Origin of the sequence: Enterococcus sulfureus ATCC 49903 (assembly GCF_000407605.1) — a bacterium.
Taxonomy (GTDB): domain Bacteria; phylum Bacillota; class Bacilli; order Lactobacillales; family Enterococcaceae; genus Enterococcus_G; species Enterococcus_G sulfureus.
In genome coordinates this window covers 115,344-173,014 of sequence record NZ_ASWO01000007.1, presented here as the reverse complement: position 1 = coordinate 173,014, position 57,671 = coordinate 115,344, and the positions used below count along the sequence as shown (strand labels likewise).

48 protein-coding genes and 2 riboswitches (1 of these 50 only partly in view) are annotated in these 57,671 nt (G+C 37.0%); of the genes, 35 read left to right on the top strand and 13 right to left on the bottom strand.

The annotated features are described in order from the left end of the window. Positions 1-12 precede the first annotated feature (12 nt). The 7 genes from I573_RS10805 to I573_RS10775 all read left to right on the top strand — a co-directional run bounded on the left by I573_RS10805 (position 13) and on the right by I573_RS10775 (position 7,012). Positions 13-903 carry a 3-hydroxyacyl-CoA dehydrogenase gene (locus tag I573_RS10805; RefSeq protein WP_016186346.1) on the top strand — a complete coding sequence of 297 codons (891 nt, stop codon included), beginning with the start codon at positions 13-15 and terminating at the stop codon, positions 901-903. An 88-nt stretch (positions 904-991) separates the two neighbouring features. Continuing rightward, on the top strand, positions 992-1,594 hold the full coding sequence (locus tag I573_RS10800) for a hypothetical protein (RefSeq protein ID WP_016186347.1): 603 nt from the start codon (positions 992-994) through the stop codon (positions 1,592-1,594). Beyond that, complete coding sequence (locus I573_RS10795) at positions 1,594-2,253, top strand: DUF998 domain-containing protein (protein ID WP_016186348.1); 660 nt, start codon at positions 1,594-1,596, stop codon at positions 2,251-2,253. Before I573_RS10800 ends, I573_RS10795 begins: the two co-directional genes overlap by 1 nt. 26 nt (positions 2,254-2,279) lie before the next feature. Then, positions 2,280-3,191: an aldo/keto reductase gene (locus I573_RS10790; RefSeq protein WP_016186349.1), complete on the top strand. Its 912-nt coding sequence runs from the start codon at positions 2,280-2,282 to the stop codon at positions 3,189-3,191. A 199-nt stretch (positions 3,192-3,390) separates the two neighbouring features. Further along, positions 3,391-5,565: a 5'-nucleotidase C-terminal domain-containing protein gene (locus tag I573_RS10785; RefSeq protein ID WP_016186350.1), complete on the top strand. Its 2,175-nt coding sequence runs from the start codon at positions 3,391-3,393 to the stop codon at positions 5,563-5,565. A gap of 106 nt (positions 5,566-5,671) precedes the next feature. Then, the gene (gene msrA / locus I573_RS10780; RefSeq protein WP_016186351.1) at positions 5,672-6,208 is read left to right on the top strand and encodes a peptide-methionine (S)-S-oxide reductase MsrA; all 537 of its coding nucleotides are present in this window, start codon (positions 5,672-5,674) and stop codon (positions 6,206-6,208) included. Positions 6,209-6,226: 18 nt separating this feature from the next. Continuing rightward, positions 6,227-7,012, top strand: a complete 786-nt coding sequence (locus I573_RS10775; RefSeq protein ID WP_016186352.1) for a glucose-1-dehydrogenase — start codon at positions 6,227-6,229, stop codon at positions 7,010-7,012. Between the two features lie 28 nt (positions 7,013-7,040). Here the strand turns inward: I573_RS10775 and I573_RS10770 are convergent, their stop codons facing one another. After that, positions 7,041-7,922 (bottom strand): DegV family protein, encoded by an 882-nt coding sequence (locus I573_RS10770; protein ID WP_016186353.1) that lies wholly within the window; start codon positions 7,920-7,922, stop codon positions 7,041-7,043. Between the two features lie 69 nt (positions 7,923-7,991). Continuing rightward, positions 7,992-10,352: a phosphoketolase family protein gene (locus I573_RS10765; RefSeq protein WP_016186354.1), complete on the bottom strand. Its 2,361-nt coding sequence runs from the start codon at positions 10,350-10,352 to the stop codon at positions 7,992-7,994. 195 nt (positions 10,353-10,547) lie between these two features. Between I573_RS10765 and I573_RS10760 the strand changes: the two genes are divergently transcribed. Then, entirely contained in the window at positions 10,548-13,337 is a 2,790-nt protein-coding gene (locus I573_RS10760) for a hypothetical protein (RefSeq protein ID WP_016186355.1), read from the top strand. A gap of 28 nt (positions 13,338-13,365) precedes the next feature. Here I573_RS10760 and I573_RS10755 read toward each other — a convergent pair whose 3' ends face one another. The 3 genes from I573_RS10755 to I573_RS10745 all read right to left on the bottom strand — a co-directional run bounded on the left by I573_RS10755 (position 13,366) and on the right by I573_RS10745 (position 17,074). After that, positions 13,366-15,285, bottom strand: coding sequence for a heavy metal translocating P-type ATPase (locus tag I573_RS10755; RefSeq protein ID WP_016186356.1), 1,920 nt, complete (start codon positions 15,283-15,285; stop codon positions 13,366-13,368). Positions 15,286-15,468: 183 nt separating this feature from the next. Continuing rightward, complete coding sequence (locus I573_RS10750; protein ID WP_016186357.1) at positions 15,469-16,374, bottom strand: coiled-coil domain-containing protein; 906 nt, start codon at positions 16,372-16,374, stop codon at positions 15,469-15,471. 283 nt (positions 16,375-16,657) lie between these two features. Next, complete coding sequence (locus I573_RS10745; RefSeq protein ID WP_016186358.1) at positions 16,658-17,074, bottom strand: hypothetical protein; 417 nt, start codon at positions 17,072-17,074, stop codon at positions 16,658-16,660. A 181-nt stretch (positions 17,075-17,255) separates the two neighbouring features. Between I573_RS10745 and I573_RS10740 the strand changes: the two genes are divergently transcribed. The 4 genes from I573_RS10740 to I573_RS10725 all read left to right on the top strand — a co-directional run bounded on the left by I573_RS10740 (position 17,256) and on the right by I573_RS10725 (position 20,326). Then, positions 17,256-18,269 (top strand): AI-2E family transporter, encoded by a 1,014-nt coding sequence (locus I573_RS10740; RefSeq protein WP_016186359.1) that lies wholly within the window; start codon positions 17,256-17,258, stop codon positions 18,267-18,269. An 86-nt stretch (positions 18,270-18,355) separates the two neighbouring features. Beyond that, positions 18,356-18,991 (top strand): NAD(P)H-binding protein, encoded by a 636-nt coding sequence (locus I573_RS10735; RefSeq protein ID WP_016186360.1) that lies wholly within the window; start codon positions 18,356-18,358, stop codon positions 18,989-18,991. Between the two features lie 141 nt (positions 18,992-19,132). Further along, complete coding sequence (locus tag I573_RS10730) at positions 19,133-19,462, top strand: zinc ribbon domain-containing protein YjdM (RefSeq protein ID WP_016186361.1); 330 nt, start codon at positions 19,133-19,135, stop codon at positions 19,460-19,462. A gap of 15 nt (positions 19,463-19,477) precedes the next feature. Next, complete coding sequence (locus tag I573_RS10725; RefSeq protein ID WP_016186362.1) at positions 19,478-20,326, top strand: HAD family hydrolase; 849 nt, start codon at positions 19,478-19,480, stop codon at positions 20,324-20,326. 32 nt (positions 20,327-20,358) lie between these two features. Here I573_RS10725 and pgmB read toward each other — a convergent pair whose 3' ends face one another. Then, on the bottom strand, positions 20,359-21,018 hold the full coding sequence (gene pgmB, locus I573_RS10720) for a beta-phosphoglucomutase (protein WP_016186363.1): 660 nt from the start codon (positions 21,016-21,018) through the stop codon (positions 20,359-20,361). A 184-nt stretch (positions 21,019-21,202) separates the two neighbouring features. Here pgmB and I573_RS10715 point away from each other — a divergent pair, with 184 nt between their 5' ends. Further along, positions 21,203-23,365 carry a PTS transporter subunit IIBC gene (locus I573_RS10715; protein ID WP_016186364.1) on the top strand — a complete coding sequence of 721 codons (2,163 nt, stop codon included), beginning with the start codon at positions 21,203-21,205 and terminating at the stop codon, positions 23,363-23,365. A 59-nt stretch (positions 23,366-23,424) separates the two neighbouring features. Next, positions 23,425-24,240 (top strand): endonuclease/exonuclease/phosphatase family protein, encoded by an 816-nt coding sequence (locus I573_RS10710; RefSeq protein WP_016186365.1) that lies wholly within the window; start codon positions 23,425-23,427, stop codon positions 24,238-24,240. Between the two features lie 87 nt (positions 24,241-24,327). Here I573_RS10710 and I573_RS10705 read toward each other — a convergent pair whose 3' ends face one another. Further along, positions 24,328-24,837, bottom strand: a complete 510-nt coding sequence (locus tag I573_RS10705) for an HdeD family acid-resistance protein (protein WP_016186366.1) — start codon at positions 24,835-24,837, stop codon at positions 24,328-24,330. Between the two features lie 213 nt (positions 24,838-25,050). After that, a riboswitch (M-box (ykoK) riboswitch) is annotated at positions 25,051-25,226 on the top strand. A 232-nt stretch (positions 25,227-25,458) separates the two neighbouring features. Between I573_RS10705 and mgtA the strand changes: the two genes are divergently transcribed. Next, positions 25,459-28,101, top strand: a complete 2,643-nt coding sequence (gene mgtA / locus I573_RS10700; RefSeq protein WP_016186368.1) for a magnesium-translocating P-type ATPase — start codon at positions 25,459-25,461, stop codon at positions 28,099-28,101. A 100-nt stretch (positions 28,102-28,201) separates the two neighbouring features. Then, positions 28,202-29,602, top strand: coding sequence for a PTS galactitol transporter subunit IIC (locus I573_RS10695; protein WP_016186369.1), 1,401 nt, complete (start codon positions 28,202-28,204; stop codon positions 29,600-29,602). A gap of 11 nt (positions 29,603-29,613) precedes the next feature. Here the strand turns inward: I573_RS10695 and I573_RS10690 are convergent, their stop codons facing one another. After that, on the bottom strand, positions 29,614-29,976 hold the full coding sequence (locus I573_RS10690) for a hypothetical protein (protein WP_016186370.1): 363 nt from the start codon (positions 29,974-29,976) through the stop codon (positions 29,614-29,616). A gap of 135 nt (positions 29,977-30,111) precedes the next feature. On the opposite strand from I573_RS10690, the gene I573_RS10685 reads away from it, so the two are divergent. The 10 genes from I573_RS10685 to I573_RS10640 all read left to right on the top strand — a co-directional run bounded on the left by I573_RS10685 (position 30,112) and on the right by I573_RS10640 (position 40,214). Continuing rightward, on the top strand, positions 30,112-30,747 hold the full coding sequence (locus I573_RS10685; RefSeq protein ID WP_016186371.1) for an ABC transporter ATP-binding protein: 636 nt from the start codon (positions 30,112-30,114) through the stop codon (positions 30,745-30,747). Continuing rightward, positions 30,744-31,505, top strand: coding sequence for an ABC transporter permease (locus I573_RS10680; RefSeq protein WP_016186372.1), 762 nt, complete (start codon positions 30,744-30,746; stop codon positions 31,503-31,505). The genes I573_RS10685 and I573_RS10680 overlap by 4 nt, the downstream gene beginning before the upstream one ends. Before the next feature lie 89 nt (positions 31,506-31,594). Next, positions 31,595-32,146 carry an ECF-type riboflavin transporter substrate-binding protein gene (locus tag I573_RS10675; RefSeq protein ID WP_016186373.1) on the top strand — a complete coding sequence of 184 codons (552 nt, stop codon included), beginning with the start codon at positions 31,595-31,597 and terminating at the stop codon, positions 32,144-32,146. A 66-nt stretch (positions 32,147-32,212) separates the two neighbouring features. Then, positions 32,213-33,916, top strand: coding sequence for an ABC transporter ATP-binding protein (locus I573_RS10670; RefSeq protein ID WP_016186374.1), 1,704 nt, complete (start codon positions 32,213-32,215; stop codon positions 33,914-33,916). After that, positions 33,913-34,743 (top strand): energy-coupling factor transporter transmembrane component T family protein, encoded by an 831-nt coding sequence (locus I573_RS10665; protein ID WP_016186375.1) that lies wholly within the window; start codon positions 33,913-33,915, stop codon positions 34,741-34,743. Before I573_RS10670 ends, I573_RS10665 begins: the two co-directional genes overlap by 4 nt. Before the next feature lie 58 nt (positions 34,744-34,801). After that, a complete protein-coding gene (locus I573_RS10660) occupies positions 34,802-35,527 on the top strand; it encodes a hypothetical protein (RefSeq protein WP_016186376.1) in 726 nt (241 codons plus the stop codon). Positions 35,528-35,657: 130 nt separating this feature from the next. Further along, positions 35,658-35,823, top strand: a riboswitch (M-box (ykoK) riboswitch). 75 nt (positions 35,824-35,898) lie between these two features. Then, positions 35,899-37,044, top strand: coding sequence for an FtsW/RodA/SpoVE family cell cycle protein (locus I573_RS10655; RefSeq protein ID WP_016186377.1), 1,146 nt, complete (start codon positions 35,899-35,901; stop codon positions 37,042-37,044). Continuing rightward, complete coding sequence (locus I573_RS10650; RefSeq protein ID WP_016186378.1) at positions 37,037-38,191, top strand: FtsW/RodA/SpoVE family cell cycle protein; 1,155 nt, start codon at positions 37,037-37,039, stop codon at positions 38,189-38,191. The genes I573_RS10655 and I573_RS10650 overlap by 8 nt, the downstream gene beginning before the upstream one ends. Positions 38,192-38,219: 28 nt before the next feature. Then, a complete protein-coding gene (locus tag I573_RS10645; RefSeq protein WP_016186379.1) occupies positions 38,220-39,122 on the top strand; it encodes an LCP family protein in 903 nt (300 codons plus the stop codon). Between the two features lie 90 nt (positions 39,123-39,212). After that, the gene (locus tag I573_RS10640; RefSeq protein WP_016186380.1) at positions 39,213-40,214 is read left to right on the top strand and encodes a linear amide C-N hydrolase; all 1,002 of its coding nucleotides are present in this window, start codon (positions 39,213-39,215) and stop codon (positions 40,212-40,214) included. A 62-nt stretch (positions 40,215-40,276) separates the two neighbouring features. Here the strand turns inward: I573_RS10640 and I573_RS10635 are convergent, their stop codons facing one another. The 3 genes from I573_RS10635 to I573_RS10625 are packed head-to-tail and all read right to left on the bottom strand — an operon-like array spanning position 40,277 to position 42,885. Then, complete coding sequence (locus I573_RS10635; RefSeq protein ID WP_016186381.1) at positions 40,277-41,560, bottom strand: ferric reductase-like transmembrane domain-containing protein; 1,284 nt, start codon at positions 41,558-41,560, stop codon at positions 40,277-40,279. After that, positions 41,529-42,326, bottom strand: a complete 798-nt coding sequence (locus tag I573_RS10630; RefSeq protein WP_016186382.1) for an FAD:protein FMN transferase — start codon at positions 42,324-42,326, stop codon at positions 41,529-41,531. The genes I573_RS10635 and I573_RS10630 overlap by 32 nt, the downstream gene beginning before the upstream one ends. 13 nt (positions 42,327-42,339) lie before the next feature. Continuing rightward, positions 42,340-42,885, bottom strand: a complete 546-nt coding sequence (locus I573_RS10625; protein WP_016186383.1) for an FMN-binding protein — start codon at positions 42,883-42,885, stop codon at positions 42,340-42,342. Between the two features lie 115 nt (positions 42,886-43,000). Here I573_RS10625 and I573_RS10620 point away from each other — a divergent pair, with 115 nt between their 5' ends. The 5 genes from I573_RS10620 to I573_RS10600 all read left to right on the top strand — a co-directional run bounded on the left by I573_RS10620 (position 43,001) and on the right by I573_RS10600 (position 50,333). Beyond that, on the top strand, positions 43,001-44,464 hold the full coding sequence (locus I573_RS10620; protein WP_016186384.1) for an ATP-binding protein: 1,464 nt from the start codon (positions 43,001-43,003) through the stop codon (positions 44,462-44,464). Then, positions 44,442-45,137, top strand: a complete 696-nt coding sequence (locus I573_RS10615) for a response regulator transcription factor (RefSeq protein WP_016186385.1) — start codon at positions 44,442-44,444, stop codon at positions 45,135-45,137. The genes I573_RS10620 and I573_RS10615 overlap by 23 nt, the downstream gene beginning before the upstream one ends. Before the next feature lie 85 nt (positions 45,138-45,222). Then, a complete protein-coding gene (locus I573_RS10610) occupies positions 45,223-45,672 on the top strand; it encodes a DUF2798 domain-containing protein (RefSeq protein WP_016186386.1) in 450 nt (149 codons plus the stop codon). A 469-nt stretch (positions 45,673-46,141) separates the two neighbouring features. Then, positions 46,142-48,778, top strand: a complete 2,637-nt coding sequence (locus tag I573_RS10605) for a Cna B-type domain-containing protein (RefSeq protein WP_016186387.1) — start codon at positions 46,142-46,144, stop codon at positions 48,776-48,778. Between the two features lie 103 nt (positions 48,779-48,881). Then, a complete protein-coding gene (locus I573_RS10600) occupies positions 48,882-50,333 on the top strand; it encodes a CotH kinase family protein (protein WP_016186388.1) in 1,452 nt (483 codons plus the stop codon). A 63-nt stretch (positions 50,334-50,396) separates the two neighbouring features. Here I573_RS10600 and I573_RS10595 read toward each other — a convergent pair whose 3' ends face one another. Next, positions 50,397-51,251 (bottom strand): DegV family protein, encoded by an 855-nt coding sequence (locus tag I573_RS10595; protein ID WP_016186389.1) that lies wholly within the window; start codon positions 51,249-51,251, stop codon positions 50,397-50,399. Next, complete coding sequence (locus I573_RS10590) at positions 51,248-51,802, bottom strand: DUF1836 domain-containing protein (protein ID WP_016186390.1); 555 nt, start codon at positions 51,800-51,802, stop codon at positions 51,248-51,250. Before I573_RS10590 ends, I573_RS10595 begins: the two co-directional genes overlap by 4 nt. Before the next feature lie 667 nt (positions 51,803-52,469). On the opposite strand from I573_RS10590, the gene I573_RS10585 reads away from it, so the two are divergent. From I573_RS10585 to I573_RS10570, 4 genes are all read left to right on the top strand, one after another. After that, complete coding sequence (locus tag I573_RS10585; protein ID WP_245555084.1) at positions 52,470-53,195, top strand: pilin N-terminal domain-containing protein; 726 nt, start codon at positions 52,470-52,472, stop codon at positions 53,193-53,195. Continuing rightward, positions 53,192-54,985 (top strand): SpaH/EbpB family LPXTG-anchored major pilin, encoded by a 1,794-nt coding sequence (locus I573_RS10580; protein WP_016186393.1) that lies wholly within the window; start codon positions 53,192-53,194, stop codon positions 54,983-54,985. The genes I573_RS10585 and I573_RS10580 overlap by 4 nt, the downstream gene beginning before the upstream one ends. Before the next feature lie 34 nt (positions 54,986-55,019). Then, positions 55,020-56,228 (top strand): class C sortase, encoded by a 1,209-nt coding sequence (locus I573_RS10575; RefSeq protein WP_016186394.1) that lies wholly within the window; start codon positions 55,020-55,022, stop codon positions 56,226-56,228. 414 nt (positions 56,229-56,642) lie between these two features. After that, positions 56,643-57,671, top strand: partial view of a cryptochrome/photolyase family protein gene (locus I573_RS10570; protein WP_211213412.1) — the 5' portion only. It continues 384 nt past the right edge of the window; only the first 1,029 of its 1,413 coding nucleotides appear in the window; the start codon lies at positions 56,643-56,645; its stop codon lies beyond the right edge, outside the window.

Below are 57,671 nucleotides of genomic sequence, written 5' to 3'. Positions count from 1 at the left end.
GAGGAAAACAATATGACAATCAAAACTGTAGTAGTCGCAGGCGCTGGTGTATTAGGTTCACAAATCGCCTTTCAAAATGCTTATCATGGGAAACAAGTGTGGGTATACGATATCAAAGATGAATTTTTAGATCGTGCAAAAGGAAATATGGAGCATTATCAAACGATTTATAGCAATTATTTTCAAACACCAGAACAAGCAAAAGATGCATTGACGAGATTGCATTACACAACAGATTTAAAACAAGCAGTTGCGGATGCGGATCTTGTTATTGAAGCTGTTCCAGAAGTGTTGACCATTAAACAAAACTTGTTTAAACAATTAGGGGAACTCGCACCTGAAAACACGATCTTAGCCACAAATACTTCGACTATGTTGCCAAGTCAATTTGCAGAAATCAGTGGGCGTCCTGAAAAAGTCTTGGCGCTACATTTTGCAAATGAAATTTGGTTATACAATACAGCAGAAATTATGGGGCAAGCGAAAACCAGTCCGGAATTAATCGATGAAGTGGTTGCATTTGCAAGAGAGATTGGGTTGATTCCGATTCGTTTAAATAAAGAACAACCAGGATATGTGCTTAATACGATGATCATGCCGTTATTAGATAGTGCAATGTACCTTTGGGTAAATGGTATCAGTGATCCACAAACCATCGATAAAGACTGGATGATTTCAACAAAAATGGGCATGGGACCATTTGGTATGCTCGATATGATCGGAATGCGCACTCAATACGATGTGTTACTACACCGGATCGAAATGGGAGAAACACAATTGCAGCCCCTCGCAGATCGTGTGAAAAAAGAATTTATCGATCAAAATAAATTAGGAATCAGCACTGGCGAAGGTTTCTATCATTATCCATCACCTGCATTTATGAATCCGAATTTTTTACGCTAACTACTAAAGGAGTCTTGGTGCTCCTTTTTTTCTTTGCAATCTTTTTGATAAATCGGTATCTTTAAAGAAAAGATAAAGGAGTAGAAGTATGGCTGTCATTATTTTGATATTATTGATCTATTTTATTCATGAACAGTTTGAATTTAGTGTAGTCAAGAAATTTACTTATTTTTTCTTACCAGGGTTTTCATTGATTCAAGTATTTTTAGTGTTTGAATCTTCTTCAAAAAACTGGCTCATTTTAGCTATCGCCATCTGTATCGGAGGAGCAGTTGGGTATTATCAAGCAAAATATTCGAAAATCAAACAGCAATTAACACCAGTCTATTATTTTTACGAAGCGAAGAAAGAACGAAAAATCTATAAAAAAGTTGTCTTAGTTAAAGGGGGGCGACACTATTTATACGGTTGGTTTACAATCTTTTTTGTCCAACTGTTTATTCAAATCGGCTTACTCGCACAAAAAGGAGATATCACCCATCACTTATATGAAGAGTTGTTAAATGACTTATTCAGTATCTATCGTTTTCAAGGCCTAGAAGAAAAATCAGATAGTTGGTATGCTTGGGCGCTATATGGAGCTTCTAGTTTGTTTTATCTCTTTTTCTTGATGCGCAAATATCCTAAAGTACGAGAGATTTTATTTCATACAGATAAAGAAGAATTAGTAGAAGAAGGAGGAATAAAGTAATGCGTAGATGGAGTAAATATTGTTTGTTTATCGGCGTAATCAGTGACTTTTTAACGCCTTATGTTTTAGGTTTATTCGATCCTACGTTGAATCAGTTTAAAGACGTGATGAGTTTGATCGGTGATGTAGGCAGTCCTGTACGTACACCATTTTTAATTTGGTCTGTTGTGGCCGGAACGTTTTATTGTTTAGGTCTTCCTTATTTATATCAAGTCGCTCGGCCAGTCTCAAAACTTGCAGCTTGGTTACTCGTACTTTCTATCGGTCTTTATGGTGTGGGTGATTGTATTTTTACAGGTCTATTTAGCGTGGATACACATGAAGCAAGTTGGAATCTTTCGACTTGGATTCACAATATTGGTTCCGGAGTAGGGTATAGTGGATTTTTCATCTTTCCTTTGCTTGCAGCCTTTTATGCACAACAAAAAAAAGACAAAAAAAGCATCATTCGCTACCTTCAATTTTTTGTATTAAGTATTGTCGTCGCACTAGGATATGCATTAGCTCGAGTACCTGAATTGCAATCAACACTTGTATTTGGTCAACTGGGATTATGGCAACGTATCAGTTTTTTATGTAATTATTTTCCGATCTTATATTTTATCAAAACGGAAACCGTCTCCCAAAAGAAACCCTTTTCAAAAAATATGGTACAATAATATCAGAACAGTTTGGAGGGAATGCAATGAAACAAGTACCATTTGGTAGTAGCGGTAAAGAAGTATCAGCAGTTATTTTAGGATGTATGCGTTTAGTAAATGCAACGAATCCTACAGCAGTTATTGAAGAAGCTTTTGCTCAAGGAATCAACTTTTTTGATCACGCAGATATTTATGGTCAGGGTGAATGTGAACGCATCTTTGGGAATTCTTTAAAAGAAGCTTCATTTGCTCGTGAAGACATTTTTATTCAAAGTAAATGTGGGATCCGTAAAGGTTTTTTTGATTTTTCAAAAGAACATATTATTGAATCAGTTGATGCAAGTTTGAGCCGTTTAGGTGTAGACTACTTAGATGCATTATTGTTGCATCGCCCAGATACTTTAGTTGAACCAGAAGAAGTAGCTGCCGCTTTTGATCAACTTGAAATGCAAGGCAAAGTACGTTATTTTGGCGTGAGCAATCAAAAACCAATGCAAATCGAGTTATTGAAAAAATCTTTAGCGCAACCGATTATGGCCAATCAATTACAATTTGGAATCAAACATACAGGTATGATTGATCAAGGGATTCATGTGAATATGAAAGATGAAGCCAGTATTGATCATGATGGAAGTATTTTAGATTATTCTCGCTTACATGATCAAACGATACAAGCGTGGTCACCGTATCAATATGGTTTTTTTGAAGGAGTATTTATTGGCAATGAAAAATTTGCAGAACTAAATACAGTGTTAGAAAAAATCGCCAAAGCGCATGAAATTACACCGACTGGACTAGCAACAGCATGGATTTTACGTCATCCAGCAAATATGCAAGTCATTGCTGGAACAATGAATCAAGATAGAATCAAAGAGATCGCACATGCTTCTGAAATCGTCTTGTCACGCGAAGAATGGTACGAAATCTATCGCGCTGCTGGAAATATCCTACCTTAATAAGTTGAAACATCGTTCACTTTTAGTTAGTAGAACGATGTTTTTTTTTATCTTTTAAAAAAGTAAGCGGATAATAAACGAATGATTTTTCCGTAAATGTGAATAAAATATGAAAAAAGTGTTGAGATTTTGTTGCGAAACAGGTACTCTATAGATGAATCGAAGACAAACTTCTAATTAAAAGAAAGTAGGGTTATGTGTGAGAAAGACAAGTAAAGGATTGTTCATGTTTTCTGCTGTATTGGGTTTAGGCGTATTTGCGGCGCAACCTTCAACCATTGATGCTGCAGAAGTACCAGTTCAAATTTTGGGGATTAATGATTTTCATGGAGCATTAAGTACTACTGGTAGTTATTATGATGGTTCAGGCAATAAAACGAGTGGTGCTGGAACTGCCGCTTTATTAGCAGGATATTTTAATCAAGCGACTAAAGACTTTGAAACACAGCACCAAGGCGGTGTCTCTTTACGTGTGCAGGCTGGAGATATGGTTGGAGCAAGTCCAGCAAATTCTGGGTTATTGCAAGATGAACCAACTATGCGTGTGCTACAAGCAATGAACTTTTCCGTGGGGACACTTGGAAATCATGAATTTGATGAAGGATTAGCAGAGTACAACCGTATTTTAACTGGAGCTGCTCCAAGTGCAAATGACAACTTTTACGATATTGTCAATCAATACAATAAAGACTTTACACAAGATCAATTAGCAGGAAAATATGATGTGGTCATTGCCAATGTCAAAAATAAAGCAGATGGATCGAATCCTTTTGGCTGGAAAGATTATACAGTAAAAGAATATGACGCAAATGGTGAAAAAGTCCGTATTGGATTTATCGGTGTCGTGACGACTGAGATTCCAAATCTAGTATTGGCTGCGAATCATCAAGAATATACATTTACAGATCCAGCTGAAGCAGTAGCAAAAAGTGCCCAATCTTTAGTTGAAAATGAAAAAGTTAATGCAATTATCGTGTTGGGACATACACCGTCTACACAAACTGGCGAAAATACTGCGGCAGGCGAAACGGTAGATATTATCAATAAAGTGAATCAATTATACCCAGATAACCATGTCGATGCTTACTTTGCTGGACATAATCATGTGTATACGAACGCTGTTGTGGGCAACACTCGTGTGGTGCAATCCACTTCACAAGGAAAAGGATATATTGATTTACAAGCAGTATACGATACAGATAAACAAGACTTTGTCACAACACCAACAGCGACGGTAAATCCAGTCAAACCTGGAGGATTAGTACAACCGGATCAAACGGTTCAAGCGATCGTGGATGATGCTTCTCAACGAGTGAAGACAGTAACAGAGGAAAAAATCGGTCAAGCAGCGACAGCTGAAGCGATTACCCGAAATGTCAATGAATTTGGGGAATCACCAGTTGGGAATCTGATCACAGATGCTCAAGTCCACATGGCCAATAAATCAGGTGCTCCCGGTGCTGATTTTGCGATTACAAACAATGGTGGAATCCGTGCAGATCTTGCGGTTAATACTGATGGTAGTATTACTTGGGGTGCAGCACAAGCTGTTCAACCATTTGGGAATATCTTACAAGTTGTAGAGATGACAGGAGCGCAATTGCGTGAAGCATTGAATCAACAAACATTTAGTTACGACGCAGCAACAGGTCAAAGCAATGGCTATTTCCTACAGCAGTCTGGATTTAAATATACTGTAAAAGAAAACCCATCGGATCCAACACATCCTTATATTGTGGATCAAATAATGAAATTGGACAATCAACCGATTACCGATGCTGGTGTGTATAAAGTAGTCATCAATGACTTCTTATACGGTGGAGGCGACGGATTTACTGCCTTTACGAAAACAAAACTAGTCGGCGCGATGGCTCCAGATACCGAAACGTTTATTGGCTATATTGAAGAACTGACAGCAAATAAACAATTGATTTCAGCAAAAGTAGAAGGTCGTAAAACGTTAGCTTCTGCTGTACAAACCACTGCGATTTATCGTACGTATAACCCAAATAGTGGCGAACATTTCTACACGACACATGAAGGTGAAAAAAATGATCTAGTCAAAGTTGGTTGGAAATTTGAAGGCGTAAGTTGGCAAGCACCAACAGCTGGTGTAGCGGTGTACCGTTTGTACAATAAAAATGCTGGCGATCATCACTATACAACATCTGAAAAAGAACGAAATGAATTAGTGAAACTTGGTTGGAAAGCAGAAGGAACAAGTTTCTATTCAGGCGGAGATAAAGATGTATACCGTCTATACAACAAGAATGCAAAAGCAGGAGCGCATCACTATACATTATCTGAAAAAGAACGTGATGAACTTGTTCAAGTTGGCTGGAAATCAGAAGGCGTAGGTTTTTCTGCCTATTAAGAAGGCAAGCAGGCGATTTTTCGTCTGCTTGTTTTTTGTTGAGCAAAAGGGTTTTCTTATTCGATGAAAGGGCTTATCATAGAAATAGAAAAGGAGCGTGAACGACATGACAACACAATATGAAAAAGCAATTTTTGCAGGTGGCTGTTTTTGGTGTATGGTCCATCCGTTTGATGAATATCCTGGTGTGATTTCAGTGATTTCTGGTTATACAGGAGGGCATGTTGAAAATCCAAGTTATGAGCAAGTGACAACTGGAACGACAGGACATACAGAAGCAGTTGAAATCACGTATGATCCGACGATTTTGCCTTATGAAAAACTAGTTGAGATTTACTGGCAACAAACAGATCCAACTGATGCATTCGGACAATTTGCTGATCGTGGCGATTCGTATCGTCCGGTGATTTTTTATACGACTCCTGAACAAAAAGAAATAGCCGAAGCTTCTAAACAAGCTTTAAATGAAAGTGGAAAATTCGACGCACCGATTGTCACGACGATCGAAGCTGCAGAACCATTTTATCCAGCAGAAGAGTACCACCAAGATTACTACAAAAAAAATAGTTTTCATTATAGTTTGTACCGTGAAGGTTCTGGTCGCGGAAAATTCTTGAGAAAACATTGGGAAAAAGAACAATAAAAGAGGGTGAGTCAAGGAATGTATACAGATTTAAAAGGAAAAGTAGCGGTAATCACTGGAGGTTCAAAAGGGATTGGAACAGCGATTGCTGAACGTCTAGGATCTGAAAAGATGCACGTTATTATCAATTATCGATCAGATGAAGATGGAGCGGATGAAGCTGTAGAGCTAGTCGAACAAGCTGGTGGAAAAGCGGTAGCTGTCCAATCAGATGTGAGTACTGAAGAGGGGATCGAGTGTCTGATCAAAGCTGCCGTCAAACATTTTGGCACGATAGATGCTTGGATCAACAATGCCGGTATGGAAAATCAACATCCTACCCATCAACTTGCTTTAGAAGATTGGCAACAGGTATTAGACGTTAATTTAACAGGTGTGTTTATTGGATCAAAAGCGGCCTTAGCTTATTTTATAAAAGAAGATAAGCCAGGTGTGATATTGACGATCTCATCTGTACACGAACAAATTCCGTGGCCAACTTTTGCGCATTATACTGCATCAAAATTTGGTGTAAAAGGATTCACTCAAGCAATCGCGATGGAATACGCAAGTCGAAATATTCGGGTCAATAGTATTGGACCTGGAGCCATTGAAACACCAATCAATGCTGAAAAATTTGAAGATGATCAACAGCGTGCGGAAACTGAACAGATGATTCCCATGAAACGAATTGGAGATCCAAAGGAAGTTGCCGCTGCTGCCGCGTGGTTATTATCAAACGAAGCAAGCTATGTGACAGGTGTGACCTTGTTTGTAGATGGTGGAATGACACTGTATCCAGCTTTTCAAGATGGAAAAGGTTAAAAAAACTCTCCTTAATAGGAGAGTTTTTTTAGTGTCTCATATCACCTGTAAAAAAGAGAGCGACTGTTCCGGGTCCAGTATGTGATCCAATCACTGTACCGATTGGATAGATGTCGATCTGCATGTTTTTCTGAGGTAATGCTTGTTTTAATTCATTGGCAAGTAGATGTGCTTCTTGCTCACAATCAGAATGCGAAATCAAACAACGAATCGGATCGGTCGTTTGAGAGACATGTGTCACACATTCATCAACGAGGGCGTGAAGCGCTTTTTTCTTACCTCGAACTTTATATTTTGGGACGAGTTTTCCTTGAATATCCATGGTCATGACCGGGCAAATATTGAGTAAACCACCAATTGTAGCAGAAGTTGCGCTAATGCGGCCACCTCGTTTGTAATGTGCAAGATCAGATGAAAAAAACCAATGCTGAATCGTCAAACGTTTGTCTAGCGCATAGGTCGCTAGTTCATCAAGTGTCAGACCGGCTTGTTTTTGAGCGATTAAATCTGTCAAAAGTAGACCGTATCCTGATGAAGCAGCTAATGAATCGATAATGTAGATATTTCGATCAGGATATGTTTCTTTTAGAAGATCTTTTGCGATACATGCAGATTGATAATCACCAGATAAACCTGAAGAAAAAGCTAAATGCAAGATATCTTCTCCTTTTTGTAAAAAAGGTTCAAAAAATATACAATATTCTTCGGGATTATTTTGTGATGTCGTGGGCAATGCACCTTGGCGGATGGCCTCGTAAAAATCAGAAAGTGAGAAACTTTGTCCAAAGTCATCTTGATAGTCGTTTTGATGCAATCGAAAATGAAACGGAAGATAAGCGATATGATGCTGAGTTAAATACTCAGGATCGATATCAACGGTGGAACTGCAAGTTATGTTATATGGATTCACGTGTCCGACTCCTTTATGTACTAGAAAGAAAACCCGCACAGGATTTGTACGGGTTTTCTTTAGTATAGATTATAAAGCTGTCCATGTCCATTCCGTAACTTCTGGAATATCTTCTCCATGTTCGCGAATAAAGTCATGGTGGTAGGCTAATGTGTTCTCCATTTGAGCGATGAAATCTTTTGCTTCTTCACCAAATACATGTTTGGCAGCATCTTTGGCTAAGTGGAAACGATCGAGTTCGCTAAAGACACGCATATCAAATGGTGTCGTAATATCCCCATTTTCTCGGTAACCATGGATCAGTACATGATGATTCTCACGGTCAAAGAAGATATCACGAATCATATTTTCATAGCCATGGAAAGCAAATAAAATAGGTTTATCTTTTGTAAAGTAACGATTGAATTCTTCATTTGTTAATCCACGAGGATCAATCGATGGATGACGTAATTTTAATAAGTCAACGACATTGACAAAGCGGATGTTTAGATCTGGGAATGCTTGATGCAAGATCGATACAGCTGCTAAAGCTTCTAAGTTTGGCTCTGTTCCCGCTGCAGCGACAACTAAATCAGGTTCTTCGTCTTCAGCTACCGTACTTGCCCAATCGATTATTTTTAACCCGTCTTTGACTAAAATCTCTGCTTCATCTGCAGAATAAAATTGTGGACGAGGATGTTTTGATGAAACGATCAAGTTGATCACTTCTTCATCTTGTAATGCATGATCCATCACGGCCATCAAACTATTCGCATCTGCTGGCAGATACTCACGAATGAATTCAGGTTTTTTCTCAGCCAAATGTGTTAAAATACCTGGATCTTGATGAGTATATCCATTATGGTCTTGTTGGAACACAGTAGATGTTGAAATAATATTTAATGCTGGATATGGTTTTCGCCAGTCATGTTCACTTGCTTTACGCATCCATTTAAAATGTTGAGTCAACATGGAATCCACTACACGTAAAAATGATTCGTAACTTGCAAAGAATCCGTGACGACCTGTTAACACATACCCTTCTAAGAATCCTTCTGCTTGGTGTTCTGATAGTTGCCCATCAATTACGCGACCAACTGAACTTTGCCATTCGTCATCACTATTTTTTGGTTCTAACCATTGTCGATCTGTGACATCAAACACTTTATTTAAGCGATTTGATTTGGTTTCATCCGGACCGAAAATACGGAAATTTGTAGGATTTTCTTTCACGATATCACGTGCATGATCACCAAAGACGATCATATCTTGCGCCATGATGGCACCAGGATTTGTTGTGTCGATCGCATATTGTTTCCAATCAGGCATGACAAGTGGTTTTGGATCCAATCCACCTGTAGTGATTGGGTTTGTCGACATGCGACGGTCTCCTTTAGGGGCCATTGCTTTTAATTCATCGATCAATTTACCCTCAGTAGTGAATAATTCTTCTGGGTGATAAGATTTTAGCCAATCGACTAATTTATCCACATGCTCCATATGGTGCGCATCTACTGGGATAGGAACTTGATGGGCACGGAATGTTCCTTCTATTTTTTCATGATCCCACTCTTTAGGACCTGTCCATCCTTTCGGTGTTCTAAATAAGATCACAGGCCATTTTGGCATTGTAGCCTCTTCAGCAGGATGTTTTCGAGCAGTTTCTTGGATGGCTTTGATTTCTTCAATTACCGTATCAAGTGTTTTCGCCATAAGTGGATGAACTTTCTTTGGATCATCACCTTCGACAAAATAAGGGTTCCAGCCCATTCCTTCGAAGTATTTTTGTAGATCCTCATCTGATTTACGTGATAGAATCGTTGGATTAGAAATTTTTCCACCATTTAAATAAAGAATAGGCAACACAGCACCGTCATTGACTGGATTAATAAATGTATTTGAAAACCATCCGGCAGCGAGTGGACCAGTTTCAGATTCGCCATCTCCGATGACAGTAGCGGCGATAACCTCAGGATTATCTAAAATTGCACCAGTAGCATGGGATAAGGCATACCCAAGTTCACCACCTTCGTGGATCGAACCAGGAGTCTCTGGAGCTGCGTGAGAGGCGATCCCGCCCGGAAAAGAAAATTGCTTGAACAATTCTTTTATTCCGTGTTTATCGGCAGAAATTTTAGGATAAATATCAGAATAACTACCATCTAAATAAGAATTTGAAACCATGACTTGGCCTCCATGACCGGGACCAGAGATATAAAACATATTTAGATCGTATTTATTGATGATACGATTTAAATGCGCGTAAACAAAATTTTGTCCCGCAATCGTACCCCAATGTCCGATTGGATGGACTTTTAAATCTTCAGCTGTAATAGGACGTTCTAACAATGGATTGTCTTTTAAATAGAGTTGGCCAACAGAAAGATAGTTTGCTGCCCGCCAATAAGCATCGACTTTGTCTAAGTAGTCTTGAGATGAAAAATCTGTCATAGGAAAAACTCCTTTTTAGTATTTTTTACCGTAATCTTACCCTTTAATTGTAAAATAAATCACAAAAAATGTAAACGAATCACACACGAAACGAACAAACTTGTTCGTTTCTTAAAATTTGGTCTAATCGGTGTGTGATAGTGAAAACGATTTCTTTATGTTAAACTTAAGGGAATAAAGAGGGGAGTTGAAAATATGCAATCAATTTGGCGACGAATTGTATTGTCGGGAACTTTTATTATAGGTAGTATCGTGCTTTCTAGCGCAGGCTATCTAGTAGTGAAGTCAAACGTATACGCACAAAGTGAAGAGCCGCCAATTTCAATTTCACAAGATGAGTCGAGAATGATGTCTCCAAAAACTCCGACGATGGCAACAACTTCAGCGACCACAATGAGTGATCCGCCTGAAATCGTAGCGTCTGATCCATCGACAAGTACGTCAGTAAATGAAGCATACACTTCACCATCTGATTCAAAAGCAAATCAACACGCTACGATCACGTCAGGAAGTAATGAAAATACTAAGCTCACAGTCGCATTAACAGAGGACACAATGCGTTTAGAGACCGCTCAAGTTATAGAAGGTACAGTATATTATCCAGCAGCAACGAAAGAAGAATTGACGAGTCAAGTGGGGAAAAAACGGAATGTTTATTTAGAGAACGATATCAATTTTGAAACAGGAGGTATTGAGTTATTTGATGGATTTAAACTTTATGGAAAAGATTTGGTTACAGGAAACCATCATCAATTAAATCTACAAAATGCGGGCAATGCAACGACGAGCACATTCTATACATCCACTAAAGCCGATATTACATTTTCAAACCTTAAGATCTTAGGGGGCAATCAATATGGGATTATCTATTACCCAAATAACGTAACTGGTACGATTTTTATGGAGCAAATAGACTACATGGCGATCAATGCACAACCGTTTTACGGAAATGATACACTAGTCCATATCAAAGATTCTACTTTTGTACAGCAAAAAGAAGACTCGGTTATGAATGGTGGTCAAGTGTATGCGAAAAATTTTATGACGGGGAATCAGTTGGTATTAGAAGGTCGCGTACAAATCGATCATAAGTCATTTTCTTTTTCAAGTACAGCACCGCAAAATGATAATCCATTTATCGCTTGGGGAAAAGAAAAATCGACATTGGCATCTTTTATTAAAGTGTTAGAAAATGCTGATGTAACAGTGAATACTGAAAAAACGTTGATCTTTACAGGCCCTGGAACACCAGAATCATTTGCCCTTGAAGTAGCAGAAGATGCGCGATTTGATCTAGGGATCGGAGCTTATTTTTTTAGTGGTAGTCCTAGGTTATCTAATGATTTTATTGTAGCGGCCAGAGGAAGTTTGCTTTTAACAGATAATTCAAAACAATATGGAAGGGCCCTATCAAACCACTTTATTCCGTTACTGCAAGAAGGCACATTTCGATTAGCAAAAGACTCGAATGTGAACATCTATTCAGATAATACGAAGGTATTGATCGAACAATTGACGACTACAGTCAAAAAACCTTTTACTATACCCGGTGATATCGGACAATTCGTTTTAGAAAATCAAACGTCTTTAATTCGTGATGGTTTTTTTGCTTTAAATAGTTATTTGCAGACCAGTGGAAATACTGTCGTGTTTAGCAATAGCTCGTTTATAGGAGATCATAGCCAAATTTCGTTTGCTCTTAATTCTCAAGGAACACGCCAAGCAAATGTTCTTCAAACCAATAATAATTATGATACGAATCCTAAAAATATCATGCAAAGTCGATATAATGCAGCAAAAAAAGTAACATATTTAAGTACCGATCCAAGTGTATATCGATTAACAGCCAAACCTATTTATGCCAATCCTGCTATTCTTGAAGGGACGGCGTTAACCAATACTACTGTTGCGATTACGTATCAAGATGTAAATGGTGTAACACAACGGGAACAAACCGTTGTCAAAGATGGAACATATCGGTTTGATCTGAAAAATAAAATTCGTTCGAAACAAGAGGTACTGATTCAAGCGAATATCGGTGGACAGGATTCATTAAAACAAGAATACACACCTGTTACGGATTTGAAGGAGACGGTGATCGATAATATTCCGCCTTCTGCGACTGCTGTATTCCAGAAAATCTCGAGTACAGCCATCGAATCAAACACATATGATTATCGTCAATCACTTGATAATATTCAAGATGATAGCTTAGAAGAAGTAACGATCGAGGTCTTAACACCTTTTACAAAAACAGTTGAATTGCAACAAGCAACACTTCGTTTGACCGATACGTCAGGTAATCATACAGATATTGGAATTTCGGCTTTTATTTACGATGACGATAGTGTGGTAGAGATGGAGGAGCCACGATATTTGTTAAATTACAATTATTTTGAGGTATATGATGACGAACTAAGAGGAGAAACTAGCCCTTATGAAGTTTATCTTCAAGCACTGCCTTATACAATTTGGTCACAGTATCAAACGTTGAATAATCAAGAAGCTATAATCGTTTCCTCTACACTTGCCTCTATTCCTAGAGCAGAACCGTATGAAGTGAAGCTGAAAAATAAAAATATCGAGTATAGTGTGTATATTAAAGTAAAAGAGGCCAAAACAAGTCCGGAATTGATCGATGTCACGGTCCCTACAAACATGTTTTTTTATTCATTAGGCACCTCACCAAAAATCTATGCTCCAGATTATTATTTTATCAACAATAGTTCAAGAAGACCTGTTGAACTAGTATTACAGCCGCTAAAAATTGAAGATGCAGACGGGACGCAGCTCACTGGAGAAAAACGAAATCTGTTTTTAGATTTTATTCTCGATGGGCAAACAATTGATAGTCTGGATCTTGAGAATCAAACCATTTCTTTAGCAGAAAATCAACAAAAAGTGTTCTCGCTTACAGGAGAGTATCTTGGTCCAGTCGATCGAATTAGAAGGCCAACATATAAGCTGGAGTTAACGATAAAATAAAAAAACTGACGATTTTTCGTCAGTTTTTTTAGGCAAATTGTTTTTTGGATTTATGGATAGAAGAAGTGTGTGTCGGATGCACAGAGATCGTTTTTAGCATTCGTAAACCATTTAAAATAACTAAAATCGTACTGCCTTCGTGACCAACTACACCAAGTGGAAGATTGATGACTTGAAACAGATTCGATAAAATCAAAATAAAGATGATCGAAGCTGAGAAAATAATATTTTGTAATACGATACGTTTTAATTTTTTCGACATCATGTGACTCATTTGCAATTTTTCTAAATCATTTTGCATCAATACCATATCTGCAACATCCATTGCGATATCTGTTCCACCACCCATCGCAATCCCAATTGAGGCATTGGCTAAAGCAGGGGCATCATTTATCCCATCTCCGACCATAGCATTGATTTCGTAAGTTTCTTTTTGTTGATTGATCAAAGTTGTTTTATTTTCAGGTAAAAAATCTGCATGGATCTCATCGATCTCAAGAGCATCTCCGATTACTTTAGCAGTAGCGTAATGATCACCTGTAATCATCGTAGTATGGATACCTTCTTGTTTGAAGTAAGCAATTGCCGCAGCTGCCTCAGGTTTAGGAACATCAAGTAATCCAAAGTATCCAAGAATCGTATCGTTTTTGGCTAAATAAATGACGGTTTTTCCTTCATTTTGCCATTGAACGACCTCTTGTTTGATCGTTTCAGAAAAAGCTGATCCTTCCAAAAAGCCTTCTTTCCCAACTTTCCAACTATCGTTTTGGATAATTCCTTCAAGCCCAAATCCTGTAACATCTTTGATTTCGATATCTGAAATTACGCGTTGATGCTCTGCTTTAAAACGAGAGGTGATCGCAGTAGCTAAAGGATGTGTCGATGTTCCTTCGATTGTTAGTAAAATATCGATTGCTTCTTGTTGTTGTTCTTGAGACGTTGTAGTGAATGTAAAATTAGTGACAACTGGCGTACCATTGGTCAGTGTTCCAGTTTTATCAAACGCAATGGCTTTTAAAGCAGCTAGGTTTTCTAAATAAATTCCACCTTTAAACAAGACACCGTTACGTGCACCATTTGAGATGGCAGCAAGTGTCGCTGGTGTTGCGGAAGCGACGAGGGCGCAAGGTGAAGCCACGACTAGTAAAACCATTCCTCGATAAAAACTTTCATAAAAACTCCAGCCTAAGAAAAGATAAGGAATAAAAATCATTAATGGAATAATGATCAAGACCGCTTTTACATAGATATTTTCGATTTTTTCAATAAATGATGCCGTTTGAGAGGGCGTACTTTGTGCTTCATTCACCAATTGGATGATTTTAGCAAATAAGGTATCGTCTGATTTTGTTGTAACCTTTAAGGTGATCGCGTTACCTAAATTGATTGTTCCGCCAAATAACATATCACCGGATGTTTTTTCAACTGGAATCGACTCACCGCTGATTGCTGCTTCGTCGATCGTAGAAAATCCTTTGATCATTTCACCATCGATAGGGATGCTTGCACCTTTTGGAACCAATACAAGATCTCCAATTTGAAGAGTAGCAACATCGACTTCTGTTGTTGTTCCATCTGCAGCTAAACGTAGTGCTGTTTCAGGTTGTAGTTGCATCAAACTTGCGATTTCTTTTTTACTTTTGTTCGTCGTATATTCTTCCAATGCACCACTTAGTGAGAAGATAAAGATCAACATTGCCCCTTCAAACCAATTGCCAATAATCGCGGCACCGATTGCTGCTAACGCCATCAATAAGTCAACATTTAAGGTTTTATTTTCAAATGTATCCGTTAGACCTTCAATGGTTTGTTTGGCACCACCAGATAAAATGGCGATTGCGAAAATCAATTGATAAAAAGGGATCGAGAAACGTTCCATAACAAAACCAATTGCCATAAAAACGAAACATGAAATCGTGGATAACATTGCTTTTTGTGAGTCGCTCATGAGAATAGCCTCCTTTTTTCTTTACAAGGATAGTATACCATGACAAAAATCTAATTGATAATAGAATCACCTAAATGAGAATGAAAGTGATTCTCATTTAGATGATAAGCTTCTCAACACGATGAAGGTTTAAAAATAAAATTTTAATCACTCTAATTTGAATCGAAATAAACAAAATGGTATTTAGTCTAAAATCACCGTTCTCATTCCTTCACTTGCTGAAGCGCCGTAACATGTTTGAATATATAAACCATGCGAAAAATCAAAATAATCACTTGCGTATTGGCCAGGATACACCGTTACGCTTGACGTAACGTGATAAAGATGACCATTTAAATAAACAGGATCACCGATTTGTAAAGCCAATACTTTTTGACCTAAGCCTGTTGAGTTACTATTATCTACTAAATAATAGTTATGTGACGCCATTTGTGGAGTATTCCAATGATAGGCTAAAGGGGTATAGGTTGGAACTTGACCGCCATCAACATTATATGAACCGATTTGAGCGCAAATGCCGTCGATATACAATCCAACGCTTGGGATCTGTGGCTGTGTATCAACTGTTCTTGTACTTTGTGTTTCTTGTGCTACGGGTTGCTGTGTGGTTTCTTGTGTTGTTTCTGGTACTTCAGAAGCATTTTGTTCTTGAGTAGTAGTCTGAAGGTTGCTAGCTTGTTTAGTTGCTGTTTGTTCTGTTAAGTTTGCAGTTTCTTGTGCTTGTTTTGCTACTTGCTCTTGTGCTGCTTGTTCTAGTTGTTCTTGTGCTGCTTGTTCTAGTTGTTCTTGTTCTGCTTTTTGTTTTTCTAATTGTTCCTGTACTTTTTTCGCTTCTTGTTCTTTGAGTTCTTGTGCTTTTTTCTGCTTTTCTAATTCAGTACGTTTTTGTTGTTGAGTAGAGGCCAAACTTTCTTGCGCTTTTTTTGCGCTAAGCGAATCAAACGAATCGTCTCGATAAGCAGTGGTAGTGTCTACGATACCGCTTGTACTTGTTGCGCTGATTTGATTGACAGTTATTCCACCGATAAGAGCACTCGCTACGAGTACGATTAGACTAGTTTTGATTCTTGCTTGTTTGTTTTTTTTCATGTTTTAAAACCCTTCTTGTTATAAAATTAGGGAGCACGTCTACTCACAAGAACTGATTATATAGATGTTGTTTTTTAATTGCAAAGAAGAACAGTAAAAATGAAGGGTCAAAAATTACGTGATTTAAACGTTTTAATGAGAAGGTCTTAGCACGCTAATTAGAACAATAGTTATTTAAACGTTTTAATTAACGTACACTCGTTGTTTAATTAGGAAAAAATAACACCTTCTTTGTGAAAAAAGAAGGTGTTATGCTTGTTTTTTGTTATTTAATTTGTATGTATTAGTTCAATACAATCGATTTGATGCTCGCTCCCGCAATTTTAGGAGGGAGACTACGTGCAATAATTGGGGCTTCTGTTAATGTAACTGTCAGCTGATTACCAGCTTTAAGCGCATCTCCTGTAAGTGGATTACCTTGTTTATCTTTTAGTGAAACGTCTTGTAAAAGCAAATAGCCTTCAAAATCTTGATCACCTAACACCGTTTGCTCTTTATTTTCATTGTGATCCATTGTTATGAGCACTTGATCATTTGTGCCATTTTCTTTTACTTTCATAGTATAACGGGCAGTAGATTCTGTCATTTGACTCGTTGTGGTCGTAGTTGATTCAGTGTCTGTTTGCTGTTCGTGGCTACATGCGCTTAATCCTAAGGCACATAAACCAGTAATTGCATAAAGAAACCATCGTTTTTTCATCTTTATCACCTCGAATAAACTTGTTTCATTTAGTATACCAAACTAAAAAATAAAAATAGCTGTAATTTAATGAAAGATAGGTTTTCTTAAAATTCGAACCAACTTCCATAGTCTTAACATAGGTTTTTTTACGAAAATAACGTATAATGACACTACCTTTATAAGAAGAAAGGATGAGGAAATGGCACTTTATCAGAAATTTGTAGCGCATACGAAATTAAGAAGAGTGGTAGTCTTGTTTTTATTGTTACTCTTATTTTATATCTTTCGCAGTATGCTGAGTTTATTTTTACTAACCTTTATCTTTACCTTTTTAGCGTATAAAACGATTCGTAAATTACGCAAATTTTTACCAGTTTCTTCTTTTATACTGACGATCGTCTTATATGGATTAGTCGTCTATCTAGCTTATTTTGCGTTAACGAAGTATGTTCCGATGTTGATCAATCAAACGATCCAAATGGTCAACTCTGTCGTTGACTTTTATGAACAAACTCCTGCAGAATCCAATGATTTTTTTGCTTTTATTCAAAAATATATTGAGCAATTCAATATATTAGGGCAACTTCAGAAAAGTGCGACGTTGATTTTAGCGTATATTCAAAATTTTGGAAAATTAGCAACAGCGATCGTAATGTCATTTATTTTAAGTTTTTTCTTTTTAATAGAAGAAAAGAAAACGTGGCACTTTTCTCGTTTGTTTTTAAAAGGTGAAGTTGCTTGGTTTTTTGAAGATATTCGCTATTTTGCACATAAGTTTGCCAATACATTTGGTGTCGTGATCGAGGCGCAATTTTTAATTGCGATCATCAATACTACCTTGACGATTATTTCCTTGTCTTTAATGGGATTTACTCAATTGCCAAGTTTAGCGATTATGATTTTCGTCTTAAGTTTGATTCCGGTGGCAGGGGTTATTGTATCGATTATTCCATTATCCTTTATTGCGTATTCACAAGGTGGTTTGCACGATGTCATTTTAGTATTGATTATTGTTGTAGTGATTCACTTGATTGAAGCATACCTGTTGAATCCTAAGTTGATGTCTAGTAAAACAGAATTGCCTATTTTTTATACCTTTGTCGTGTTATTAATTAGTGAACATTATTTCGGTACATGGGGATTAGTAATGGGCGTTCCAGTCTTTGTTTTTTTATTAGACTTATTGAAAGTCAAACCGATTACGCATGATTAAAAAGCAGGAAATCAAAATTTTTGATTTCCTGCTTTTTATACGTTAGGCTTTTAGCATAGAACGATTAAATAGAGGAGGAAGCATAAATGAATATTTTTGTTATTGGTTCTACCGGGCGTGTCGCAAAAGAATTGATTCCAGCATTAGTTGAAGAAGGGCATCATGTCTTTGCAGGTGCACGTCAGCCTGAAAAAATCGTCGAGTCAGAGTTTGTGACACCAGTGAAATTTGATTTGGAATGGGAAGTACCCGAAATGGCTCAAGCATTAAAAAATGCTGAAGTAGTATATTTTGTAGCAGGTTCACGTGGCAAAGCATTGTTGCAAACGGATCTATTTGGAGCAAAGAAAGCAATGGAAGCTACGGAAAAAGCTGGAATCGGACGCTATATCCAACTCAGCTCAGCTAATTCACTGCAGCCTGAAACCTGGAAAGGGACTGCTCTTGAAGCCTTGATGGATTACAATATCGCAAAATTCTTTGCAGATCACTGGTTGATGGATCATACCAATCTGGAGTATACGATTTTACAACCTGGAAGTTTAGAAGAAGCTCCTGCTACTGGGAAAATTTCTTTAAATAGTGGTGAATTAGGTAAAAATACGATTCCAGACGTGGCAAAAACACTGGCAGTGTTGCTCACTACCGATAAAACAAAAAATCAAGTAATCGCGATGCGAAACGGTGACGAAGAAATCGAAACGGCTGTGCACGCATTATAGTCTAAAAGAAACTTAGCTTAAATCGTTGATTAAGTTAAGTTTCTTTTTATTTTTGAGGACTTCAAGGCGAATTTTTTTATTTCAACTAGTTATTTTTCTCACAATTGGGTAGAATAAAGAAAAAGCTAAAGGAGAATCAACATGTCTGAATTACCAAAGTGTCCAATATGTCAAAGTAGTTATACTTATGAAGATCGCGGCGTATTTGTTTGTCCAGAATGTGGTCATGAATGGTCAGAGATCGAAGAAGAAGGCTTAGTTGTTCGTGATAGCAACGGAAACCTCTTATCTGAAGGAGACAGCGTTACTGTAATCAAAGATTTAAAAGTAAAAGGGTCGAGTACTCCTTTAAAACAAGGAACTAAAGTAAAAAATATCCGTTTAGTAGAAGGTGATCATAACATTGATTGTAAAATCGATGGCTTTGGTCCGATGAAGTTAAAATCAGAGTTTGTTAAAAAATTATCGTAATACAAAGGAGAAATTATGACATATATTGCGTTTTTTGATGTAGATGGCACACTTTGTACTAGTAGTGGAGATGTATTGCCGTCAACTGTCGAAGCGATTCAAGCGTTTCGAAAAGCTGGTAACTTAGCGTATATCTGTACGGGCCGTTCAAAACCTGAAATTTTAGATAGTATCTTAGCGATCGGGTTTGATGGAATCATCGGTGCAGGCGGTGGATACGTTACGATTGAAGATGACGTTTTGATCCATCAAACGATGCCTAAGCCTATGGTGCTCGATATGATTCGTTACTTCGATCAACACGACATTGGCTATTATTTAGAATCAAATGACGGGTTATTTGCAAGCGAAAATTGTGAACGTAAAATTACAGAATCTATCACTAAAATTGCAAAAGATACAAATGTTGAAGTGGAACCATTATTAGAAAAAATGACATGGTTTGTGGAACTTGTAAAACAATTTGAGGATATCGTGATTGATTATGGTAATGTGAATAAAATTTCGTTCATCAATAATACTGTACCGTTCCTAGAAATCGAACGACGTTATGGTGAAGAATTTCATATGTATCAGTCAACGGTAGCTCTATTTGGTCCAGAAAGTGGCGAAATCGCAGTACGTGGGGTCAACAAAAAAACGGCGATCGACTTTGTGCTAGAAACGTTGAATATTCCAAAAGAACATGCCATCGCTTTTGGTGATGGGGATAACGATCTAGCGATGTTTGACGCGGTAGGCTATAAAGTAGCGATGGATAATGCAACACCGCGTTTGAAAGCTGCAGCAAATGAAGTGACTGCGGATGCCGATGAAGACGGGATTGCAAAAAGTATGGCGAAAAAATTATGGGAACAACAATAAAGAGAGTGTGACAGAAGTCTGTCACACTCTCTTTATTTTGTCCAGATTTGTGTTAAATAATCGAATGTCAAAAATTCAGTAGACGAAACAAGTGGAATCGTATCTCCTAAAACTTCTGGTTTGCCTACACCAACTGGCTGGGCACCACTTTTTATGATTGCTTCGATTCCAGCTCGTGCATCTTCGATTCCAATACATTCTGCAGGGTCTAATCCAACTTCTTTTGCTGCTAAAATAAAAATATCTGGTGCTGGTTTACCGTGAGCGACTTTAGCTGGATCGGCAATGGCATCAAATGTGTCGAATAACTCCATTTTTTTTAGTAAAAACGGTCCATTTTTACTAGCAGAAGCTAAAGAACATTTGATTCCAGCTTGTTTTAAAGCCGTTAATAATTCAGTGATCCCAGGATAAATATCTTGAGGTGTCACGTTTTGGATCATTTCGACGTAGTATTCATTTTTTCGTGCTGCAAGTTCTGCTTTTTCAGTTTCAGAAAAATTAGCTTCGACACCACCATGAGCAAGTAAACGTGCAAGAGAATCTTCACGACTGACCCCTTTTAATTGTTCATTGAAATGACGATCAATGGTCACACCAATCTCGGCTCCAAGTTTTTTCCATGCTTGATAATGATACTCTGCTGTATCCGTAATCACACCATCCAAATCAAATAGTACGCCTTTAAACATCTCCATCTTCCTCTCATAGATCGTTTTCTTTTATAATAGGCGCAAACGATTGCGTTAGTCAACTAAAAATTTTTTTGCTTTAAATAAAATATATATTTAAAAAAATTAAGGGTTTACAAATTTCGGATTGCCGATTATAATTCAAATAGCGAAACCGGTTGCATTGATATGGAGGGGGATCTATATGAAAAAAATGTTTAGTTTTGAGTTTTGGCAGAAATTTGGTAAAGCGTTAATGGTCGTAGTTGCAGTGATGCCAGCTGCTGGATTGATGATCAGTATTGGAAAATCGATTCCATTGATCGATCCAAATTTAGCACCTTTAGTGACTACAGGTGGGGTTATTGAAAATATTGGTTGGGCAATTATTGGCAATCTAAGTTTATTATTTGCATTAGCCATTGGGGGAAGTTGGGCTAAAGAAAGAGCAGGCGGTGCATTTGCAGCGGGACTTGCTTTTGTATTGATCAATCGCATTACAGGATCGATCTTTGGTGTGACAAATGATATGTTGGCCAATGAGGAGGCATTTACGCATACTTTATTTGGTACAAAAATCATGATCAAAGGATTTTTTACAAGCGTATTAGAGGCACCAGCATTGAACATGGGTGTTTTTGTAGGAATTATTGCTGGTTTTGTGGGAGCAATGGCATTTAATAAATATTACAATTATCGTAAATTGCCAGATGCGCTGTCTTTCTTTAATGGAAAACGTTTTGTACCATTTGTTGTTATTGCATGGTCAACAGTAGTCGCATTAGCATTAGCAATAATTTGGCCGTATATTCAAGCTGGAATCAATAACTTTGGGTTATGGATTGCACAATCACAAGATAGCGCGCCAATTTTGGCACCATTTTTATATGGAACGCTTGAACGCTTATTGTTACCATTTGGGTTGCATCATATGCTAACGATTCCAATCAATTATACGCAACTCGGAGGAACTTATGAGATCTTATCAGGTGCGCAAGCAGGAACACAAGTATTCGGGCAAGATCCTTTATGGTTGGCTTGGGCAACTGATTTAGTGAACCTAAAAGGTGCTGGAGATATGAAACAATATGAATTTGTATTGACCAATTGGACACCAGCGCGTTTCAAAGTAGGACAAATGATTGGTTCATCAGGGATTTTAATGGGGATGGCTTTGGCGATGTATCGTAATGTCGATGTAGACAAACGGGCGAAATACAAATCAATGTATTTATCAGCTGCATTAGCGGTATTTTTAACAGGTGTAACTGAACCATTAGAATTTATGTTCATGTTCGCGGCAGTTCCATTGTACGTCGTGTATGCGTTCATTCAAGGAGCGGCATTTGCAATGGCGGATATCTTACCATTACGTGTACATTCTTTTGGAAATATTGAATTATTAACACGTACACCACTGGCAATCAAAGCAGGAATTGGTGGCGATTTGATCAACTTTGTGATTTGTGTGATTGGATTTGGACTCTTTACCTATTTCCTAGCCAACTTTTTGATCAAAAAATTCAATTTTGCAACGCCTGGTCGAAATGGAAATTATGATAATGATGACAGTCAACAAACAACGTCTGTCAACGCTGGCCAATTAGATCCACAAATCGTTCAGATCATTCATTTATTAGGTGGAAAAGCAAATATCAAAGATGTCGATGCCTGTATGACACGATTAAGAGTCAGTGTAAATGATCGGACAAAAGTTGGGACAGAAGAGGCTTGGAAAAAAGCAGGTGCAATGGGTTTGATTGTCAAAGACAATGGTGTTCAAGCAGTTTATGGTCCTAAAGCAGACGTCTTAAAATCAGATATCGAAGATTTACTTTCTTCAGGTGCTGAGATTCCAGAAACTATAGTTGTTCCAACTGAATCAACTGATGTCACACATACTTTTTTAAATCAGGAACTCGATCTATTTCCAGTCGCAAAAGGTGAAGTGTTGTTATTAGAACAAGTCGATGATCCAGTCTTCTCTCAAAAAATGATGGGAGATGGTTTTGCCATCACACCTAGTGAAGATGAAATTGTGGCACCACTAGCTGGAAAAGTAGTTAGTATTTTCCCAAGTAAACATGCAATCGGATTGCATACGAATGAAGGATTAGATGTATTGATCCATATGGGGATTGATACAGTTGAATTAAAAGCCGATGCATTTACAATCGCCGTTAACGAAGGAGATGACGTAAAAGTAGGCCAGTTATTGGCAAAAATGGATCGTCACACTATACAACAAGAAGGGAAACAAACTACGGTTATGGTTGTCTTTACGAATAGCGAAAAAGTAGAAAGCGTGAAGGTAACACCGAGCACGGTTAGAACAGTAGAGCATAAAATTGGTACCGTAACGATTTAAAAAACAAAACAAAAAAGACGGAGAAATGCCGTCTTTTTTGTTTGGAAAGCGAGTATAGTATGAAAATTTTGACTTTAAACACGCACAGTTGGATCGAAGAAGCTCCTATTGAAAAATTTGAGCTGTTACTAGACCATCTATTCACTGAAGATTACGATGTCATTGCACTTCAAGAAGTCAATCAGCGCTTGGATGCACCATGTATTAAATTTCCGATGACTTTTTGCCAAGTTGAACATCAAGTGTCATTACGTGCGGATAATTTTGCTCATTGTTTAGTAGAAAGACTAAGAGAAAAAGGACTGTCTTATTATTTTGGTTGGCAGATGTCTCATATTGGATATGATATCTTTGAAGAAGGAAATGCAATTTTAGCAAAAAAACCATTTGTAGCAGAGGCGATAACCGTATCGCCACAAGTCGATCCTCATGACTATCGCACTAGAGTGAATCTAGTGGCTACTTTTGTGACTAGTTCTCCAAAAAAAATTGCAAGTTGTCATTTTTCTTGGTGGGAGACTAAGACAAAAGGATTTGCTGTAGAGTGGGAACATTTTGTTCAACGGTGTGTCTCTAACTCTCAAGATGTAATCGTATGTGGGGATTTCAATAATCCAGCGTTGAGTGAAGGCTATCAACAAATTCTTGAATCTGAAACCTTGAGGGATAGTTATCAACTTGCGAAAACAAAACAAGGTGAAGCAACGATTTTAAAAAAAATAGATGGTTGGGAACAAAATACAACACCTTTACGTATCGATTATATTTTCGTGCCGGATAAAACTGTGGTTACACGGTATCAACGCGTACTAGATGGAGAACATTCTCCAATCGTTAGCGATCATTTTGGAATCCAGATTGAGTTAGAAAAATAAAGGAGTGTGACAGATTTCTGTCACACCCCCTAGAAAAATCAAGACATGCTGTGCCAAAAGGAGCTAATCTATTTTGGCATAGCTTTTTTAAAATGCAGCTGTAATAAAGCTGATTCCAATTAGCATAAAGTAAAAACCTACCAAAAAGGCTAAAGTCAGTGCTGCAGATAAAGGATTAAAGAGCAATAAAATACCCACTAAGATTCCAATAATGCTGATGACTAACATAAACCAATAATAACTATTGCTGACTTTTTGGAAATTCGGTGCAATCATGAGGCCACCAATCGAATCTAAGATAAACCAAAATGAAAATACGAATGGTAACGCAATCAATCCTAAAGGAATATTAAACAACAAAATCAATCCAAATAGAATATCGACAATGCCCATAAAGATGATCCAACTTTTAGAAGATCCAGTAAATTCTTCCATTTTTTTACGATAAAACAACTCAAAAATTCCTTTGACTAGCGCAACAAAGCCAAAGAAAATCACTAAAGCGATCAAATCGCCAGCTGGATCACGAAAGGCCATTAAAGCCATAAAAATAAAAATAATTCCTAAAATAAAATAGCTCCATTGAAATTTACGCATGATTCTCTTCCCCCTTACTCGTTGTCTTCACTATAACGCGTTTTTTACAAGATGAAAAGGATTCTTACTAGGATTGTGCGATCAAAACTGTAAGGCTGAAGATAATAAAAGTTATTGTTAAAGAATTGTTTAAAAAGTAACAAAGTTTTATTTTTTTCATGAAATAGGTTGACGAGATGAAAAATCATTGCTATTATCGGGTCGAAGAACAGAATAAAGATTTGTTAGGTGAGGCTCCTATACAAACACAGGCTACTGCCCAAAAATGTCGAGAGACGCCAATGGGTAGAACAGGGATTGTCGAGTACAAGGCTTTCCATAAGGTAGCTAAAAGAGAGTGATTTCTTTTTACGTTGTATAGTGCCAAAACTCAACGAATAGATCTCATTTTTGACATGTTTTTTTGTGCCGTAAAAAAGTGCGACCGTTCGCTGAGTCTAGCGAACGGTCTTTTTTGTAGTGGATGCAAATGAGTGAAAACAAATCTTTAACGTAATGTGAAAAAAAATACAATAATGAGGTGGTTAAATGGGAGACGATCCACAGAATAATAAGGAAGTGATCAGGAGGTAGGACGATCTTCTTCTGATCGAATAGACGATGAGGAAAGAAGGGAAACCAATGGCAAACAAACAAAAAACTAATTATGAATTATTTGCACGTAAAACCATCCAAAATATTTTAGAATATTTCGATACATCTCATAAAGGACTCACGGCTGAACAAGCAGATCAAATGCGTGAACGCTATGGGGATAATAAAATCAGCAGTGGGAAAAAAACACCGTTTATTTTAGAAGTGATCAAAGCATATATCACACCATTTACTTTAGTGTTGATTAGTTTAGGGATTATTTCATTTTTTACAGAATTTGTTTTACCACCAAAAGGCGATAAAGATTTATTTGGTGTGATTATCATTTTTACTATGGTTATTGTGAGTGGAACGATGACATTGATCCAATCGGTGAAGTCGAGTCAAGCAGCAGAAAAACTAACGTCGATGGTGAAAGTGACGTCACTTGTGAAACGAGATGGTGAATACAATGAGATCCCGATGGAAGATATCGTATGCGGCGATCGAGTGAAATTGGCAGCAGGGGATATGATTCCAGCGGATATGCGGATCATTTCAGCAAAAGATCTTTTTATTTCGCAGTCTGCTTTGACTGGTGAAAGCTATCCAGTGGAAAAACGAGCGGAAGAAGTTGGCAATACGCGTGATTCAGAAACAAGTTTTGAAAATTTGGTTTTTATGGGAAGCAATGTAATCAGTGGAAGTGCAGAAGGAATCGTGGTATCCACAGGAAATGCGACATTATTTGGAAATGTAGCGCAAGCGTTGTCTGATGCGCCGATTCAAACTAATTTTGAAATTGGAATCCATAAAACATCGATTTTATTGATTAAATTTATGGCCTTAATGGCACCGACTGTAATCGTCATCAATGGCTTGACGAAAGGGGACTGGATGGAAGCTTTTTTATTCGGGCTTTCAGTTGCTGTAGGTTTAACACCTGAGATGTTGCCTATGATCGTGACGACGAATTTAGTCAAAGGCGCGACCGCAATGGCGAAAAAAGGAACGATTATTAAAAATCTAAATTCAATCCAGAACTTTGGTGCGATTGATGTGTTATGTACGGATAAAACAGGAACGCTAACACAAGATAAAATTATTTTAGAATATCATTTAGATTGCGATGGTCATGAAGATCAGCGAGTATTACGTCATGCTTATTTGAATAGTTATTACCAAACAGGATTGAAAAATTTGATGGACGTAGCGATTATCGAATCAGCAAAAGAAGAATTACAAACTGATCGCATGACGTATGAAAAAATCGACGAGATTCCCTTTGATTTTGAACGTCGGCGGATGAGTGTGGTCGTACAAGATCAACATCATAAAACCCAAATGATTACAAAAGGCGCGATCGAAGAAATGCTTGAAATCTCAAGTTTTGTTGATTTACGCGGCGAAGTCGTAGCCTTAACTGAAGCAGTTAAACAAGAAATATTAGGGAAAGTTCGTGACTTAAATGAAGATGGGTTGCGTGTATTAGGTGTCTCACAAAAAACGAATCCTAGTGTGGTTGGTGAATTTTCGGTAAAAGATGAAAGTGAAATGGTATTAATCGGGTATTTAGCCTTTTTAGATCCACCGAAAGAATCTACTAAACAAGCGCTAGAAGCACTACATGCACATGGTGTTGATGTGAAAGTATTGACTGGTGATAATGCACTTGTAACAGAATCGGTTTGCAAGCAAGTTGGACTTGGTGCGGAGCGTTTGGTAAGTGGCGAACAAATCGCGCAAATGGATGATGAAACGCTACAAGGCGTCATTGAGCGTCATAATGTTTTTGTGAAATTAAATCCTCAACAAAAAAGTCGTATTACGAAACTATTACGTGAAAATGGGCATACAGTAGGGTTTTTAGGCGATGGGATCAATGATGCGCCAGCAATGAAAGTGGCTGATGTTGGGATTTCTGTGGATACTGCAGTAGATATTGCCAAAGAGTCAGCAGATGTGATTTTACTTGAAAAAGATTTAACGGTATTAGAACGAGGAATCGTCACTGGGCGCGAAACGTTTGGGAACATTATGAAGTACATTAAAGCTACCGCAAGCTCGAACTTTGGAAACATGTTCTCAGTAATTGTTGCGAGTACCTTTTTACCATTCTTACCGATGTTGCCGTTACAAATTTTATTCTTGAACTTGATCTATGATATTTCATGCGTGTCGATCCCTTGGGATAAAATGGATCGTGAATATTTAGAAGAGCCAAAAAAATGGGAAGCTTCTAGTATTGGGAAATTCATGGTTTGGTTTGGCCCAACCAGTTCTGTTTTTGATATTACCACGTATTTATTGATGTACTTTTTGATTTGTCCGGCTGTTGCAGGTGGATCTTATCATACATTAGATGCGCAACAAAAAATTATTTTTATCGCAGTCTTTCATGCAGGTTGGTTTGTGGAATCGTTATGGTCACAAACATTGGTATTGCATGCCTTACGTACGCCAAAACTACCATTTATCCAAAGTCATGGTTCGTTCATTATGACCTCGATCACAACATTAGGAATTGCAGTTGGAACCGTGTTACCATTTACCGCATTTGGTGAAGATCTAGGATTGATGGAGCTCCCAGGAACCTATTGGTTATGGTTAGCGTTAACGATCGTTGCTTATCTCATGTTAGTCACTGTCGTGAAAAAACTATATATTTCACGTTACCAAGAATTATTATAAGGATAGAAAAAGAACACACTAAATTGGTCTCAAGCCAAATTAGTGTGTTTCTTTTTGTGAAATCGGTACAATAATGACAGAGATAAGGGGAGGGGCATACATGTTAGAATCTTTGAATGAGATATTTCAACTTTTTGGAGCAACTGTTATTGTACCGATCATGATTTTTATCATCAGTCTTTGTTTACGTGTACCGGTAAAAAAAGCGATTGAAGGGAGTATTTATGCCGGTGTAGGATTGACTGGGTTTGGATGGATCATTTCTGCTTTTACACCGTTGATTACACCGATCGTAAAGCAAATGGTTGAAACAACAGGCATCGATCGTTCTGTCGTTGATATAGGCTGGCAGACCGGATCTTTGACAGCTTTTTCGACTTCGATCGGATTATCTTTTTTTATATTTGGGTTAGTTATTGAATTAATCTTATTTTTAGTGGGTATCACTCGTGTCTTTGTGCCATCTAACTTATGGAATAATTTTGGATATATGGTATGGGGCGCTGTGGCGTATCAAGTGACACATCAATTTTGGTTATCCTTTGGTTTGATGATTTTTTTATTGCTTTATACGCTATTATTATCTGAAGTGATTGCCGATCGATGGTCTGATTACTATGGAATCAAAAATGCAACGATCAATTCGATTCACAATATTGAGTCGGCTATTCCTGCTTTATTATTTGATCCAATTTGGAATAAATTAGGGTTAAATAAGGTCTCATTTAATCCTTTATTTTTAAAAGAAAAATTAGGATTATTTGGTCAACCGACTACTTTAGGTGCTATATTAGGCTTGATTATTGGAGTTTTAGGAAATTTGACTCGATTGTTTACGATTGAAGCATGGGGGCAAATTCTAACCTTTACTGTTGCGCTAGCTGCGGTCATGACAATCTTTCCTTTAGTGACCGATGTTTTTTCAAAAGCCTTTGTACCAATTGCACAAGCTGTCGAAAAAAATCGCAAGCAAGATGCCGACTCAGCTAAAAAACGTTGGTTTTTAGCAGTAGATGATGGGGTTGGTTATGGTGAACCGGCTACGATTTTATCGGGAATTTTACTAATTCCCATACTCGTTGTCTTAGCATTGATTTTACCTGGAAATAAAACACTACCAGTCGTTGATCTGATTTCGATTCCCTTTATGATTGAATCTATGGTGGCTTTATCCAAAGGAAATATGGTCAAAATATTACTCAATGGGACGATTTGGTTAGGTTTAGGGTTATATGCGAGTAGTTATATGGCGCCATTTTATACGGAAACCGTTATGACTTACGGAAGTGCATTACCTGCGGGCATCGTTTTGGTTACAAGTTTTAATTTGATGGCTCGACCATTAACTGTAGCCATTTTTGCTTTATGGATTACGAAAAATCCGTTGATCATTGGAAGTATGATCGGTATTTACCTTGTATTACTGTATTTCCTACGCACGCATCGTGAAGTTATCTATGCTTATTTAAAACGAAATGCTGAAAAAAACCGAGCGCATTGATGCTCGGTTTTTTATTGATATAAAGCAGTTCTGATTTGTTGATACACGTGCTTTGCATCAGTTACTTCTAAGATGACGGCTTGATATTCATCACCAATCAGGTGTAACACAAGGCCTTCTTTCCCTTGACGCATGTTCACAAATAATTTTCCTTCGTGTGTAAAAAAGGTACCTTCTGCTACAATACCAGGTAATGCCGTCCCAATTTTAAAGCTGTACCAATTAAGGTAATCGCTAGTCTTTAACTCAGGAACATATTCAACTGAGTCGATGGAATCAAAAGGAATCTCAAATTCACTTTTTAAAGCGAAAATTTTGTTGATCCCTACTAGACGAATCCGTACATATCCTTCTTCAACAGTGACTTCGGTCATTGAGATCGCCTCCAATAAATCGTTTTGTTCAGTGTAGCATAATTTAGTGAGAAAGGCTTTCATTTAGACAATCTAAATAGACAAAAATAAAAGACTTTACCATAATAAAAAGGATGAATATGTAAAGGAGTAATTATGAATAGTTTAGAATTGAAGCAAGTGACGTATCAAGATCAAGACCAAGTGATTTTAGCTCCACTGGATCTTACTGTAGAAAAAGGGGCGTTTCTTACACTAATCGGCCCTTCTGGAAGTGGGAAAAGTACGATTTTAAAACTTATTGCCTCGTTACTGACGCCTTCTGCAGGCACCATTATATTTGAAGGGAAAAAACAAGCTGAGTATTCGTATACCAAATATCGTCAAGAGGTCTCTTATTGTTTTCAGCAACCCTCTTTATTTGGAAAAACCGTACGAGACAATCTTGAATTTCCTTATTTAGTACGCAATCAGCAAGCAGATGACTCTCAAATGATCCAAGCATTAGCAAAAGTTGATCTAGCTGAATCTTATTTAGAAAAAAAAGTCACGCAATTATCGGGAGGAGAACGACAACGTGTGGCATTGCTTCGTAATGTCTTGTTTCAACCAAAAGTTTTACTATTAGATGAAGTCACAGTTGGATTAGATGAAGAAAGTAAAAAAATCGTTCAACAATTGATTCAGGAGTTATCGCAAAAACAAGTGACGATCCTCCAAGTGACTCACGATCAAAGTGAGATTCAAGCCGCAAAACAACTTATTGAAATAAAAGGAGGCAAACGAGTATGACTTCTCAAATTAATGTAAGTACAGGGTCGTTAGTGATTTCATTTGCATTGGTATTGATCGCGATATTCATTAGCATGCGTGAAAAACTAGATCTTTCAAAAGACATTATAGTGAGTATTTTGCGTGCGGTAATTCAGCTCGTGATCGTAGGATATGTATTAAAATATATTTTTCAAGTCAATCAAGTGTGGTTAACCATTGCGATGAGTTTATTTATTGTCGCCAATGCTTCGTACAACGCACACAAGCGTAATCCAAGTCAAACGAAGACATATTGGCATTCATTTGCGGCTATTTTTATTAGTACGTATATCACGCTAGGCATTTTATTAGCAGCAGGAGCGATATCTTTTATTCCATCTCAGATCGTGCCGATCACTGGGATGATTGCGAGTAATTCGATGATCGCAATCGGTTTATGTTATCGCCAACTAGCGTCACAATATGAAGATCAACGGCAACAAGTTCTTGAAAAATTAGCGCTTGGAGCATCGATTAAATTGGCTTCAAAACCTATTTTAAGACAAAGTATCAAAACTGCCATGCAACCGACGATTGATTCGGCTAAAACAGTCGGACTTGTCAGTCTTCCGGGCATGATGTCAGGCTTGATTTTTGCTGGACTTGATCCCGTTCATGCCATCAAATATCAAATCATGGTGATGTTTATGCTACTATCTACGACGAGTCTAGGCTCGATTATTGCCGGATACTATGCCTATAAGACTTATTTTACTAAAGCGCATCAGTTAAAATAATCGTATGAGCATTGCTTTTTTTGGATCGAAACTATAAGATAGAAAAGAATTCATAAAAAAGTAAAGTATTCACGCAAAGGAGAGACGATATGTCGAAAGGATTTTCTGTTAAAACTGTTGTTGCGATTGGGATCGGAGCAGCTGTTTATGTTATTTTAGGACGTTTTGTTACCATTCCAACGGGTATTCCGAATACAAATATTCAAACAACTTATCCATTCCTTGCATTGATGGCCGTTTTATTTGGTCCCGTTGCAGGTGGATTGATCGCGTTGATTGGTCATGCATTAACAGATTTTACCACTTATGGTGCTCCTTGGTGGAGTTGGGTAATTTGTTCTGGTATTTTAGGGGTTATTTTTGGATTAGCTGGTCGTAAAATCGATTTAGCTCATGGAGTATTTGAGAAGAAACAAATCATTTCGTTTAATATTGCCCAAATTTTAGGGAACCTTTTGGTTTGGATCTTGATCGCACCAACATTAGATATCTGGATCTATAGTGAACCCGCAAATAAAGTATATACTCAAGGTGTGATTTCGGCATTAGTAAATGCACTATCTGTTGCAATCATCGGCACGATTTTGATGAAAGCATATGCTGCAACACAAACAAAACAAGGTAGTCTAAGAAAAGATTGATCTTGAGAGGCCGAAAACTCAGGACGAGTGCCCGAGTTTTTGGCCTTTTTAGGTAGAGGAGGACGCATGAAAAAACCAATTATTGAATTTGAAGACTTCAGTTTTCAATATTTTACTCAAGCTGAGCCGACGTTACTTGCACTGAACGTGACAATTTATGAAGGTGAAAAAGTATTGGTTATCGGACCATCTGGAAGCGGAAAATCTACATTTGCGCATTGTATCAATGGACTGATTCCTAATCAATACGAAGGAAATGCAACAGGGAAATTTAGACTCAATGGTCGAGAAGTTTTTCACGATTCACTGTTTGAGCGTTCATTTGAAACGTCGACAGTATTACAAGATACAGACGGACAATTTATCGGGTTAACAGTTGCTGAAGATATTGCATTTGCTTTAGAAAATGATCAACAACCATTAGCGTATATGAACACTCAAGTTGAAAAATGGGCCGAAATTGTCGATATCAATCATCACTTGTCTCATCGACCACAAGACTTATCTGGTGGCCAAAAGCAACGTGTTTCGATGGCAGGAGTGTTGATCAATGAAGCACCGATATTGGTGTTTGATGAACCGCTAGCTAATTTAGATCCACATGCTGGAAAAGAAGCGATCGCATTAATCGACCGTATACATAAAGAAAGCAATACCACTATTTTAATTATCGAACACCGTTTAGAAGAAGTTTTAAGTCATGATGTCGACCGCATATTATTGTTTCATGAAGGAAGTATTGTGGCAGATGTAACGCCAACTGACCTATTGGCTTCAACAAAATTAAGTGAATACGGCATTCGAGAACCGCTTTATATCAGTGCATTACGGTATGCTGGAGTGGATCTTAAAACATTACCTACTTTAACACCATTAGCTAAACTAACTGGGGACAGTATTCGACCCTATCTAACACAGTGGCAAGAGCAATTGATGCACATGACGCCATCTATCGTGAAAGAACCGTTAGTACAATTGACGAAATTTAGTGCCGGCTACCAGAAAAATCAACCGACAATCAAAGATATCACAACCACGATCTATCGTAATGAACGAATCAGTATCGTTGGAAAGAATGGTGCTGGAAAGTCAACATTGATCAAAGCGATTTGTGGTTTTTTACCAAATGAGGGTGACATCGAATTTGCTGGACGCTCCATTAAAAAAGCTTCGATTAAAGAGCGAGCAGAGGTTATTGGTTATGTCATGCAAAATCCGAATCAAATGATTTCACAAAAAATGATTTTTGACGAAGTCGCTTTAGGGTTAGTATTGCGTGGGATTTCAGAAGAGAGAATCAAAGAAAAAGTTGAACGTGTGTTAAAAATTTGTGGATTGTATACCTTTCGGAATTGGCCGATTTCTGCTTTAAGTTATGGACAAAAAAAACGTGTGACGATTGCTTCGATATTAGTGTTGGAACCTGAGATTATTTTATTAGATGAGCCGACTGCTGGACAAGATTTTTATCATTATACTGAAATGATGACATTTATTGATACACTAGCTAAACAAGGAAATACGATCATCATGGTGACACATGATATGCATCTCATGTTAGAATATAGCGATCGTGTCTTAGTGGTCGACGAGGGAAAATTGATTGCTGATTCAACTCCAGTCGATGTGTTGACCGATCCAGAGTTGATTCAAAAAGCTTCATTAGAAGAGACAAGTCTATTTACGTTAGCTAAACAATTTCAGTTACATGATCCAGTAGAATTTACACGTCAATTTATTGCTCATGATCGGAAGGTGAGAAAAAAATGAATCAACAAACGCTAGGATATCATCCTGGAGAAACTATGATCCATCACATCAATGCAACAGCAAAACTAGTTTTTTTATTGGTTGTGACGATAGCATGTATGACGACCTATGACACCCGCTTTTTAGTTGTCATAAGTGTGGTATCATTGGCTTTAGTAAAATTATCTGGGATTAAATGGCATCAAGTCTCGTTTGTCGTGAAATTTATTGCATTTTTCTCAGTGTTAAATTTAATTGCGGTCTATGTCTTTCAACCCGCATATGGCTCACAACTTTATGGAAGCGAGCATGTGTTGATTTCAGGGATAGGGCGCTTCACTCTTACTCAAGAAGAAGTATTTTATCTATTTAATTTATTGTTGAAATATTTTTGTACGATTCCACTTACCTTGATTTTTTTACTGACCACAAATCCTAGTTCTTTTGCGGCTAGCTTGAATCAAATTGGGATCAGTTACAAAATTAGTTATGCAGTCTCACTTGCATTACGATATATCCCAGATATCCAAGAAGATTTTATGAATATCTCACAAGCACAGCAAGCTAGAGGATATGAGATGTCAAAAAAAGGTAAATTCTCTCAACGAATCAAAGGAACTGCGCGTATTGTGTTACCGCTAATTTTTTCTAGTCTAGAGCGAATTGAAGTCATCAGTACGGCGATGGAGTTACGTCGTTTTGGACAACATAAAAAACGAACATGGTATGTCTCTCAACCGTTTCGTCCACTAGATTATGTCGTCATGATTTTTGCGCTACTCATTTTAGGGATTAGTCTCGCTTTATTTGCGGTAAATGGTGGGCGTTTTTACAATCCATTTCATTAATGAGAAATGAGTACAAAAATAGAGTCGGATCGATAAATAAAAGTGAGGCCGAAAGAGTATGAGTAAAAAAATAACAACATCTTCTCGATTTTGGAATAAAACAACCCAACGTCTATCATTAGGATTTTCTGGTATTGTGGCGCTTTTTGGGATTCAACAAGAAGAACAAGTCATCGCCGCAGAACAATCCGATCGTTTAACAGGTAAGCAAAATGAATTAAATATGCAGACAGAAAAATTGTATGTTTATCAAAAGCAGACGAAAATTCCGGCGGCAAAAGAATTAAGCCAAGCATCAACTAAATTAGTGGCTTCAGCACCAATAGTGCAAGAAAATGAAGAGATGGTCGTTAAACCACTCCAATCTACATCTCACTCGAATTCAATTCAAGAGTCGAGCAGTCCGCATAGTGAAGAAAGTCAATCGAGTATAAGCCAATCGACAAGTCAAAAAGCAAGTCAAGCAATCAGCCAAAAAGCGAGCCAGTCGACAAGTCAAAAGGCAAGTCAAAGTGTGACCAATATGCAAAGTCAATCTAAATCTGATCAAGGTGTACACGTGAGTCAGACAAATAGCTCTGAACTATCTTCTGTTTCAGAAAGTAACACGATAAAAAGCGAAAATAGTCAAACCTCTTTTGTTGCTAGTGTGATGCACTCACAGTCACTTAGTTTATCTGCAAGTGAATCGTTGAAGGTACTAGAAAATTCACAGTTAGCTACAAGTGAACTTGTAAGCGACGCATTGAGTGATGATTTTGATCTTGATTTTTGGTTAAGCTAAAGTTAGGGGAACCTTAACTTTAGCTTTTTTATTGTTTAAGGAAAGTTTTAGTTATTCGTGAATTTTCGAACTTTTATTGAATATTTTCTAGAATCTCGCTAAGATAGGGAAGAAAAGAAACGCAAAATTGAATAAAACTTGTTAGGTGAGGCTCCTATACAAACACAAGCTATTGTTCAGAAACGTCGAAAGACGCCAACGGATGAAACAGAGATTGTCGAATTAAGGCTTTTTCAAAATAGCTAAGGTTATCCTTTACGTTGTATAGTGCTAAAACTCGGACGAAGAGATACGATGATCTAAAGGTCAGCTCCTTGTTCGGTGGGGGACTGACTTTTTTTATTGGATTTTTATAGTTAGGAGGCGAAGGTGTGCGACGTGTCAAACAGCTCGATTGGTTCTTATTACTCCCTTATCTGATTTTATCAGTTATTGGATTATTAGAAATCTATAGTGCGAGTTCATATCATTTAATAGCTAGCGATCGAGCAGCAACAAGTTTATTAATCAAACAATTTATCTTTATGTTACTAAGTTGGATTGTGATTGGTGTAACATATTCTATGAAATTACGTTATTTTTTACAATATCGAATTGCCAAGATTGGGATTTTTCTTTCTTTGGTCACACTAGTCATGGTTAAAATCGGTCTTTTCGCGGTCACCGTAAATGGTGCACAGCGTTGGCTCTCGATATTCGGGTTTCAATTCCAACCAGCAGAATTAGCCAATCTGGCATTGATCTTATATTTAGCTTATATTTTTCGGTCTTCGACTCAATTACCGAAATATGTGATCCGCCCGCTCTTGGTTGTGGCCGTAATGGCTATTTTAGTATTGTTTCAACCAAAAATCGCAGGAGCATTTATGATTTTATTTATTGCTAGTATGATGTGTTGGGCAGCATTACTTCCATTAAAAAAAGGCGCCATTCTTGCTGGAGGAGCTGTAGGTGGTATTTTGCTACTTGCCCTATTGGTCATGGTGTTAGGAAGTCATGATCTATTGCCGAGTATTTTTGCACATGCATATGATCGAATTGCCATCGTACGCAATCCTTTTTTGGATGAACATGGCTCAGGGTATCAAATGGCAAATTCATATTATGCCTTGTACAATGGTGGACTATTTGGACGTGGTATTGGCAATAGTATTACGAAAAAGGGCTACTTGCCGGAATCAGAAACCGATTTTATTTTTTCGATACTTACAGAAGAACTTGGTCTTTTCGTAGCACTTGCAGTAATTTTTTTATTGTTTATTCTATGTTTGCGTCTGTTTCAACTGGCAACAAAAACAGCCAATCAACAAGCCGCGTTGATTTTATTAGGTATTGGTCTTCTGATTTTTTCACAAACGTGTATCAATCTAGCGAGTATCTTAGGCTTTATTCCAATGACAGGAGTACCATTACCGTTCATTAGCTATGGTGGGACAAGTTACCTCATTTTATCTTTTGCGATTGGCTTATCATTAAATATTTCAGCAAATCAAAAGCGAGGTGATTTAGATGTCTAGAGTTCAACAAAGGCGCGAAACAATCAATTATGCCTTATTTTTACCTATTTTTTTATTGCTACTTGTTAGTGTATGGGTCCAATATCAAGCGGCAGTACTAGATGGAAATCCAGTACAAACAATCGTGATCAAGCAATTGATTTTTGCTTTTGGGATGTTGGTGATTTTATTTTGTGCTAGTTTGATCCCGTTTCGCTACTGGGTAAAATACGCTTATGTACTCTATGGTCTTTCTTTGATTCCTATGGTATTGCTACAAGTCTTTTACGATCCAACGATGTATCAATTAACTGGAACAAAACGTTGGTTGCATTTAGGTCCCATTACGTGGCAACCATCTGAACTAGTCAAAATTACGTTTGTCTTAGCAGTTGTTTTATTGACGATTACGATTCGACAAGAAAAAACACGCTATACGATAAAAGATGATTTATTGTTTATGCTAAAGATCTTTTTGTTGTCCTTACCAACGTTTATTTTAATGCTTTTACAAAGAGACTTTGGAACGAGTATTGTATTCGTTTGGGCATTGATGGCTATCTTTGTGATTTCTGGCGTGGATTGGCGTATTTTACTTACAGGATTTTTAATTGTGGCTACTGCGGCAAGTGCTTTATTACTTTTTGTATTTACAAAGTGGGGACAAGAAATTTTGTATCAGTTGCATTTCAAAGAATACCAACTTGATCGCGTACGTGCTTGGATCGATCCATTTGCCTATAAGGATACGATTGCGTATCAACAAGTCCGAAGTATGTTGGCGACAAGTTCAGGAGGAGTTTTCGGTCAAACTTTAGATGCACAATCCATCTATGTTCCAGTTCGAGAATCGGATATGGTCTTTACTGTTGTAGCCGAACGTTTTGGCTATCTAGGCAGTTGTACGGTACTGTTTACTTATTTTTATTTGTTCTATCAAATGATTATGACAGGATTAAAAACCAATCAACGGGCAAGTTTGTATTATTGTGTAGGATTTATTTTTATTATGTTGTTTCAAGTATTTGAAAATATTGGTGCTGCGATTGGAATCTTACCATTGACTGGTATTCCATTACCATTTTTAAGTCAAGGTGGCACTTCTTTACTGACAATCGGGTTAGGGTTAGGAATCATTTTGGGGATGAAACCACAATCTAATAACTGATCATTTCAAGATCTGAAAGGAAGAAAGAATGAAAGTATTTCGTAGAGTTTTATTAGGTATCATTGCTGTTGTTGTTGTGATTATTGGCTATATCGGTGTAGAATTTTTTATGGGGTATCAAGCGGCAAAAGAGGTCAACGGTTCTCAAGCCAATGCCCCCAAGGTGGTGAAACGAAAAGATATTCCAGATATCTTACAAGTCGCTTTGGTGGGATCAGACGCTCGTTCTTTAGATGAAAATGGACGCTCCGATTCATTGATGGTAGGACAATACAATCAAAAGAGTCATGATGCGAAATTAGTCTCGATCATGCGTGATTCATATGTCGATATTCCAGGTTATGGTCAAGACAAAATCAATGCAGCTTATTCCTATGGTGGATATCCACTGCTACAAGAAACATTAAAAGATAATTTTGCTATGGATGTCCCGTATTATGTAACCATTACATTCCAAAGTTTTATTGATTGTGTCAATGAAATTTTTCCTAAAGGTGTAACAATCGACGCAGAAAAAGAAATGGAATTAGATGGTGTAGAGATCCATCCAGGTGTTCAAAAAATGGATGGCAATACGTTATTGCAATATGCTCGTTTTCGTGAAGATGAAGAAGGAGATTTTGGACGTGTAAGACGTCAACAACAAGTCGTGACGGCACTAGCCGATCAAGTAAAAGATGTGACATCGATTTTAAAATTACCTAAAGCTGTTGGAAAATTAATGGGAAGTATCCAAACGAATTTACCACAAAGCTTTTTAGTGGAATGTGGATTAGATTTTGTACAAGGTGAAGTAAAAGAAATCAATACACTAGCCGTTCCTGTGGAAGGTAGTTGGGATTTCAATGACAATACACCATCTGGTAGTGTGTTAGAGTTAGATTTAGAACAAAATCAACAGGCAATCAAAAAATTTTTGAATGAAGAGTAAGCTTACAAGAATGATCGTAGAATACATGGTCAGATTCGGTTTAAACGTACTATAATCTACTCAACGTTTACAACATTGGGAGGAATAATTATGTGTACAGCAGCAACAATCCATTCATTACAAAACCATCCTTTCTGGGCTCGAACAATGGATTTTCCGATTGATTTTTTTGAAAGTGGAGGCGAAGTTCTGTATCTGCCAAAAGCGAAACCACTTGAAATGTTATCTGGCACAATTACCGCGAAATATGATTTTTTTGGTATGGGACTGCCAAATTCTTATATGTTGACAGATGGTGTCAATGAAGTAGGGTTAACAGGGGGCTTGTTTTTCTTTGAAGAAGCCACCTGGGCAAATGAAGCAAGTCTAAAGAAAAAAGATAAAGTACCGGTAGTATTAGATGAACTTGTGTCTTATTTCTTAGCACAATGCCAAAGTATTGAAGAAGTAGGAGCACTTGCTACACGTTTAGCTGTGATCGAAAAAAGTACTTCGCCAGAAAATGGACTCACACCATTACATTTGATGTTTACTGACGCAAATGGCCGTTCAATCGTTTTAGAACCTGTAGAAAATGGAGAATTTACGATTCATTACCAAACAACAGGCACGATGACAAATAGTCCGACCTATGATTGGCACGTGACGAATCTTAGAAATTATGTCAATTTATCGGATTATACCATTGCCAAATCACAAGTGGGCGATTTGACGATTAAAGATATCGAAAGTGGCTCAGGATTGTTAGGATTACCTGGTGATTATACAAGTCCATCACGATTTATCAAAATTACGATGCTGACAAAAATGATGAATCAAGTCTCAGACGAACAAGCACTAAATGCTTTATATACAGCATTTCATTCGGTTATTATTCCTAAAGGAGTTGAAAAAGATACACCGACTGTCGGCGATTCAACTTCTTATTGGGCAGGATATGATATAAAAAATCGACGCTTGCAATTGCTTCCAATCGCCTCACAAACCTTTACAACTGTTTCATTAGATGAATTGCAACATGCATTTGGCGATGAACCGCAGCATTTTCCAATCAATTTAAACGAAAATCTATACCATCATATCGTTGAATAAGTAAGCTCAATACAAATACTCCAGAGATATAGCACTTGTGGCTACGTCTCTGGAGTATTTTTTTACCAGCTAAAACTTTCGTAATAAATTTGTTCCTTAGCAATACCATGATCAATCAAAAAGGCTTCATATGCAAGATTCATCGCCATTGGCCCTGCAATTAAATAAATTGCTTCTTCATGTAACGGAACATGTTCTTGTAATTGTGCCTTAGTAAATCGGCCTTTTTGTAAAAAAAGAGTTCGATTTTGTTCTTGGCTCCACGTTTCGAGTTGTTCGGTTTCTAAAAATTCTTTTTCTTTTTTGATCGAGTAAAAGAAATACATCGTTTTTTCTTTGAATTCGGATAAAATCGAAAAGAAAGGGACTACGCCGATCCCACCTCCAAGAAGGATGATTTCTTGTGAAGGAGTTGTTTTTTGAATCATTTCATGCAGCACACCATAACCTTTTGAGAAAGTGACGGGTGTATTTGGTGTCACAAAAGCGAGTTGGTTTGTAAAATCACCTACAGTTTCAATCAATAACTGAATAGAACCAGATTGTCGTGGATCATTGGCAACAGAAAATGGATGCGGTTCTTTTAAAGCTTGGATTTGTGGAAAAGATAAGAAAATAAAGTCTCCTGCATGGATTTTCTTTAAAGACGTACGAGGCGCTTTAATGACGATTTCTAAAATCGTGGGTGAAACAAATGAAATCTCTTTGATGACTCCAGGCATAAGCGAGCGGTTGGTAATCAATAGATACCACGCATAACTAGCAAACGTTAAAATCGTATACAACGTCAGTAAAAAGAAAAATAGTGGTAAAGTCCGTAAATAGTCGATCAGCCATACATGAATGTATACAACCAGTGTTGCCACGATATTCAGCCGGTGTAACCAAACAGAAAATTCATGTTTAAAGATTTTTTCGAGACTATTTTTGATCCATGCAGCTGGTTTTACACGACTCGTAAACCAACCACCTAAAAAGAATAACGAATAGACGATCAGTCCAGTAAAGACATAGAGTGAAAAATCACCACTGGTTTTGATCCAGCCTGCTGAAGGTGAAAGATATTTATGCAACCAAGCAAGAAGTAGGGCAAAGATCGATAGCATACCGTGCACTAGATACATGTCTGGTAAACCAACTTTTTTATCGAGCCACTTTGGTTTTGTTGCTAAATAGATAATAGCTAGCATCCAAGTATAAGCAATTAATCCTGCATTGATGCCAATTTTTTCACCTTGATATAAACTTGGTAACTCTTGATAGATGGCAAATAATAGCGGTAACGGTAACATAAATAAAATGAAAAGCCATAAACTATTGACGCGAAAGCGATGGTTGTGAATCATAGGTGATCACTCCTTGTTGATAATGATAGCTGTGTTGGTCATCTAAATAGGTAAGACCAGTTAAAGCTTCTTTTCGGATGAGGTGCTGAAATTGTGACTCATCTGCTGCAACACCGACTGTAGCCCAGCAGTCGGCTAGTGAAAGATAAGGGGCTAGAATCGTGACTTGTTGGGTTGTGTCGCGTTTTGTTTGGATGTGCATTCCTCTTTTAGTATTTCCAGATGTTGCAAGTGCTCCATTTTTTAACTCATAGGTCGCTACGATTGTTTTTTTTATTGGATGTTCGATTCCGATCGTCCATCTAAAATCACTACCTTTTTGCACGCCGACTTGCATATCACCACCACCATTGATCGAGCCGGCAATCAAAAGATTAGCATCGAGTAGTGGCTGGATATAACGAAAGAACGCTTCTTCGATCGCCCATCCTTTTACTAACCCAGTCGGATCATAGTTTCCGTTGTAAAAAGGATCAAACAAGCCTTCACTTTTTTCTTTTACTAACAGACATTGTGCAAAAATGGCTTGATACTCAGTATTTTGAATAAAAAAATCGGATACTCCTTGTCCAGATGCTGGATGATGATTGACTAGACTTGTGGGATCGTAAGCAGAGTAATCACGATTGATACGTGCTAAAAACGTATCGATTTGTCGAATCGTATCTGTTTTTAAATTAGGATCGATCGGTTCTTTTGTGACGAGATGGATCGTAAAGGGAATCGTCATATGAGACAAGACCGTAATATCATAATGAGGGTACATAGTTATTCCTCCTTTAACTTAGTGCTTGATTCAATGCATCTTGCAATGAACCGGTAAATCCATTATAGGTTTCTGTTGCACCTGAAACCAATTGGATCGAACTTGATTGGGCATCGATAGCTTCTTGTTTATAAGTTGGTAAAGCTTGTTGGTTGATCATTTGTGATTTACGATCGTTTGTAGGATAAGAAAGGACATCTACATTAGATAAGACACCATTTTGAATCGTGATTTGTACTTGGACATCGCCCCAACGTGTACTAGTTGAACTTCCTGTATAGGTACCATCTTTATAAGTAGAACTGGTAGTAGTATTGTCGCTGGCTGAAGTAGTGGGAGTACTTTCATTTTGAGAAGTATTCCTACTAGTGCTGTCTTCAGTTTGAGTATTGGTTTGACTATTGGATTGAGTTGCAGTCTGATTCGTTTGAGCTACAGCTACTGTTTGTGTCGCAGCTTGTGTATCACTGTCTTTTTTAATTAAGGTAAAATAGGTATCTGCTAGAATCGCTGCTCCAGTTAGAGAGAGGAGCATGATTTTTGTAGGTAGATGTTTCATGTTGATTCCTCCTAGAAATATGATAAATTTAGTATAACGAGCAATCATTACAAAATTGACTGAAAAAAATTAACAAAGTATCAACAAATTCTTAAGAATACTCAGGAGTAATGGGATGAAGTTAAAAAAACGCTTATATATTTCGAATATCATGATGATTTTACTACCAATTGTTTTTGTAGTGTTATCTGGTTATGTGATTTTTTTTACTGTCAATCGTCATTTTGGCCAAGAATTTTATCAACATTGGCGCGAAAATGCGACGTATTTTAAGATGACGGAATCGATTGAAGAATTAGGGAAACAAAAAAAAGCCACGAATGCCGTAGAACAATTAGAAGATATCTACAATCAAAAAGGATCAAAGCAAGTAGAAGTTTTTTATTTTGACAGAAATGATCAGTTAATTTGGCAGAGTGAAAAAGAGGTAGAGGCAATCGTTGAACAGGTACTTGCGCAAACTGCGTTACGTCAAGTTTCATTTGATCAGCGATTGATCGAAAAAATCCCCTTTCAGTCTGGAACAGTAGTCGTCGTCAACAATGCCTATCATGCCATGATCGAAAAGCAATTATTCGAACATAAAGAACTAGTTCAGAAATTGATTTTGATCGCTCTTTTGATTGCGTTGTGTTTAACGATTGTCGCATTGATTATTTTTGCTCGGATTATTTATCGTCCGATCCAAAAAGGATTATCCGTTTTAATCACAGGTGTCGATACCATTAGCCAAGGTGAGTTGGATTATCGTATCTCTTATCAAACAAAAGATGAATTTCAAGAAGCAATCGATGATTTTAACCAAATGGCTACACGTTTAGAAATTATGGTCGAACAGCAGCAACAATTATTAGAAAATCGTAAAGCTTTGATTGCGGGAATGTCGCATGATATTAGAACACCGTTAACGTCGATCAAAGCGTATGTCGAAGGATTAGAAAAAGGAGTTGCGCAAACCCCTGAACAATATGCACGTTATCTACAGATCATTACACAAAAAACAAATGAATTGAACCGCTTAGTGGATCAGTTGTTTTTATTTTCGAAATTGGATATTGGAGCAGAAACGGTTCACTATGAGGAAGTCGCACTTGACCAAGCATTAAAACATTATGTTACGGAACATAATCTAGAGTTTGAAAATAAAAAAATCAAGGTAGAACTAGACTTAGCTGCACCAAATGCGAACATTTGGATCGATCCACAGCAACTACGTAATATTTGGCTAAATCTATTTGATAATAGTTTTAAATACGCCAACACGGATGAACTGATTGTTATTTGTAAAACGAAACAGACTTCAACTAAAGTGATCATGACGATTGAGGATAATGGCCAAGGCGTCGCAGAAGATCAATTGTCTCAACTATTTGATGTCTTTTATCGAGGTGATCAAGCAAGGACCAATCCGGGTAAGGGAAGTGGAATTGGATTGGCGATGGTAAGAAAAATTATGGACTATACAAAAGGGACAGTTCGAGCCTATCTTACACCACAAGGAGGATTAGGGATTGAATTGGTATTTCCTTTAGCTTCAGTAGAGGAGGGAGAAGTTGATGGAACGGATTTTAATTATTGAAGATGATGAAGCAATTGCCATGATCGAAAAAGACTTTTTAGAAATCAATGGGTATGAGGTCACGATCGCTTTAGATGGTGAGATAGGTCTAAACTATGCTCAAACAAAACCATTTGACTTGATTATTTTAGATATTATGGTGCCAAAACTAGATGGATTAACTTTGATGAAACAATTACGACCAGTTTTAGCGATTCCCATTTTATTTGTAACTGCAAAAACAGAAGAGCTAGATCGCTTACGTGGCTTAGGCATTGGCGCAGACGATTATATTTGCAAACCTTTTTCGCCTACGGAATTGGTTGCGCGTGTCAAATCAAATTTAGCTACATATGAACGGATCAAACAACAATTTGATCATACACCAGTTCAAAATGAGTTAGTGATTGGTCCGATTCGCATCCAACCCCAGACGTATCGCTTGTGGGTATCCGATCGAGAAGTGACATTAAAACGCAAAGAATTTGAGTTATTGCTTTTTTTGATGGAACATGTCGATCAGGTACTAAGTAAAGAACAGCTATACGATCATATTTGGGGTGGCGATGCATTTGGAGATTTACGTACTGTAGTCGTTCATATCAATCGCTTACGTGAAAAAATCGAACAAGATCCGTCTACTCCCAAACATATCCAAACGGTTTGGGGCGCGGGGTATAAATTTATTCCTTAAATGAGAAAATTCTCACTTACGAGCGAATCGAATTATGTGCTAGACTAAATTCTGTTCGAAAAATCTCAAGGGGGAATGAAATAAGATGCCAACAAACAAAAAAGAAGGATTATTTTTTACAACGATGATGTGTGGGTTAATGGTGATTGGAATGAGTATTTATAATCTTTCGTTACATCAGGCCTTAACTTTAGAAAGTTTTGCTATTGGATTGATTCCAGCATTTGTATTTGCGTTTATCTTAGATGTATTCATCGTTGGGGTGGTCGCAAAAAAAATCGCCTTTTCGTTACCAATCTCAAAAGAAAAACCTATTTTCTTGATTTTAACGATTTCTACATTAATGATTATTGGAATGGTAACCTTTATGTCGGCTTTTGGTATCGTAATGAATGGTCAAACTACTCAATTCGTAAGTGTATATGGTCAAACCTGGCTATTGAATTTTATCGTAGCGTTACCTTATCAATTACTGATCGTAGGTCCAATCTCACGTTTTATGTTATCACGCATGCGTCCGGCATTAGCACAATAAAAAAAATTGTACCGACTCCCAGAAGTTAGACCAAAAATCTAATTTCTGGGAGTCGGTATTTTTATAGCAAAATATAGGTTTATTTTTTTATTTATTCAAGTATTCATACTTTTTAAAATAACGATTAAAAAATTAAAAATTATATAAAAAATGATTTTAAAATAACGTTAATAATTAGTTAAATTAATATGTTCATAATTGAGCATTTCAATAAAATGTGATAAATTTAGCTTAAAATAGAGCGTGGAAAACGAAAATATTATTTTGAATATAACATTTTTTTAATAGGGTATTAAACTATTTGATAGATAAAAATACAGAGTGTCTAACACTGTACATAATAGCTTACAAAATTGTTTGAAAAATACTAATGAGATGTTCGTGATTAACCCTATAGAAAAATTATACTAGTAATTAAGATAGTTATAGTTGGCAAGATAACGTTCTTATATAAAAAGGGGAGAGAAGAATGAATCTCAAACGAATTATTACGATAGTGCTATTAGTAGGTGTTATAGGAGTATTATTTGGATACGAACAAAAGGCGATGGCAGATATGCAATCTATTGAATCGATTGCAACGTTAGAACAAGCAGAAGTCGTCAAAGGTGGAGAAAAAAATTTAGATGACATTTCAGTGGGGATGCCGTTAGTGGTGACATTGACCTTTAAAGTAAAAGAAGAGACTATAGCAAATGGAGAGTACGGGTATAATTTACCTTCGCAATTAGAATTATTTGCATCTAGTCAATTAGAATTTCGTGACACACAAGATCATCTATTTGGAATACAAGAAACAATCAAGATGGGACAACAATTTATCGTACTCAATTTAACGGACACACAAAATTTAAAACCAGGGCAACTGATTCAGTTTCAAGTATTAGCGGCATTAAAGGATGGAACCCCCACAGGTGACGTGAATCTAGAATTTGGGCATGATTTGAACACGCTGATTCATGTCAAACCGGCAAATGGCGGTTTTTTTGAGCTAGAACAAGCTCAAGAAATTACCGAATTACGTAAAGCTCGAGCATTAACGTCAACGAATTGGGTAGCTGATACGAGCACCATGGCAGAATATTTTCGTGTGCTTGTAGACACAAATGCTGTAAGTAGACGAAATCCTTATTACAGCAGTTCAATCGAAGGCTCAGGATATCCTTATTATTTCTGGGGACTGAATAGCCGTGGACAATATCTTCCGAATCAGCTTGCGATGTGTGTCGATATTTTCCATCCAAAAATTACTGGATCTGGACAATGGGATTCGGACTTAGCACGATATATCGGTGAATCAGCTGCAAAAGACGTTGTCTATACGATGCATATGGGCGCAATCTTAGCTGAAAATGCTGGAATGAATACACCAACTAAAGCACAATATGGTGTACCAAAATTGTTTAATAACCGTACGATGAGTTCGACAAATGTAGACATGGCTCGTTTATACATGTTTCGTATGCAAACAATGGTTTGGCAAATTGCGGCATCAAACAATTTAAACACATCCCAGCGTTTAGTGATCCATGATAGTGATTTCACGCCACAGTACAATTTAAATGGTAATGGGTTTAGTGGAGGCTATTCCACTTTTAATTGGACTTGGCAAACTAAATATGCTCAAGCGAAAACAGATATTGAGAATTTAAAGAAAGCCTTTAAAGATTTAAGTTATCTGAAATTTGAAAATGAAACGCCGACAAGTTCTACAGTAGTTAAAAAAAATAATAAAGAAGTTCCTGTAGATACCTATACCGTAGAACAAAACAAAACATATACTATCAATGTACCAGTTGGTCAACAACTGTTTTTGCATACGATTGATGAAGCAACAGGATGGACGTCGACTTCTAAAAATCTTGATCTTGTAAATATTGAAACGATAAATCAGTCAAAAATTAACGGATCGTTTACTACTGTTAACATTACACCTAAAAAAGACTTTGATGGAAAACAAGTGGTGATTGGTTTTAAGAAAAATACGTCTGATTTTTGGAATGGGGATAATGGGAAAACCGGTTTGATCAGTAACTCGAATCCAAATCAGTATAAAGCAATCTTTACGATGCCAGAAGCATTAAGATTAGAAAAAGAGATTGTTTTAAATATGAAACCTGTGGAAAAAACGTCAATTGCAGGTGAGAAGAAATGGTTTGATGATAATCAAAATCGACCGAATCAAATTATAGTTGCATTATTAAAAAATGGGCAAGAAACGGGTCAAACAAAAGTCGTCACAGCTGCCAATAATTGGGCATATGAATTTACGGATTTAGTAAAATATGATGAAACTGGAAAAGAGTATCAATATACAGTGAAAGAAATCACCGTTCCAGGATATGAAAGTCATGTTAATGGAACAACCATTACCAATATTCAGTTGATTGCATTAAAAGGCGAGAAAAAATGGTACGATGATAATGGATATGGCCGTCCAGATCAAATCACTGTTCATCTATATCGTAAACTAAAAGGGAGCGCAGATGATCCTGTCGATACAAAACAAACAAAAGTCGTCACAGCTGCTAATAATTGGACCTATGAATTTACGAATCTACCAAAATATGATGAAACCGGAAAAGAATTCGAGTACAGTGTGAAAGAAGAAACGGTCCCTGGATACGAATCAGTAATTTCAAATGATTCACAAGTGATTTCTAATTATGCACAAACAGAAGTAGACGGAGAAAAAACTTGGGATGATGGTAACAATCAATATGCGACTCGACCAAAAGAAATTATCGTCCAATTGCTTCAAAACGACAAAGTGATAAAAGAGCAAACGGTTATGGCCGATCAACAAGGACATTGGTACTACAAATTTACCGAATTACCGATGTATGATCAAAAAACAAATCAAAAATATCGTTACAGTGTAAAAGAAAAAGAAGTTCCTACTCACTACGTCAGTTCAGCAGAACAAACGGCAATAAAAAATGGGAAAATTACGGCTAATTTACGGAATACCTATCATCCAGAAGGAGTATTACCCGAAACAGGTGGAGGTACGACAAAACGCTTAGCATTGATCATCGGAGCAAGTATTACAGTAGTTAGTTTGGGCATGATGAGTGTGTATTGGTATCAAAAAAAATATCACTAAAGAAAAAGAGGGTGTGACAGAAGTCTGTCATATCCTCTTTTTAAGCTTCAGTTAAGTTGTCTACGGTATAGTCGTTGTAGATCATATCTACAGGAGGGACTTTATGAAAAAAATCAAAACTTATCTTGTATCAACAGCTCTATTGACACTGCTTTTAGCCGGTTGTAGCGTACAAGGTACAACGAGCACATCGTCTTCGACAACGAAAACGAATACGACAACAGTATCTACAACAAATGATACGACTACAACGGAAAATACATTTTTTACGGATGATAGTGTCCACACGATTGCTATTGACGTGAACGATGATGATTATCAAGCGGCATTGACAGCCTACAAAGAAGATGGGAAAAAGAAATGGATCTCTGCTACAGTAACGATCGATGGACAAAAGTTTGAAAATGTCGGTATAAAATTAAAAGGCAATTCAACTTTACGCAATGCATTATCTAGCGGTCAAGGAATTAAGAATGGTGAAGTCACTACAGATTCTAATACAACATCAACAGTAAATCCAGAAGAATTACCTTGGATTATTCGTTTGGATAAATATGTCGATGGTCAAAGTTATTCTGGTCGTACCGATTTTGTGATTCGTGGGAATAATAGCGAAACGTCATTAAATGAAGCAGTAGCGCTATCTATGTTAAGTGATGCAGATATTCCAACAGAACAAAGTGCATTTACGAAAGTTTCTTTTAATGGTTCGACACAAGCTTTACGGTTGGTGATCGATACACCAGATGATGATTTATGGACAGAAGAACATTTCGGAACAAATGTTTTAGTCTATAAAGCAGATGCAGATGGTGATTATTCTTATCGAGGAGAAGATGCAAGTTCGTATACGGATGTGTTTGATCAAAAATATGGCGATGATGATATGACACCGATGATCAATTTCTTAAAATTTATCAATGAAGCAAGTGATGAAGACTTTGCAAATAAATTAGCGGATTATGTCGATGTCGATGAATTTGCGACTTATTTAGCAATGCAAGATATCGTAGGAAATGATGACGATATCGATGGACCAGGAAATAATGCTTACTGGGTTTATGATAAAGACACGAAAAAATTCCAAATTATTGCTTGGGATCAAAATCTGTCCTTTGGTGGGATGGGACAAAATGGACCCGGTGGCGGCGGTCAAATGGGACAAATGAATGATGATGATCAAGGGAATACTCAAATGGGTACACCGCCAGATGGAGCACCTAGTGGTCAAACAGCACCAAATGGGCAAACTCCTCCAGATCAAACAGATACTCAAACACAAACCGATGACCAAACAGATACCAAAACTCAACGTGGTGGTATGAATAAAGAAAATCCTTTGACTGAAAAATTTAGAGCAAATAGTACATTTGCTGCATTGATTGAAGAAAAGAAAACAGAATTAATTGCTTTACTAGTCACTAGTGGTGATGCAGCAAAAATCGTTTCAGAAGATCAAGCCTTATTAGAAAAAGAAGCGAGTGACCTTGTAGATCAAAGTACGATCCAAAGTGAAGCATCTTCAATTACGACGTATCTAACTTCATTAAAATAAGAAACATGGACAACAAATACTCTCCTCCAAAAATTATGGAGAGAGTATTTGTTGTCCACTTTTTTAATCAAATAATTGAACGCCTAAACCCACAAGTCCAGGACCTGTATGCACGACTAGTGCAGGAGAGATCGTTCCAAACAACACTTCTTTTGCCTCGGGAAAGGTCTCTTGTACAAGTGATCTCACCCATTCGCCTTCTTCCAAAGCATCTCCGTGAGCAACCGCGATTCGATAGTTTTTGTGTTGGCCAATATCTGCCTTTAAAAGTTTTAATAAATTTTCTAAGCTTTTTTTACGTCCACGCGTTTTTGCAACTGTGTAATAAATCCCATCTTCATTACAAGAAATTGTTGGATTCAAACGCAGTGCAGTTCCTACTATAGATGACACTAGCCCGATACGACCACCTTTTTGTAAATATTCTAAAGTGGCTACATTGAAATAAAGCGTTGTTTTACTTACTTCACGTTTTAGTTTATGTACGATATCGTTGAACGGAAGCTTCGCTTGAATCAATTCATAAGCATGAATCGCCTGCAAACCAGCACCGATCCCAATGTTTTTACTATCTAAAACAAACATTTCTAAATCACTGTCTTCTGCGAGTAAGCGCAAAATATTATAAGTCCCGCTTAAACCGCTAGAAATCGAGACAGCGATGATTTTATTGTATCCGTCTGATTTGATTTGGTCTAAGACAGCTAAAATCTGACCACCATCGGGTAAAGAGGTACTTGGGATTTCTTGAGATAATCGCGCGTATACTTCTTCTGGCGTGATGTCGATTTTATCTTTATATACCGCATCTTTATAAATGATTTGCAACGGGATTGTATACACACCTTCTTGATTTGTAATTTCTACAGGTACATCTGTTCCAGAATCTACTAAAACAGCAATTTTTTCATTTGTCACGTTGTAGCCACCTTCGTTAAATAAACTTTTTCTAGTTCAATCATTTTTTCTGCAAGTAATTTTCCGGCAAAGCTTCGCGCAGCTGCAGTAACCGCAATTAGTTCCAAAGGAATATCGGTCATAGAGGTGGAAAATTCACCTTGTATTTGCAGGCCGATGAGCTGGATTGCTTGTTCTTGTGTTTCGCAAAAAACATCATATGCTTGACGGATCCCAATTTTTTTTCCTTGAAATAAAATCCCGGTACGAATTTCTTCAATCGCCAATACTTGTTTTAATGACGTAATAGCAATTAAAAAAGCTAAGTGCTTACGATTGTATTTCTTTTTGACAGGGGGGGGGATAATTTTTTTTTTAACATAATTGTTTACCATAGCAGCTGTCAATAAAGGGTGTTTTTCTGTTTGAATTACTGGAGACAAATAATTGTCTACTAATTTGATTACTTGGTCCATATACAGTTCCAGATCTGGAAGTTCTTGCCATCTAGGTAAATGAAAAGTAGTTAACGTTTGAGCCCAAGTATATAGCTCTTCTTGCAACTGTTTCATGTAACGACTCCTTTACTTGTTTTTTAAAACGTAGTTATCTAGTTTTAAAAACTAGATAAATCATATCATAAATAAAATGAAATAGATAGTTTGGGAACTTTATCTCTTGTTTTTTTGTAATATTTGTTATTTTATAGTGAGGATAAATATTTATAAAATAATTTATAAATATATGTGAAATATATAAATAATCAATCGTTTTTTTTATAAAAAAAACATAAGAAAAAAACGAAAAAATAAATTATGTTTGTTATAATGCTAATATTGAAATGATAATAAGAGTTAAGTTAGTTTTTAAATAACTGGTATTTTTTGTGATATTGTAAACTTTTTTTACTTTTTCAGGAATTTTATTTTAAAAAAATAACATTATTTCTTATTACGTTTTTGTTAGATAGTATAACGAAAGTGTACGGGAAATCGATTAAATACTTTGCTAGTATTCGTTATACTTGAGGTACAAATAAATCATAACTACTGAAAAAAACTAGTAGGGAGTAGTGAAACGAGGGGGATCAGTATGAATGAATAAAGTCTACGTAAAAAAAACTTCTATAGAGGGAGCAAATATTCAAATAAAGGGGGAGAACTATCATGAAAGAGGAGAAGAATGATGAAGAGACGACTTAGCAAACTGCTGGTGGCTTCGTTTTTAAGCAGCTTTTTTATGATAGTCACCACACACGCTATTCGAGCAGAGACGATTCCTGAAATGGTCACGATGATCGTGCATGAAGATGAAAGCGATAGCGAACATACTATTTTAGGAAATAGGCCGGTTGCGTTGTATGATATTACATCAATGTATTTAGAAGCAAAACAAGCTGCAGATTTCGACGAAAAAAAGTTTAGTGAAAGTTTGTCCGATAAAGTGTTACTGAGTGATGAAGGATTGCCTGCACCGATCAAAACGGCAACGACAAATTCAGAGGGTGAATGCACATTTACGGTTCCGATGAAAAATGGCGAACATTTCGCAGTATATCTAGTCCGTGAAACAAGTCAGACTCAAACGAAAAAGGTACTACCGTCTGTCATTATTTTACCGATTCGATCAGTGGAAACAAATGAGATCTTAACAACGATCGATGTCTATCCAAAATTTATCGACGGCACGATCCCATCAAAACCTGTTACACCAACAGAACCGAGTACACCAGATAAACCATTTACGCCAACAGAACCAAGTACACCAGAAGAACCTTACGTACCGACAGAACCGAGTACACCGACCGACTATACACCAACGACTGAAGAATCATCGAAATTTGGGCGTTTTCCCAGTACAAATGAGCTGAAAACCAAGGCTTCATGGCTGGGGGCAAGTATAGTGTTATTCGCTGGACTATTGATTTTTATTAAAAAACGACAAACTAAAGGAGAAAAAAAATGAAGAAGAAAAAAAGAAATCTTTGGATGAGTATGATGTTGATGTTACCGATCGTAGCAGGTGTATTGACTGCGGGTAGCCATCAAATAAAAGCAGAAGAAAGTGAAAGTGATTCAGTTAACATTACGTTAAATAAAAAAGCATTCGATAAAATGCCAGATGAAGTTACGAATACTGGGGTAGCGATGCCAGAATTTGATAGTGCAAAACCGTTACCTGGTGTGACGTTCAAGGCATACAATGTAACTGCTGAGTACAATACAGCATATAAAGAGGCATTAGGTGGCGTTACAAGTCCAACAACTGAGCAACAAAAAGCAGCTGTTAGTCAAGCACAAACGACCGTTAGCAAGCAATATACAAACGAGTCATTACCGACAAGTGATGTTGTAGGAACAAAAGTGACAGATGCGGATGGTAAAGCGACATTTAGTGTTCCATCAAAAATTGGTGGACAATATCAAGCGTATATGTTCTTTGAAACAAATGCACCAGCCAATGTGAAAGAAACAGCAGCACCGATGTTAGTTGTATTACCTGTAGAATATGATGGATCAACATTAAACGATATTCAATTATATCCAAAAAATGTGATCAAACATGATTTTGACAAACAAATGGTAGGCCATGAAAAAGAAACAACTGAAAATGGTCTAGCTGTTGGTAAAAAAGGTGAATACACAGTTAAAGAAGATACTGGATATGCACAATCTGTCGGCGATAAAATTCAATACTATGTAGATTTCACTGTCCCAAATGGTATTGGCGAAAGCGTAGCATATGAAGATGGAACAAGAACGTTATATGATCGCTTAAATATCAGCGATAAAATGAACGTTGTCGGTACAACATTTAATCAAATCGATAAATTTACTATACCAAGTGAAGAAAATAAAGATATTACTGCTGATTTAACTGCTCACTATACCTTAACAAACGTTACAGGTCCAGTAATAGTGAATGGCAAATTAACACAAAAAGACCCATCAGGATTTACGATTGCATTTAACTTAAATAACAAAGTAAACGATGAAACTTCAAAAGCAACTGCACAAGCTTTAGCACCATATGCAGGTCAAACATTGCGCGTATACTACACGATTACAATCAATGAATTTGCAGTCCCAGATGTATACATGCAAAATGGTGCGACATACGAATTCAAAAAATCAAATGAAGAAGACAGTCATAAACAACAAGCAGAAGCACCTAAATTAATCGTCGGTGGAAAACATTTCAAAAAAATTGACGGCAGTTCAGAAAATGGTTTAGCTGGAGCTCAATTCGTTGTTCAATTAAACAAAGCGGTTAAAAATAACCAAGGTGAAATCGTTGGGAAACCAGGACAATTCATCCAATATACGAATGGACCAGCAGATAAAGTTAATGGATTAGGAACTGGAGACGCACAAACAACCTACAATCCAGCAACAGCTCAAGGTGTTCGTTATGTCGACAATCAATCTGAAGCAAGTATTATTGAATCTGGTGAAAAAGGAAACTTTGAAGTAAAAGGGTTACTATATGCTGAAGAGAATGCTTACGCCATGGTCGAAGTGAAAGCGCCAGAAGGTTATGTCATTGTAAAAGAAAGAACAGATTTCACAATTAATGAAGGAAGCTACGGAACAGAAAGCGACAATTTAGAAATCACAATTATCAACAATCATGAAGGATTCCTACCAGGTACTGGTGGTAACGGAATTTATGCTTACTTAGCAGTAGGGGCACTTGTTGTAGCCGCAGCAGGTTTCTGGTTTGTAAGATCTAGAAAAAACGAAGCACGATTTTAATCGATTGCGATAAATAAAATGGGGGGTAACACGTATGAAGCGCACAAGAAAAAGTTCTGGTCCAAAAAATCAGTTGTTTAGTCGATTGATGGTCTTAGGCTTACTTTTAATTGGACTGCTGATTATGTGTTACCCTTTTTATATTGATGCTGTCAATGGATACATCGATCAATATCGAATTGCAAAATTCGAAAAAGAGATGACAGCACGTAATTCAGAAACGGTTGCAGCACAAAAAAAGAAAATGGAAGAAAAAAATAAAGAAATTGCAAAAAATGGTTTAGTCGCGAATTCTGATCCATTTACAGATATCGCAGAAGATGAGATCACATCAAATGCGATGCGCAAAGAACATCTAATCGGTTCGATTAGTATTCCAAAAATCAAAGTAACAATTCCTTTATTTGATACGACCAATGACTTTTTACTTCAAGATGGCGCAACGGTTTTGGATGATTATTCAATGCCAACAGGCGGTGAAGATACGCATGCAGTCATTGCTGGTCACCGTGGATTAGCGCAACGAAAACTGTTTACGGATTTAGATAAAATCAAACTAGGCGATACTTTTGTCATCAATGTTTTAAATGATAATTTAGCTTATGAAGTCGACAACATTCAAGTCGTAAAACCAAATGATATCTCAGCGCTTGCGATTCAACCTCATCGTGATTTAGTCACTTTAGTTACCTGTACACCTTATATGATCAATAGTCACCGCTTGTTGATCACAGGTCATCGTGTTCCTTATACAGCGACGATCGCAAAAGAAGTAGCTAAAGGAAATCAGGGGATGAATTTGCAACGAATAATCATTTTAAGTGCCTTTGTCGTAGGAATCGTTACGATTTTTGGAACGATGGGATATATGATCTATCGAGCTCGTCAAACAACACGGACGATTACCATACGCTTAATGGTCAAAAACCAAGCCGGACAACCGCTTAAGAATGAGCAAGTGCTTTTATATCCGAAAAAAGGCAATCAACCGTTGACACAAAATGGTCGTCGAGTAATTCAAACAACGGATGAAAAAGGGATTGTTGAGTTTCAGTATTTAAAAGCAGATATTTATCGAGCAAAATTAGTCTATCATGAAGATGTAGAAGTATTCGTAGGAATCAAAAATAAAAAACAAAGGACGATCGAAGTCTATCAATCACAAGCGAAAAAAAATCAACAGCCTGTTGCAAAAGAATGTCAAATTTCACTTGTCTTGCCGATTTCTTCAGTTTTTGCTTAAGTAAAACACGTTCTATTTTAAATAGAATGTGTTTTTTATTTTAGTTCGAAAAGTTTTAGTTATGTAAAAAAAAATGAACTTTGAATTTTGTTATTTTTTGATAAAATAAAAGTATCAAAAGAGCATGAAACAATATTTATATAAATAACGCTTTATATTTTTGTTGTTTTTTTATTAGAAATCAAAACGGATAAATACTGACAACCGTTATTCAAAAAAATATCTTTTATTGTTTTTTTATCTAATAAAATGGATATCTTTTGGTATACCTCCCCAAAAAACCTATGAAAACAAGCAGAGCAATGGATGTTTCGTTAAAACCATCCGTTGCTCTGCTTGTTTCATTATGCATAATGATGCCACAATTTCTTAAAATCACGTATACTAGATAAAAATGAGTGGGAGGAAATGATGATGACATCCGTAATGTGGTTTCGTAAAGATTTGAGACTTTCAGATAATAAAGCATTAGCTAAAGCTTGCGAAGAGTCAGAAGAATTGATTTTATTTTTTCAATTGAATCCAAAACAATTTATTGAGGGGAGTCCAAATCATCAAGCTTTTTTTTCAAGTGTAGCCTATTTAAAGCAACAACTTGATCAACATCGCCATTTACATGTTCACTTTGGTGATCCTAAAACATCTTTTCAAGCCTTGTTAGATAAAGTGCCTACAATAACGGATATCTATTTTAATACAGATGAAACAGGATATGGAGCAAAACGCGATCAAGAAATGCGGATATTTTTCAAAGACAAAAACATTCAAGTCCATGAATGCTTAGATGGATATCTGCACGGAGCGGATGAAATTACTCGTAATGGCAACTACTATAAAGTGTATACACCGTATTATAAAAAATGGATCGAAGAAATCAAAGAATCACCCGTTACAGTTGACTTAAGTCAAACTACCGTAAAGAGTCAAATTATATTTGAACAAGAGGAAGCAAATTTTAAAACATTTTGCGAAAAACTACCTGCACTTGATGGACAGCCTTTAGGTGAAGACTATGCAAGAGAACGACTAAAGGAATTTGTCAAAGAAGATCTTGCCGTTTACGATCAGCAACGTGATATACCAGAAGCTGACCAGACGAGCCGGTTGTCGCGTCATTTACGAACCGGAGAAATTTCGATTCGTACGGTGTGGCATGAAGTACAAAAGGCATCAAATTCAACTGGAAAAGCAACATTTGAAAAAGAATTGTGTTGGCGTGATTTCTATCATATGATCTACAAAGCTTTTCCAAAACAAAAAGAAGAAAGTATTCAAGAAAATTATCGTTATGTCGAATGGGATAATAAGCGCGAATTTTTTAAACAATGGCAAGCTGGTCAAACGGGATTTCCAATCGTTGATGCTGCAATGCGTCAGTTAAATGAAACTGGATGGATGCATAACCGTTTGCGAATGATCACGGCTTCTTTTTTAACAAAAGAT

Excerpts from the sequence above, each read along its gene's own strand:
- I573_RS10805 (WP_016186346.1), top strand. The coding sequence starts at position 13 with ATGACAATCAAAACTGTAGTAGTCGCAGGCGCTGGTGTATTAGGTTCA.
- I573_RS10800 (WP_016186347.1), top strand. The coding sequence starts at position 992 with ATGGCTGTCATTATTTTGATATTATTGATCTATTTTATTCATGAACAG.
- I573_RS10795 (WP_016186348.1), top strand. The coding sequence starts at position 1,594 with ATGCGTAGATGGAGTAAATATTGTTTGTTTATCGGCGTAATCAGTGAC.
- I573_RS10790 (WP_016186349.1), top strand. The coding sequence starts at position 2,280 with ATGAAACAAGTACCATTTGGTAGTAGCGGTAAAGAAGTATCAGCAGTT.
- msrA (WP_016186351.1), top strand. The coding sequence starts at position 5,672 with ATGACAACACAATATGAAAAAGCAATTTTTGCAGGTGGCTGTTTTTGG.
- I573_RS10775 (WP_016186352.1), top strand. The coding sequence starts at position 6,227 with ATGTATACAGATTTAAAAGGAAAAGTAGCGGTAATCACTGGAGGTTCA.
- I573_RS10765 (WP_016186354.1), bottom strand. The coding sequence starts at position 10,352 with ATGACAGATTTTTCATCTCAAGACTACTTAGACAAAGTCGATGCTTAT.
- I573_RS10760 (WP_016186355.1), top strand. The coding sequence starts at position 10,548 with ATGCAATCAATTTGGCGACGAATTGTATTGTCGGGAACTTTTATTATA.
- I573_RS10755 (WP_016186356.1), bottom strand. The coding sequence starts at position 15,285 with ATGAGCGACTCACAAAAAGCAATGTTATCCACGATTTCATGTTTCGTT.
- I573_RS10750 (WP_016186357.1), bottom strand. The coding sequence starts at position 16,374 with ATGAAAAAAAACAAACAAGCAAGAATCAAAACTAGTCTAATCGTACTC.
- I573_RS10745 (WP_016186358.1), bottom strand. The coding sequence starts at position 17,074 with ATGAAAAAACGATGGTTTCTTTATGCAATTACTGGTTTATGTGCCTTA.
- I573_RS10740 (WP_016186359.1), top strand. The coding sequence starts at position 17,256 with ATGGCACTTTATCAGAAATTTGTAGCGCATACGAAATTAAGAAGAGTG.
- I573_RS10735 (WP_016186360.1), top strand. The coding sequence starts at position 18,356 with ATGAATATTTTTGTTATTGGTTCTACCGGGCGTGTCGCAAAAGAATTG.
- I573_RS10730 (WP_016186361.1), top strand. The coding sequence starts at position 19,133 with ATGTCTGAATTACCAAAGTGTCCAATATGTCAAAGTAGTTATACTTAT.
- I573_RS10725 (WP_016186362.1), top strand. The coding sequence starts at position 19,478 with ATGACATATATTGCGTTTTTTGATGTAGATGGCACACTTTGTACTAGT.
- pgmB (WP_016186363.1), bottom strand. The coding sequence starts at position 21,018 with ATGTTTAAAGGCGTACTATTTGATTTGGATGGTGTGATTACGGATACA.
- I573_RS10715 (WP_016186364.1), top strand. The coding sequence starts at position 21,203 with ATGAAAAAAATGTTTAGTTTTGAGTTTTGGCAGAAATTTGGTAAAGCG.
- I573_RS10710 (WP_016186365.1), top strand. The coding sequence starts at position 23,425 with ATGAAAATTTTGACTTTAAACACGCACAGTTGGATCGAAGAAGCTCCT.
- I573_RS10705 (WP_016186366.1), bottom strand. The coding sequence starts at position 24,837 with ATGCGTAAATTTCAATGGAGCTATTTTATTTTAGGAATTATTTTTATT.
- mgtA (WP_016186368.1), top strand. The coding sequence starts at position 25,459 with ATGGCAAACAAACAAAAAACTAATTATGAATTATTTGCACGTAAAACC.
- I573_RS10695 (WP_016186369.1), top strand. The coding sequence starts at position 28,202 with ATGTTAGAATCTTTGAATGAGATATTTCAACTTTTTGGAGCAACTGTT.
- I573_RS10690 (WP_016186370.1), bottom strand. The coding sequence starts at position 29,976 with ATGACCGAAGTCACTGTTGAAGAAGGATATGTACGGATTCGTCTAGTA.
- I573_RS10685 (WP_016186371.1), top strand. The coding sequence starts at position 30,112 with ATGAATAGTTTAGAATTGAAGCAAGTGACGTATCAAGATCAAGACCAA.
- I573_RS10680 (WP_016186372.1), top strand. The coding sequence starts at position 30,744 with ATGACTTCTCAAATTAATGTAAGTACAGGGTCGTTAGTGATTTCATTT.
- I573_RS10675 (WP_016186373.1), top strand. The coding sequence starts at position 31,595 with ATGTCGAAAGGATTTTCTGTTAAAACTGTTGTTGCGATTGGGATCGGA.
- I573_RS10670 (WP_016186374.1), top strand. The coding sequence starts at position 32,213 with ATGAAAAAACCAATTATTGAATTTGAAGACTTCAGTTTTCAATATTTT.
- I573_RS10665 (WP_016186375.1), top strand. The coding sequence starts at position 33,913 with ATGAATCAACAAACGCTAGGATATCATCCTGGAGAAACTATGATCCAT.
- I573_RS10660 (WP_016186376.1), top strand. The coding sequence starts at position 34,802 with ATGAGTAAAAAAATAACAACATCTTCTCGATTTTGGAATAAAACAACC.
- I573_RS10650 (WP_016186378.1), top strand. The coding sequence starts at position 37,037 with ATGTCTAGAGTTCAACAAAGGCGCGAAACAATCAATTATGCCTTATTT.
- I573_RS10645 (WP_016186379.1), top strand. The coding sequence starts at position 38,220 with ATGAAAGTATTTCGTAGAGTTTTATTAGGTATCATTGCTGTTGTTGTT.
- I573_RS10640 (WP_016186380.1), top strand. The coding sequence starts at position 39,213 with ATGTGTACAGCAGCAACAATCCATTCATTACAAAACCATCCTTTCTGG.
- I573_RS10635 (WP_016186381.1), bottom strand. The coding sequence starts at position 41,560 with ATGATTCACAACCATCGCTTTCGCGTCAATAGTTTATGGCTTTTCATT.
- I573_RS10630 (WP_016186382.1), bottom strand. The coding sequence starts at position 42,326 with ATGTACCCTCATTATGATATTACGGTCTTGTCTCATATGACGATTCCC.
- I573_RS10625 (WP_016186383.1), bottom strand. The coding sequence starts at position 42,885 with ATGAAACATCTACCTACAAAAATCATGCTCCTCTCTCTAACTGGAGCA.
- I573_RS10620 (WP_016186384.1), top strand. The coding sequence starts at position 43,001 with ATGAAGTTAAAAAAACGCTTATATATTTCGAATATCATGATGATTTTA.
- I573_RS10615 (WP_016186385.1), top strand. The coding sequence starts at position 44,442 with ATGGAACGGATTTTAATTATTGAAGATGATGAAGCAATTGCCATGATC.
- I573_RS10610 (WP_016186386.1), top strand. The coding sequence starts at position 45,223 with ATGCCAACAAACAAAAAAGAAGGATTATTTTTTACAACGATGATGTGT.
- I573_RS10605 (WP_016186387.1), top strand. The coding sequence starts at position 46,142 with ATGAATCTCAAACGAATTATTACGATAGTGCTATTAGTAGGTGTTATA.
- I573_RS10600 (WP_016186388.1), top strand. The coding sequence starts at position 48,882 with ATGAAAAAAATCAAAACTTATCTTGTATCAACAGCTCTATTGACACTG.
- I573_RS10590 (WP_016186390.1), bottom strand. The coding sequence starts at position 51,802 with ATGAAACAGTTGCAAGAAGAGCTATATACTTGGGCTCAAACGTTAACT.
- I573_RS10585 (WP_245555084.1), top strand. The coding sequence starts at position 52,470 with ATGATAGTCACCACACACGCTATTCGAGCAGAGACGATTCCTGAAATG.
- I573_RS10580 (WP_016186393.1), top strand. The coding sequence starts at position 53,192 with ATGAAGAAGAAAAAAAGAAATCTTTGGATGAGTATGATGTTGATGTTA.
- I573_RS10575 (WP_016186394.1), top strand. The coding sequence starts at position 55,020 with ATGAAGCGCACAAGAAAAAGTTCTGGTCCAAAAAATCAGTTGTTTAGT.